Here is a 40,779-nt window from a genome sequence, read left to right as displayed (position 1 = left end):
GGGCCTGAAGGCCCTCCCACGGTTGCATCGCTGTTCCCTGTTGTAACGCCGCTCCCAAAGTTTCTTCTTCCTGCCCAAGTCAACAGCGACTATGTGTTCTCAAGCACGCCGCTGTTGTGGGAGGGCCTTCAGGCCCGATGCTCGCGGCCGGCACCGGCGTCGAGATGGGCGGCGTCGACGGCGGGTTCGTCACCGGCCGCGTCGTGCCCGCGCCGCTGACCAGCTCCCACGGGCGTCCCAGGCATTGGCGGCCTGTGCGATTGCCGCCGGCGATTGGTCGGCGTTGACGAACCACTTGGCGCGATACTGCCGCACCTGGTATTCGACCACGGTGTCCTTGGCGTAGGTGTTGCCGGCGACGTAGGGATACCAACAAAGATCCGTCGCCGCGCGCCTTGCGGCACGCGCGCGCATCTTCATTCGCTTCTATGATGCGGCGGTCAAGATGAGCGACCGACATACCCGACGATGACTTCGACCGTGAAGCAAGGACGCACCGCAATCTGGCTGATCGTGCTGGCCGCCAGCGGCGCCGGCATGTACTACTGGGGCCGCCACACCGCCGCCGAAGCGCCGGCCGCGCCGAACGCGACCGCCGCAGACGCGGGCGCGCAAACCGCCGGCCAGCGCGTGGGCGCCGACGCCGCGCCGGGTTCGGCCGCGTCGATCCCCCGCTACACCGCCGGCACGGCCCGCCCGCTGCCGTCGGTGGACACGCCGCTGCGGTTGATCCTGCCGGAACTGCAGCGCCGCGCCGCCAACGAACCGGCGGCGGCCTGCCGGCTGGCGGCGGAGATGGAGTATTGCGACAGCCTGCGCCAGCGCCTGGCTGGCGCGGAAAGCGGCGTGGACAATTTCGAACGCCAGCTCGAACGCATGCCGCAGGACACGCCGCAGCAGCGCGAGCAACGCAAGCGCATGGCCGACAGCTACCAGAGCATGACCGACAAGCTGCTGACCCAGTCCGAACACTGCGCCGACGTTCCCACCATCAGCGCCGAACAACGCGCCGGCTATTGGCGCCGCGCCGCGCTCGCCGGACATCCGGCGGCGATGCGCCACTACGCCAGCGGCAACGCCTTCCGCCAGCAACAGTTGCTCGACTCCCTGCCCGCGCTGGCGACCTATCGCGGCGAAGCCGAATCCATCGCCCGCACCGCGGCCATGCGCGGCGACGCGCGCATGCTGGCGTCGCTGGCCTACGCGTACTCGCCGCGGCGCGACAGCATGCGGCGCAATTTTCTCGGTCAGGCGGTGAAGTCCGATCCGGTGGAATCGCTGAGCCTGTTCCTGCAATTGCTCGATTCGCTGCCGCCGGCGCAGCCCGACGCGGCGCCGGCCGGGCCGCGCACCGGGTTCTCACGGTCGCAGCGCGAAATGGTCGAAGCGCAAATTCGCGCGCTGACCCGCGACCTGCCGCCGGAACAAGCCAATCAGGCGCGCGAACGCGCCAGCGAGCGGGCGCAGAGCTGGAGCCGCGCCGGCGTGCCGCGCGCGCCCGCGGCCTCCGGCGAATCCGGCGCTTCGGACATGACGCCGTTTCTGCTGCAGGGCTTCGTGCCCGATATTCAGCGGCAGGAATGCGATCCGACGTAATGCGGTGCCCGGCGACCGGCTGGCTCAAGGCTTGCACGCGCCCTGGATATACGCGGCTTTCATGATCGCCGGCACTTCGGCGTCGATGACCTTGGCGAACGCCGGCACCGGCGCGGCCGGCTCGGCGGCCAGCGCGTGAGGGCTGGCCAGCATCCCTGTCGCCAGCGCCAGCAACGAAACGACGGCGGTCGCCGATGAAACGACGCGGTTGCGAACGCGGAAGCTGGGTATGGCTCATGGCGTCCTGGCGGGGTCGGAGGTCGCGGCATGAACTCGCGGCGTGGCGAACCGCGCCGGTATGAGCGCGCTGCGAGGCGAGGCCGGGCCGCGGGCCCGTCACGCAGTGGATTCGAAACACGATGCGACGCGTCGTTGCGCTGGATTCGCGGCCATCCCCCTGCCGCGTTCATGACGCCCAACGGGTGGATACGCGATGCGCACGGAAGGTTCAGGGGAAACCGATGATGCCCAACGCCGTCGCCAGAACCCGCGCTCTAGAAGAGATGCACACGCCGGACAAGGCAACAAGCCTATCGGGGCAGGCTCTTCTTGCGCCCGCGGCTTCGAATCAGGATCGCCAGGCCATCAATCCGTGTACGGGCCCTTGGCCTCGCCCCAGCCCCAGCGCGGCATCGGCGCGTCCTCATCGACCTGCGCGCCGGGCTGCGAGTTGATCACCGCCAGGCGCGAGCCCCATTCCAGGTAAGCGACCAGGGCCGAGCGGAATTCCGGATCGTCCGGCATCGCCAGTTCGTCGGCGGTGGACAACAGCAGGCCCACCCAGCGCCGGCGCTGCTCCTGGCTCAGGTGCCGGTTCAAGTGATGGCGGATCATGTTCGGATGGCCGCCGTGGCGCGCCGAATAGTCGGCCGGGCCGCCGAGCACCTCGGCCAGGAATGCGGCGACATGCGCCGGGTGTTCGTCGCTCATGTGGGCGAAGACCGGGCCCAGCAGTTCGTCGTTCTTGACGTGCTGGTAGAAACGCACGGTGAGCCGCTCGAGCGCTTCGATGCCGCCGAGCCATTGATACAACGTGGGTACGGTTCGATCCGGCATGGCCGCCAAGGTCTTCGCTGCGCGCGTCGCCGGCAACGATAAACCAAGTCGATGGCGGCGCAAGAGGCGGCGCGCGGCGTTCGCACGCGCCGCCGCCGTCAGTTCACCTGACAGGTGAAACTCAGGGTCGTGGTTTGCCCACCCGCCAGGGCGCCCAGCACGATGCCGTTCGCGCCGATCAGATCGGCCACGGTGAAACTGCCCGCCGGGACGCCGGCGCCGGTGATGTTCACCGCATTGCCGGACGGACAGGTGATGCCCGCGCCGGGCGTATCTCTGACTATTGCTCCGGTCACCGCCGTGGTGCCGTCGTTGGTGACCACCAGGGTGTAGGTCGTCGTTTGCCCCGAATTCACCGTGTCGTTGGCCTGATCCAAGGCACCGGCCGCGGGCGTATTGGTCTTGGTGATCGACAGGTTCGCCAGCATACCGTTGGTGAAGGTGCAGGCGATGTTGGCCGTCGGGGTCATCGCGGCCGCCGGCAGAACCACATTGCCGCCGCCGACGCCATTGACGGTATAGGTGGGCGTTCCCGACGGCAGGCCGGTGCAATTGATCGCGGTCAAGGCGAAGCCCGCTGGCGGGGCGGCTTCGGCAATCGTCGTCGCGGTATTGGCCGCGGCCATCACCTGGGTGGCGCCGGCGACGCCGATGCCGGGCGTGACCGTGGCGATGCTTTGCGCGGCGAAGCCGTTGCTGCCGGTGAAATTGAACGTACCCGTGCCCGCGTTGGACACCTTGGTCACGGTGACCGTGGGCAACGGACAGATCGCGGTACCGAACTGGAAATCGTCGGCCCCGATGGTATTGGCCGGTGCGAGGGATGTGGTGCCGGTGCGGTTATACAGATACACGCGCAGGTAATAGGTCGTGTTCGGTCTCAGCAGCGGAAAACGGCTCGTGTTCGCGGTGTTGTAGGTGTAGCCGGCGGCGCTGGTGACGGCCACGTTCTGGGTGATCGTCCAATAGCTGGCGAACGTGGGATCGGTGGAGACGCGCACCGCATAGCTGTAGGCCTCGGAGGGATAGGCGCCGAAACCGGTGCGCTTGAAGAACAAGCGCGCAGCCGCATTCGCCGGCGTCGTGAACTGGTATTGCAGGTAGTCGTTGCCGGTCGCCGCTTGGGCGAAGGTCGACCCCGCGCCGTTGACGCCGAGGTAGTCGTATCGGGTCGTGGCAGGAGCGACGGTGGCGGTCAGTCCGCTTCCCACCACTTCGTCGGCCGCGTAGTTGGCGACCACGCCGGGGTCGACGCCTATCGGGCTGGCGTCTCGCGGGCTGTCCCAGTAGACGACGGGGCCACCCGGCGGGTTCGCCCAGAACCCGTCCTGCCTGCGCGAGGGCAAGGGCGAAGGCCGTGGCTGGTTGTGGAACCAGCCGGCATCGAAATTCGGCGTGGCGACGCTCGCCCCTGCCGCGCATTCGCCTCCGGCGATCTCCTGTGCCGGCGCTTTCATTGGTGCCAAGGCCGTCCCCATCGCAAGCAATGCGAGCATCGATGCCGGCTGTGCGATCGCCGTTGATCCAGAACCGAAAAGACCGCGCCGGCCTTGCCCGCATGCCTGCGCGCGGGCCTGCCCGTTGCCGCGCCTGGCCTTGAAACTTGTTCCGACTCGCATGATCCCCCTCCCTGCATTGACCAGCGAGCGCTCTCGAAGCGCTGGCAAACAATATGTCCTCGCACCGTGCAGCCACGTCTGCGCGGGAACGACAAGCAAAAAGCAGCGTTATGGCCGCTTCGTGCCTGGACTGCGTAAATGTGAAAAGCGGGACGAGACCCGCCCCGCCGTGGAATACGGCGACGGAACCCTCGTACCCGCTTTAACCGGGAGCGGCCGCTGCCGGTCGCTCCGCCCCTTCGCTAGTTCACTTGGCAGGTGAAGCTCAAGGTCGTGGTTTGTCCCGCCGCCAGAGCGCCCAGCACGATGCCGTTCGCACCGGTCAGATCGGCCACGGTGAAGCTGCCCGCCGGGACGCCGTCGCCGGTAATGGTCACCGCATTGCCGGGCGGACAGGTGATGCCCGCTCCGGGCGTATCTCTGACTACTGCGCCGGTCACCGCCGTGGCGCCGTCGTTGGTGACCAGCAAGGTGTAGGTCGTCGCTTGCCCCGAATCCAACGTGTCGTTGATCTGGTCCAAGGCACCGGCCGCGGGCGTGTTGGTCTTGGTGATCGACAAGTCGGCGACGCGGCGGGTGTTGGTGTAGGTGCACACGATCGCGGTGTCGGCCGCGCCGATGGTCAGCCCGTCGGCCGGATCGGCATCGGCGCTGCCGGTGCAGGCCAAGGTGTCGTCGTACAAACCCACATTGGCTGCCGCCAAGGTCTCGGCCAGGGTGACGGTTTCGCCGATGAACACCGTCGTCGGCGTGACGTCGGCATCCAACTCGCCGGCGGCGCCTGCATCCGAATCCAAAGTATCGATGACTGTCGCGCCGCGCGAGACCGTGATCGTCGCGTCGTCGCCCACCTCGGCGCCGCTCCACTGCTTGCGCAAGGTCAGACGCGCGGTGCGCGGGGTGTTGGTGTAGGTGCACACCGCCGGATTGGTGCTGGTGATGATCAGCGTGTTGCTCTGTTGGCCGTCCGTGCCCGACAGCGTGTGGTCGCCGGTACACGCCACTGTCGTGGTGTAGTTCGCCACGTTGATCCCGGTTTCGGCCGGCAGCGTAATCGTGCTTCCCATGCTCACGACCACCGGTGTGCCGCTATTGGCGGCGGTCGGCGCCGTCGCGTTGAACGCCACCGTGTTGTTGGCGCCGCCCGTGGTCGCGCCGACCGTCACTTGATTGCCGGCCGTGCTGTCGGCCGCCCAGGCTTTGGCCAACTGCAAGGTCGCCGTGCGCGGGGTATTGGTGTAAGTGCACACCGCCGCGTTGCGGCTGGTGATGGTCAGCGTATTGGCCTGCTGTCCGTCGGTGCCAGACAGGGTGTGGCCGCCGGTACAGGCGATGGTGGTGGTGTAGTTCGCCACGTTGGTGCCCGTTTCGGCGGGCAGCGCAATCACGTTACCCACCGCAACCGTCACCGCGGCTCCGCTATTGGCCGCATTCGGTGCGGTGGCGTTGAATGCCGCGGTGTTGTTGGCGCCGCCCGTAGTCGCGCCGATGGTGACCTGATTGCCGGCAGGACTTCCGTTCGCCCAGGCCTTGGCCAACTGCAGCGTTGCGGTCGGCCCCAAAGTGATCTGAACTTGCGCGTCCTCCACCTCGCCGGTGCTTGCCGCTCCCACTGCCGTCGATATCTCGCCAGCGTCATTGGCAAGTCTCACGCGCAGCACGGATGTGCCCACCATGGTGCCGTTGGGCACGGTGAAACTGAGGCTGAAATTCTGCGTTGCCGTAGTCGTGCCGTTGTTCGGAACGTTCACTGCCGCGGACCGCTCTCCCGCATCCAGGAAGTCGCCGTCCCGATTGAAATCGATGTATCCGACGACCGATGCCGCCGAACCGCTTAGATTCAGCGCCGTGATCGGAATGGTGACCACGCCTCCAGGATTGGTCGTGATCGCGGGAATCGCGCCGATGCCGTTGTCCACGTCGCCGGTGGCGGTGGCGTTCTGCAGAGCATCGGCTTCCTCCGTGGCGCTGGCGCCCAGAAACAGGCCCGCGACAAGACCGTGGCGCGGCCCGCTGTCGGCCAGCAGGGTCTGGTAATTACCGGTCGCGGTTCCGGTACCGGTGTCGGACGCGTCGCCGAAATCGACAGGGCAACCGGCCTGGCTGGATGCGGTGATGCTCATGTCATCCATGACGAAATCGTTGCCGGAGAACGTGGTGGCGGCGTTATACAGCTCGAAACGGTAACGGCCGTCGGTAGGGACGGTAAAGGTGGATCTGGCTTCAAACCATTGCGTCGTGTTGTTGTCCGGTCGCGAGGGAAGCGAGATCGTGGAGGCATCGCCGCCAGCGACGATCGCATTCGTGGCCAGATTGCGCACGCGCACGCCGAGCCGACCAAACGTGCTGGGGTCGTTGAAGTCCACGGCATTGGCGGCCCACACGCTGATCGTGTAGCCCTGCCCCCCCACCAGCACCAGATCCTGGGAATAAAAGGTCTGGCCGAAAACGGTCTGGCCGTTGATCGTCATGAACGCATCGTCTTGACTGATCGGGCCGCCGGCGTTGTGCCCGGTGATATTTTCCCAATGATTGTTCCCCGGAAAAACATTATCGACGAAATTGCCGCTGGTCACCGTGTAATCGCCGGCCCCAGTCGGAGCGCCGGTCTGATAGGTGTAACCGTTCGCATTGGGCACCTGCGGATTCTGCATATCGCGTCGCGTCGGAGGGCCGGGCAAAGGCATAGTGCCGAAGGTTCCGCCGAATTCGTTCTTGAGCAAATTGCCGCAGGTTTGCGCATGCGCGGCCCCCACCGGCGCGAACGCGCCCGCCAGAAGGCCCAGCAGGGCAAGCTTGGACAGAGCTCGCCTGCATCCGCCCATCCACTTCGGGGTCATCCCCGTACCGTGTCCATCCTTGGGAGCCCCGGATCGCTCTATAGCTCGGCCATCAGACATTTTTTTCATTGGGACTCCCTGATCGAACCAGCTGTATTGGTCATAAATCGCGCCGTTGTCTCCAATCCGGACACCCGGTGACCGGACACGTCGGTTTCCACCTTCGAATTCCTGCTCGATCGGGGCAAAAGAAAAGCGGGCCGAAGCCCGCGTTTCCCGATCCAGCGATGACCCGCGGCGATTACGCTGCCTCCGGATGCCGAACGCTGGAACAGATAACCTGCCGCATCGCAGATCCAGGGTGCGGCATGAGCCGACTGCGCAGCAGCACCGCCAACGCGGCGAACAAGAACCACAGCCCCTGGATGGCGAGCGCGACACACCGTTATCAGCGCCTTTTTGGCTGGAGGTCCCTATGGAAAAAAGCATGGTGATCGTCCCTAACCTCGATCGTTACGGTGCGGCGGCGAACGTATCCGCATCGCCATGGAGCGGAAGGAATATCTGAACGATCACGGTCATGCGGCGAGAGAAAAATTCTTCTCCGGCAAACGAACGATCGAAACAAAGGCGCTGGACGTCTTCTGCCGAAGTGAAGCGGAACCCGCTTGTGCGGGGATGACGCGCAAGCAACGCTTCAGTTCTGCCTTAGCCCATTCAGTGTTTGCCTGCGCAACGTACAGATCAATCAGACTCGTACGAATTCAATCTGCGCGCCGCCCTGCGTCAGCGACGCGGCGGCACCGAATCGACATGAGAAAGCTGCTGTTGCGCTGCATCGTTGCCGCGCGCCGATTCGCACCGTGGGCGTTCGTGAACGTGGAGCAAGCTGGAATGAGGCGCGAGTGACCGTGAAATTCAGCGACGAAGTCCTCGCCCCCGCGACGCGCGCAGCGACCTGTGCAGGCCGCTGCGCCCCCGTCTTCGCTAGTTCACCTGACAGGTGAAGCTCAAGTTCGTGCTTTGTCCCGCCGCCAAAGCGCCCAGCACGATGCCGTTCGCACCGATCAGATCGGCCACCGTGAAGCTGCCCGCGGGAACTCCGTTGCCGGTGATGGTCACCGCATTGCCGGGCGGACAGGTGATGCCCGCGACAGGCGTGTCCCTCACCACCGCGCCGGTCACCGGCATCAAGCCGTGATTGGTCACCACCAGGGTGTAGGTGGTCGCGTCGCCGGTAGTCACGGTGTCGTCGGGCTGATCGAGCGGCCCGATGGCGGGCGTGTTGGTCTTGGTGATCGCCAGGTCCGCCTGCAGTGAGTTGGTCAATACGCAGGTGATCTCGGTGTCGTTGACGTTGGCCGTGGTCGCGGGCGTGGTGCTGGCCGCGGCGTTGGTGGAGGCGCTGGTCATCGTCGTGTAGCTGTGGCTGGTACCCGCCGTCGGCCCGTAAACCGCGCCCGAGGCGCGGTTGGTGCAGGTCATGTTGCCGGTGTAGGCGGCCAGGTTGGTGGCGGTGCCGGCGGTTTCGCTCAGGGTCACCGCGCCGCCCAGCGGGACGCTGTGCAAGCCGGTGGTGCCGCCGTTGCCCTGGTTGTTGGCGGTGAACGCCGCCGTCGGCGCGGGGTTGATGGTCAGGTTGAACACTCCGCCGTCGGTGACCGGCACGGTCACCTTGTCGAGGCGCAGGCGCGGCCTGAGTTCGATGGGGTAATCCTCGACCTCGCCGATATTCGCCAGCCCGGTCGGGCTGCCGACGGGGGCCGCGTCGCGGCCGATGCGCAGGCGCGCATAGCTGTTGCCGGCCACGTAGTCGTTGCCGGTCGGAAGAGTCCAGTTGAGGACGGCGCTGGCGGCGCCCGCGGCGAACGTCGCGCAAGCTTCCTCGGCGGTGTTGTCGCCGAAGCTGCCGCCGCGATCGAGGTCGATCCAGCCGCAGACCTGCCCGCCCGACGCGGCCGTCGCCCCCAGCGGCACGGTCAGCGAATAGCTCGTTGCGGTCCCTTCGATCGCAGGCAGCGTGGCGAAGGCGGCCTCGTCGTCGGGCGTCTGCCCGGTCGTGTTGTCCACGCTCGCCGCCACATTGCCGGCCGGGGTGATCACGGTGGTTGTGTTGACGACCGTGGCGTCGTTGTCCACCGTCGCCCCCAGCATCTGCGGGTTGGCGTTGCTGGGCACGCTGAGGGTGAAGCCGGCGCCGAAAACATCGACGGATGCGCCGGGAGCCAGCGAGTCCGCGCTGTAGGTGGGATTGAGCATATGCGCGGCGGTGCCGTAGATCGACGGTGCATCGCCGCCGTCGACGGGAATGACCAGGCCGATGGCGATGATGCTGCCGCCGCCGGCGTTGAGGCGCCAGTTCGTCACGACTTGGCGGTTGGCGCCGCTGTACGCGCTGGGGTTGAAGCGCAGGAAAGCCGTAGCCATCGGCCCTGCGGCGCCGCCGCCGACGCAAGCCGCACTGTTGGGCCCGGCCAACCTCAGAGTCTGGCTGTCGGCGCTGAGGGTCGCCGTATAGCCCTGATTGCAATTGACCCGCATCCGCTCGGCCACGTGCCAGACGCCATCGGCCGTGCCCTGTACATATTCCGTGTTGTTGGGGGCGGGCTCCTGCGGTGAAAAACCGGCCTGCTCGCCGTCGGCCATGATCAAGCCCGGAATATCGTAAGGCGCCCCATTCAAGGTCGCGGAGCAGGTGATCGTGAAGGTTTTAACCGCGCCGCCGATATCGATGCCATTGATCAGCTGATTCGCCGTGCCGGTACCGCCGATGTTGTAGAGGTTGTCGAGCAGATCGCCGCCCCACTGGCCTGAGCCCCAGGCCCAGATGCCCGGCGCGCCCACCAATGTGGTGATGTTGTTGAGCGTGCAGGTGACGGCCAATGGAACGCCGTTGACCGTCACGTTGGCGATCGAGCGATTGCCGTTGGCCAGGGGCGCGCCCAGCGTGCCGTTGCCGGTGGTGGTGCCGCTGGGATCGCCCCAGGTAAGCCACAAAATCTGGCTGCGATAAGGACTGCTTCCGCCCGTCGCCCAGGCCGCGGCCGATGCCATGGAAGGCGACAACGCTACGCAGAGCGATAGCAGCGCCGCGGCGAATCCGGACTTACCCGCCGCCAGCAGCTGGCAACCGCGACGCCAGCGATCCGACGATGCCACGACGGCGAAAGCCAAGGAGCGGCTTATGCCGCCAATACCTTGCACGCCCCGGCGAGCGAAACTTCGGCAAGCCTGGGCCGGTTGCGGCGCAGGCAGCGCCGAGCGGATGAACGGGACCTCATCCGGCGCCCGCGTACCGCCGCTCTCGCCGTGGCCGCGATCGGCCCAGGACGCCTCGCGGTTCCCTCCCTGCGTCCGAGCTTCGACACTCGACGGTTGCGAACGATTTTGGCTCATGGCCTCTCCCCCTGAAACCGTTCGATCGGCGGACGAACGGATGTGTTCCTTCCTGTATCTCGATCGGCGGGAAAAACCGGACATGCCTGAAACCGGGCCCGTCCAGGCCCTGCCCGCGCGCGAACGGGCAAGAAACGCCGCGCAAAAGAAAAGCGGGCCGAAGCCCGCTTTTTCCGAAATCCAGCGATGACCCGCGGCGATTACTCGGCCACGACGCCCTCGCCTTCTTCCACGGCCTTCATCGACCGCATCGCCATGAAGCGGAAGGAAGGTCTGATCGATCGCCGTCAAGCCGCGAGCGAAAAATTCTTCTGCGGCAAGCGAACTATCGAAACAAAGGCGCGGGACGTTCTCCGCCGAAGTGAGGCGAAATCCGCTCGCGCGGGATTACGTGCAAGTAGCACTCCACATCTGTCTTAGCCGATTCAGTGTCTGCCTGCGCAATGTATGGACAATCAGACTCGTACGAATTCATCTGCGCGCCAAGCGTCAGCAACGCGGCAGCACCGAATCGACATGAAGAAGCTGCCATTCGGATGCATAGTTGCTGCAGGCAGCTTCGCCCCGTTTGCGAACGTGGCGCAAGGTGGGACAGGCGTGCTTGGCCCTGCAATGCAGCGACGAAGCGCTCTCCCGAGACGCGCGGAGCGACCGGTGCAAGCCGCTCCATCCCCGTTTTCGTTAGTTCACCTGACAGGTGAAGCTCAAGGTCGTGCTTTGTCCCGCCGCCAGGGCGCCCAGCACGATGCCATTCGCGCCGCTCAGATCGGCCACGGTGAAGCTGCCCGCCGGCACCCCGTCGCCGGCGATGGTCACCGCATTGCCGGGTGGACAGGTGATGCCCGCGCCGGGCGTATCTCTGACGATTGCTCCGGTCACCGCCGTGGTGCCGTCGTTGGTGACCACCATGGTGTAAGTCGTCGTTTGCCCAGAATTCACGGTGTCGCTGGCTTGATCCAAGGCACCGGCCGCGGGCGTATTTGTCTTGGTGATCGACAGGTCGGCGATGCGATGGGTGTTGGTGTAGGTGCATACGATCGCGGTGTCGGCCGCGCCGATGATCAGCCCGTCGGCCGGGTCGGTATCGGCGCTGCCGGTACAGGCCAACGTGGTGTCGTACAAACCGACATTGGCTGCCGCCAAGGTCTCGGCCAGGGTGACGGTTTCGGCGATGAGCACCGTCGTCGGCGTGGCGTCGGCATCCAATTCGCCGGCGGCGCCGGCGTCGGAGTTCAAAGTGTCGAGCACCGTCGCGCCGCGCGAGACCGTGATCGTCGCGTCGTCGCCCACTGCCGCGCCGCTCCACTGCTTGCGCAGGGTCAGGGTCGCGGTACGCGGGGTGTTGGTGTAGGTGCACACCGCCGCGTTGCGGCTGGTGATGGTCAGCGTGTTGGTTTGCTGGCCATTGGTTCCGGACAGGGTATGGCCGCCGGTACAAGCCACCGTCGTGGTGTAGTTGGCCAGAGCGGCGCCGGTTTCCGCCGGCAACGTGATCGCATTGCCCACACCCACGGTCACCGGCGTACCGCTGTTGGCCGCCGTCGGCGCCGTCGCGTTGAAGGCGACCGTATTGTTGGCGCCGCCGGTGGTCGCGCCGATCGTCACCTGATTGCCCGTGGTGCTGTTCGCGCCCCAGGCCTTGGCCAGCTGCAACGGGGCTCCCGGCGTGTTGGTGACCGTGCAGCTGTAATCGTGATCCGTGGCGATCGCCAGGGACCAGTTCGGCGCCGTTCCGGTAACGGCAACAGCGGCGCCCGTATCGGTGTCCGTGCAAGCGATCGTGGCGGCATAGGCTGCCAGCGTATTGGTCGAGCCCGCGGCCATCGCGTCGCGGATGGTATAGGTCGCGTTCTGCGAGACCGGCCAGTCCGCCGTGGTCGCGCTGGTAGCCGCGCCCGTGGTCGTGGCCGAGGTCAGCGTCGTGTTGGCGGTGTTCACCAGGCTCACCGTGAATTGGTCCGCCGCCGCGGCCCGGCCCGCGACCGACTTGATCACCGTTACCGTCGGTACGCCCGCGTCGGCGCAGCGCGCGCCGTCGTTCTGGGACGAAACGGGACCGGTCGCGGCGAGAATCCCGCTGGGAGTGCCCGGACCCGTGACATCGACCCGGAAAATCTTGCCATTGCCGTTGTCGCCGATATACAGATAGTCATTGGAGTCGGTATACGACGCACCAAAACCTGCGGTGGAGACGGCCCCGTTGGGGATGCCCGCGATCGGTCCCAGATCGGTGAACGTGCCGTTACCACTGGCGCCGGGCGTGAAACGTCCCAGGCGCGGCGTCGCGGTGGGATTGGCGAACGACGTCATGGCGAAGTAGAACGAGCCATTGATCCACGACCAGTCCCCCATGAAGGTTCCAGCCGTGTAGGCAAAGGTGCCCTGGCGGATAACCGTGCCATAGGTCGCAGAGGCCGGGTTCGAGAAATCGATCTCCTTCCAGGCAGTTGGATTGTTTCCTCCGCCGGTGGACGACCAATAATGGCCGGCATCGTCGAAATCGCCCATGTTGCTGCCGGCCTGGGTCGAGACCACGGTCGTGGTCAGATCGGAATTGATGCGGACTATGCCGCCGCCCCCCGAAGTCACTGCGCCATAGAAATAATTGTCGAGCGTGTTGTAACCGACGCCATTGACGCTGATCGGCATGTTACCTACCGGCGTGGCGACACCCGTGGCCAGATCGACCGAAGTCACGGAGTTGACGCCGGATGCCGAACGCTGGAACAGATAGCCTGCCGAATCGCAGGTCCAGGGCGCGGCAAGAGCCGACTGCGGCAGCAGCACCGCCAAGGCCGCAAGTAAAGACAGCCCCCGGAGCTGCGAGCGCGGCGCGGCGCTCCCGACTCTGTTTTGGCCGAAAATCCAGATTGAACCGCGCATCGATATTGCCTCAACTAAGTCATATGTGCAGGGGCGTCGCATTGACTGGTGCCAGCGCGATACCGACCAAGCTGCGCCATGGGCGCGACTCGACATGGAAGTGATCGAACGCGCACAGCGAATCCGGACATACCGGCGGCACTAAAGCCAAACACTCCGCCTGCTGCCGATCCGCATGCCACTGACCGCTTGTGTGCGACGGCAATCGTTGTACTTGCGCGCCTCGCGCAGCAGCAGGAAAGGGCCGGATCGCGACGCTGTCGCGCCGCGCGGTCTTCAAGGAGCGGCATGGATCAAACCAGCCCCCGATTCATCCAACGAGTCCATGCCTGCCTGGACGCGATCATCCGTATCGCGAGCATGCTCAGGCACGCAGCCGGGCACATCAATCAGACTCGTATGAAATTAGCGCCCCGCTCATCGTGAAGACGGGTCGATCGCCGGCGGCTGCGCGGCGGCTGTGATCGAAGCGATCACGCCGCAGGGAGGATCGGGCGCCGCGCCCGATGCACAAGAAAGGCGAACAAGCGGACCGGGCCGGTCCGGCCTCGATCGGAAGGTCACCAGCCGCGCCGACGCGACCGGAACGGCTCCACGGCTTTTTTCGTCGCGGGCCCTTCGGAAACCCGCGCAAAGAAAAAGCGGGCCGAAGCCCGCTTTTTCCGAAGTACAGCGATGCGCGCGGCGATTACTCGGCCACGACGCCCTCGCCTTCTTCCACGGCCTTCATCGACAGACGGATGCGGCCCTGCTTGTCGACTTCCAGCACCTTGACCTTGACCACGTCGCCTTCCTTGAGCTTGTCGCTGACCTTCTCGACGCGCTCGTTGGAAATCTGCGACACGTGGACCAGACCGTCCTTGCCCGGCAGGATCGTCACGAACGCACCGAAGTCCATGATCTTGGCGACCTTGCCTTCGTAGATGCGGCCCGGCTCGACGTCGGACACGATCTGGTCGATGCGCGCCTTCGCGGCCTGCGCGGCGGCGGCGTTGACCGAAGCGATGACGATGGTGCCGTCGTCCTGGATGTCGATCTGGGTGCCGGTTTCCTTCGTGATCGCCTGGATGGTCGAGCCGCCCTTGCCGATCACTTCGCGGATCTTGTCCGGATGGATCTTCATGGTCAGCAGACGCGGCGCGTACTCGGACAGCTCGGTGCGCGATTCGGTGAGGGCGTGAGCCATCTCGCCGAGGATGTGCAGACGGCCGGCCTTGGCCTGCTCCAGCGCCACCTTCATGATCTCTTCGGTGATGCCCTGGATCTTGATGTCCATCTGCAGCGCCGAGATGCCCGTGGCGGTGCCGGCGACCTTGAAGTCCATGTCGCCGAGGTGATCCTCGTCGCCCAGGATGTCGGACAGGACGACGAAGTTATCGTCTTCCTTGACCAGGCCCATCGCGATGCCCGCGACCGGCGCCTTGATCGGCACGCCGGCATCCATCAGCGCCAGCGAGCTGCCGCAGACCGAAGCCATCGAGGAGGAACCGTTGGACTCGGTGATTTCCGAGACGATGCGGATGGTGTACGGGAACTCTTCCATCGTCGGCATCACCGCCAGCACGCCGCGCTTGGCGAGGCGGCCGTGGCCGATTTCGCGGCGCTTCGGGCCCATCATGCGGCCGGCTTCGCCGACCGAGTAAGGCGGGAAGTTGTAATGGAACAGGAAGTGTTCCTTGTACTCGCCCGAGACCGCGTCGATGATCTGACCGTCGCGCGCGGTGCCCAGCGTGGCGACCACGATGGCCTGGGTCTCGCCGCGGGTGAACAGCGAGGAGCCGTGGGTGCGCGGCAGCACGCCGACGCGCGAGGCGATCGGGCGCACGGTGTCGAGCGCGCGACCGTCGATGCGGACCTTGGTGCTCAGCACCGAGTTGCGCATGGTCTGGTACTCGAGCTCGCCGAATTCCTTCGACAGCTCGGCGTTCTGCCAACCGTCGGCTTCGGCGCGGCCGGCGAGGCCCTGCAGCACGTCCTTCTTGATCGCGCCGATGGCGTCGCGGCGCTGCAGCTTGTCGCGGACCTGGAAGGCCTGCTCCAACTGGCTGCCGACGGCGTCCTTCAACGCGCCGATCAGGGCGTTGTTCTTGGCCGGAGCTTCCCACGAGGACGGCTTGGTGCCGGCTTCGACGACGAGCTCGTTGATGACGTTGATGACCTTCTGCAGTTCGCGATGGCCGAACATCACCGCGCCGAGCATGACCTCCTCGGACAGCATCTTGGCTTCGGATTCGACCATCAGCACCGCGTTGGAGGTGCCGGCGACGACGAGTTCGAGCTCGGAATCGAGCAGTTCGGTCGCGGTCGGGTTGAGCAGGTACTGGCCGTTCTTGTAACCGACCTTGGCCGCGCCGATCGGGCCCTGGAACGGCGTACCGGCCAGCGCGAGCGCGGCGGACGCGCCGATCAGCGCCGGGATGTCGCCGTCGACTTCCGGATTCATCGACATCACCGTGGCGATGATCTGGACTTCGTTCTTGTAGTCTTCCGGGAACAGCGGACGGATCGGACGGTCGATCAGGCGCGAGATCAGTGTTTCCTTCTCGGTCGCACGGCCTTCACGCTTGAAGAAGCCGCCCGGGATGCGACCGCCGGCGTAGAACTTCTCTTGGTAATCCACGGTGAGCGGGAAGAAGTCCTGGCCCTCGCGCGCGCTCTTGGCGGCGACGGCTGCCACCAGCAGTACGGTGTCGTCCATCTTGACGATCACGGCGCCGCCGGCCTGACGGGCGATTTCGCCGGTCTCCAGGGTCACTTGATGGTTGCCGTACTGGAAGGTCTTGGTAATTTTTGCCACGTTGGGTTCCTTCGGTAACTATGCGTTCCGGTCGGGGCCCTTGCCCCGCTCCGGTCGGCCGCCGGCGCAGCGACCTGAGGTTTGTTGCGTTTCGCGCGCGCTCCGGCGCTGCGTCGCACGAGGCCGTGGGGCCCATCCAGTTCGACGGTCGCGCTCGCGTACCGTCGCTGGCGGCGTTGCTTCCTGCATCGCCTGCGGAACTTTCATGTCCGCCAAAACAAACCGCGGCGCATCGCTGCGCCGCGGTTGGGTGTCCGATTAGCGGCGCAGACCGAGCTTCTCGATCAGGGCCTTGTAGCGCTCGCCGTCTTTGCGCTTGAGGTAATCGAGCAGGCTGCGACGGCGGTTGACCATCATCAGCAGACCGCGACGGCTGTGGTGGTCCTGCTTGTGCTGCTTGAAGTGGCCGGTGAGCTGCTCGATGCGAGCGGTCAGCAGAGCGACCTGGACTTCCGGCGAACCGGTGTCGTTGGCGCCGCGCTTGTTGTCTTCAATTACCTTGCTGGTGTCGATCGACATGACTTATGTTCTCTGTAGATGCGGGGCCCGCAGAAGCGAATCGGTCGCGGAATTTCCGCCCCGACGCACCGCCTGGCCCGCCGCTTGCTTTAAGTGAGGATTGCCTTGCGAGCATCGCCCGAACCGATGGCTTTGGGCGAAGTGCTTGAAAAGCGGCGGAATTGTAACAGCCCGCGGCGGCGATTGCGACCTTGGATCGGTGCGGATCGACGATCCGTGCCCGGCCCGGGCGGCACGCAATCGGTGAGCGAACACGCTGTTCAGCTGGCTGCATGCGCCGGCGCCGCGGCCCGGTTGGACACGCCTTCGGCGCGGGTCAGCCCTGCGCCGCCCAGCGGAACAGCCGCTGCGGCTGCAGGCGGCCCTCGGCCTGACGCAGGCCCAGGCCCAGGCAGCGGCCGGCTTCGCCGAAAATCGCCACCAGCCCGGTCTCGCCCTCTTCGCACGCGACCGCCTGGCCCTGGCCCAGCCGATGGGCGGACGCGGCGTCGATCGAGACCCGGGCGAATTCGCTCAGGCCCGCTTCGATCGGCAGCAGATGGGCGTCCAGCGCCAGATCGCTGCCCTGCTCGGCCAGTTCGCGCAGTTGCTCCAGGGTGACCATGCGCGGCTGCATGAACGGCTCGACCCACAGCCGGCGCAGCACGCTGACGTGGGCACCGCAGCCGAGGGTTTCGCCCAGGTCGCGGACCAGGCTGCGCACGTAGGTGCCCGAGCCGCATTCCACATGCAGCTCCAGGCGCGGGCCGTCGCGGCCGGTCAGGGTCAGCGAATGCACGATCACGTCGCGCTCGGGCGCCTCGATGGCCTCGCCGCGGCGGGCCTTGGCGTACAGCGGTTCGCCGCCCTGCTTGAGCGCGGAATAGATCGGCGCACGCTGGCGGATGGCGCCGCGCAGCGGCGCGAGCGCGGCTTCGATGGTGGCGTCGTCGAGCTCGGGCACGGCGCGTTCGAGCAGCGGCGCGCCGTCGGCGTCGTCGCTGTCGGTGGTCAGGCCGAGCACGGCGGTGGTGGTGTAGGCCTTGTGCGCGCCGAGCAGCAGGCCGGCGATCTTGGTCGCTTCGCCGAAGCACAGCGGCAGCAGGCCGGTCGCCAGCGGGTCCAGGCTGCCGGTGTGCCCGCCCTTTTCGGCGCGGAACAGGTGGCGTGCCTGCTGCAAGGCCTGGTTGGAACTCAGGCCTTGCGGTTTGTCGAGCAGCAACAAGCCGTCGACATGGCGCCAATTGCGTTTACGCGTCGTGTTCAAGCAAGCCGTCCACCCCTGCCTGCGCGATTTGCGCGTCCTGGACCGACTGCATCCCGGACACGCCGATCGCACCGATCACCTCGCCGCCCACGATCAGGGGCAGCCCGCCATCCAACGGCAACAGATTGTCCATGCCGAGCAATCGCATGCCCAATCCGCCGGCAGCGACCGCGTCTTCGAACACCTTGGTCGGGCGGCGGAACTTCACTGCCGTCTCGGCCTTGGCCTGGGCCACGGGAATGCTCCCATATTGCGCCTGATCGAGCTTGTGAAGCATCACCAGATGGCCGGTGCTGTCCACGATGGCGATCACCATCGGCCAGCCTTCGCGCTCGGCCCGCGCCTGCGCGGCGCGCATGACCCGGCTGGCGGTTGCGAACGAAATCGGGGCACCGTAACGCGGGGGCAGCGTGGACATGCGAGGGCTCCTGGGAGAGAACACACGGCGGCGCGAACGGCGGCCGGTGGCGCGGGTTTGCGGAAACTCGGGGGCAAACGGGGGTGGCGTTCGGCCGGATGTCGGTCCCGCTCGGTGGGGTGCGGGTATGCGGGAGCTGCCGGGCTGTCGTCGTGGATGCGGTTTCGAGTCGGGGCTGAAGCCCCTCCCACAAAAGACATCGAAGCCACGAGGTTTGTTGTGGGAGGGGCTTCAGCCCCGACTCGGACCACCGAGCCCCGACGCAAACCCCGAAAGGCAGTCGCCACGGCCCCCGGTCGATCAACCGCGCAGCCATCCACCGGCCGCCCGCATCGGACGCTTACGCGCCCCGACCGGCGAAGCCGCCGATCACTCCGGCTTGCCGCCCTCGCCGTCTTCGCTCCCGCCTTCATCGGCGCGGGTTTCCAGATCGGGATGATCGCGCAGCAGGTTGTCGATGCTTTCGCCGCGATCGACCGAATCGTCGTAATGAAAATGCAGCTCGGGCACGTGGCGCAGCTTCATCGCCTTGCCGAGTTGGTAACGCAGGTTCGGAGCGAGTTCCTTGAGATCCTTGACCGCTTCGAGCGAGCGCTCGGGCTGCAGCGCGGTCACGAAGACCTTGGCATGGGCCAGGTCGCGCGAGATCTCGACGTCGGACACGCTGACCGACGGCAAGCCGTGCTCGCGCACGGCCTCGTGCACGATCTTGCCGAGCTCGCGACGCAATTGCGCCGAGACCCGGTCGGTACGGTGGAACGATTTGCTGCTGGGCATTAGGGTCCGGGAATCGGGAATCGGGAATCGGGAATCGGGAATCGGGAATGCTAAATCGTCAAAGCGCGAGCTGGAAACGGGAAAATCGGGAACCGTCGGCGACGATTCCCGATTCCCGATTTTCCATTCCCGGCTATTACAGCGTGCGCTGAACCTCGATGCGCTCGAAGCACTCGATCTGGTCGCCCGGCTTGACGTCGTTGTACGCCTTCACGCCGATGCCGCATTCGGTGCCGTTGCGCACTTCGTCGACGTTCTCCTTGAAGCGACGCAGCGATTCCAGCTCGCCTTCGAAGACCACGGCGTTGTCGCGCAGCACGCGGATCGGCTTGGAGCGCTTGACCACGCCCTCCACGACCATGCAGCCGGCGACCGCGCCGAACTTCGAGCTGCGGAACACGTCGCGAACCTCGGCGATGCCGATGATCTCTTCGCGGATTTCCACGCCGAGGATGCCCGACGCCACCTGCTTCACCTGATCGATCACGTCATAGATGATCGAGAAGTAACGCAGATCGACGCCGTTGCCTTCGATGATGCGGCGGGCCGAAGCGTCCGCGCGCACGTTGAAGCCGATCACCGTGGCCTTGGCGGTGGCCGCGGCGTTGGCGTCGGACTCGGTGATGCCGCCGACGCCCGAGCTGATCACGTTGATGCGGATCTGATCGTTGGACAGCGCGACCAGGGCCTGACGCAGCGCCTCGACCGAACCTTGCACGTCGGCCTTGATGACCAGGTTGAGGCTCAGCTGGCCCTCGCCCTTGCCCATCTGGGCCATGATGTCTTCCATGCGGTTGCCGGCGGCGGCGACCAGGCGCGATTCGCGGCGCTTGGCGTCGCGCTGCTGCGCCACGTCCTTGGCCAGACGCTCGTCCTCGACCACGACGAAGTCGTCGCCGGCGTCGGGCACGCCCGACAGGCCGAGCACCTGCACCGGAATCGACGGGCCGGCGAACTCGACCTGACCGCCGGTTTCGTCGAACAGCGCACGCACGCGGCCGTACTGCACGCCGCACACGAGGTAGTCGCCCTTCTTGAGCTGGCCCTGCTGGACCAGCACCGTCGCGACCGGGCCGCGGCCCTTGTCGAGCGAGGACTCGATCACCGTGCCGATGGCGCGGCCGACCGGAACCGCCTTGAGTTCCAGCACTTCGGCCTGCAGCGAGATCGCGTCGAGCAGATCGTCCACGCCGTCGCCGGTCTTGGCCGACAGTTCGACCATCTGGGTCTCGCCGCCGAAATCTTCCGCGACCACTTCCTCGGCCAGCAGTTCGTTCTTGACCCGCAGCGGATCGGCGCCGGACTTGTCGATCTTGTTGATCGCCACGATCAAGGGAACGCCGGCCGCCTTGGCGTGCTGCACGGCTTCCTTGGTCTGCGGCATGACGCCGTCGTCGGCCGCCACCACCAGCACCACGATGTCGGTCAGCTTGGCGCCGCGCGCGCGCATCGAGGTGAAGGCCGAGTGGCCGGGGGTGTCGAGGAAGCTGATCACGCCGCGCGCGGTTTCGACGTGGTACGCGCCGATGTGCTGGGTGATGCCGCCGGCTTCGCCGGAAGCGACCTTGGTGCGGCGGATGTAATCCAGCAGCGAGGTCTTGCCGTGATCGACGTGGCCCATGATCGTGACCACCGGCGGACGCGCGACCTTGTCGCCCTGCACTTCCTCGGCATGCGCGATGAGCGCGTCCTCGGCGGCATTGGCGTTGGTGCGCACGACGGTGTGGCCGAGTTCCTCGGTCACCAGCGCGGCGGTATCGAAGTCGATGCTCTGGTTGATGGTCGCCATGACGCCCATCTTGAACAGCGCCTTGACCACGTCGCCGCCCTTGAGCGCGAGCTTCTGCGCCAGATCGGCGACCGTGACGGTGTCGCCGATGGCGACTTCGCGAACGATCGGCGCGGTCGGGCGCGAGAAGCCGTGCTGGCCGCCGCCGGAACGCGACTGTTCGGACTGGCGGCGCTGCTGCGGACGGTTGCCGCCCTTGCCGCGCGAATTGGTGGTGCGGCGGGCGCGGTCGGACGGGCTCAGGTGCAACTGGCCGGCGAAGCGGTTGGCCGCATCGTCGTCTTCCACGCCGGCGACCATCGCGTGCGAGCCGCGGGTCTTGTTGCGCGGAGCGTTGTGATCCACGCGCGCGGGCGCGGCCGGCGCGGGCGGCTTGGGATGGCCGTGGCCGTGCGTGGCCGGCGGCTTGCGCACCGCGGTCGCGGTGGGCGCGTCATCCGTGCTCGGGACGATGGCGCTGGCGTCGGCGAGCTTTTCTTTCTGCTCTTCCTCGGCCTTGGCGCGCGCGACTTCCTCCGCGGCCAGACGCACCGCATCGGCGGCGTCGGCGCGGCGCTTGTCGTCGGCGGCCAGGCGCTGCTGCTCGGCGAGGTTGCGCTGCTTGGACTCTTCGAGCTTGCGCAGGATTTCCGCGCGCTCGTCGTCCGGCGAACCGGAGCCTGCCGGCTCGTTCGGGCGAACCAGGGTCACCTTCTTGCGCACGACCACATCCACCGTGGTCTTGTGCTTGCCGCCGCCGACAGTGATTTCCTGCTTGCGGCTGCGGTTGAGGGTGATCTTCTTCGCGGCGTCGTCGGTTTCGACAGGCTTGTCGGCCTTGCCGTGCGAGCGCTTAAGGAAGCCGAGCAGCTTGACTTTCTCGATACTGGTCACGACCTGGTCGGGGCCGCTGAACTTCATGCCGGCCTCGGCCAGCTGTTCCAGCAACTTCTCGACCGGCGTGTTCACCAGTTCGGCCAGCTTGCGGATGGTGGTTTGCTGCGACATTCGGTTTTCCGTGTCCTCTTGGCGCGGGACGCATCCCGCGCGTGATGGCGCCATTCTAGCTCCGCGCGCGCCCCTGCACCGGCTCGCGCAAGCCGTCTCGGCCTGCCCGCGGACCGGGCCGATGCCCGATCCTGCGAATCCGGGGCCGGCCCAGGGCCGAATCCCGGTTTGCCGCAAGACGCCTCGCCGGGCCTCTTGCGACTCGTGTCACCTCATTCGAACCAGTGCTTGCGCGCTTCCATGATCAGGGCGGCGGCACGTTCCTCGTCCACGCCTTCGATATCGGTCAACTCGTCGGTGGCCAGATCGGCCAGGTCGTCCCGGGTGACCACGCCGCGCGAAGCCAAGGTAAAGGCCAGCGCTTCGTCCATCCCGTCCAGCGACAGCAGATCGGCCGCCGGCTGATGCTCGTCGAGCTCTTCCTCGGCGGCCAGCGCCTCGTTGAGCAGGGCGTCGCGGGCGCGGGCGCGCAGTTCCTCGACGATGTCCTCGTCGAAGCCCTCCACCGCCAGCAGCTCGCCGACCGGCACGTAGGCGATTTCCTCGACCGTGCTGAAACCTTCCGAGACCAGGATGCCGGCGATTTCCTCGTCCACTTCCAGCTTGTCCTGGAACAGCTGGCGCGCGGCGGTCTGCTCGGCTTCGGACTTGGCGGTGACCTGATCCTGGGTCATCACATTGAGCTGCCAGCCCGACAGGCGGCTGGCCAGACGCACGTTCTGGCCGCCCTTGCCGATCGCCTGGGCCAGACGGTCCTCGGCCACGGCCAGGTCCATCGAATGCTTTTCTTCATCGACGATGATCGACTGCACTTCGGCCGGCGCCATCGCGTTGATGACGAACTGGGCCGGGTTGTCCGACCACAGCACGATGTCCACGCGCTCGCCGTTGAGCTCGTTCGACACCGCCTGCACGCGCGAACCGCGCATGCCGATGCAGGCGCCGATCGGATCGGTGCGGTTGTCGTGCGCGAGCACGGCGATCTTGGCGCGGTCGCCCGGATCGCGCGCGCAGGCCTTGATCGACACCAGGCCCTGGCCGACTTCCGGCACTTCCAGCTTGAACAGCTCCATCATGAATTCCGGCGCGGCGCGGCTGATGAACAACTGCGGGCCGCGCGGCTCGGTGCGCACGTCGAACAGGTAGCCGCGCACGCGGTCGCCGGCACGCAGCACGTCGCGCGGGATGCCCTTGTCCTTCGGGATGATGGCCTCGGCGTTGCCGCCCAGGTCCACGTAGATGTTGCCGCGCTCCACGCGCTTGACGATGCCGGTGACCAACTCCCCTACGCGATCCTTCCAGCCATCGACCACCTGCGCGCGCTCGGCTTCGCGCACGCGCTGCACGATCACTTGCTTGGCGGCTTGCGCGGCGATGCGGCCGAAATCCGGGTTTTCGATCTGCTCTTCGATGTAGTCGCCGACTTCCACGCCTTCGACTTCATCGATGGCGTCCATCATGCGGATCTGGCGATCCGGCGATTCCATGACCACGTCGTCGGCCACCACTTCCATGCGGCGGAAGGTTTCGTAGCTGCCGTCCTTCTGATCGATGCTGACGCGCACCAGCACGTCTTCGTCGTGGTAGCGCTTCTTCGCGGCCGAAGCCAGCGCGGCCTCGATGGCCTCGAAGATGACCTCGCGCGGTACGCCCTTTTCGTTGGCGACTGCGTCCACCACCAGCAACAGTTCCTTGCTCATTTCGTCACTCCGCACGGGTCGGCTCGCGCCGCCGGCTATTCGGGTTGGTAATAGGCGTCAGATTCAAATTACTTTTTCTTCGAAGCGCGCCGCTTGGGCGGCTTCGAAGGCTTGTCCTTGGGTCGGGTGCGGCCCGTATCGGCGGGCTGGCCGGGCTTGGTCGGCGCGAAACCCAGCGCGGCCCAGTCCGGCACGATCCGGCCCTTGTCGATATTCGTGAACGGCACGACGAAACGGCCGTCGTCGGGCGCGCCTTCGACCGAGAAGACCACCTGCTCGCCTTCGATGGCCAGGATCTGCCCCTGCAGGCGGCGACGGCCTTCGTGCGGCAGCTTCAGGCCGACCTTGACGGTCTCGCCGAGGAAGCGCGCGTAATGATCGAGCGTGAACAACGGGCGGTCGATGCCCGGCGACGACACTTCCAGCGTGTAGTTGCTGCTGATCGGGTCTTCGACGTCGAGCTGCGCCGACACTTCGCGGCTGACCGCTTCGCAGTCTTCGATCGAGACCGAGCGCGGCTGCTCGCCTTCGGGCGTAGCTTCGTACTCCGAGGCCGGCACGTCGATATAGATGCGCAGCGTTGCGTTGCCGGCCGCCGGCAGATATTCGATGCCGAGCAATTCCACGCCCAGCGACTCCACCGTCGGGGCGAGCAATGCGGCGATTTGCGTTGCTTTGTCCGTCACGCGCCTGAACTCCTGAGGGTTGCGACTGGCCTGACCATCTTCGTCAAACCATGTTTCCGCGAGCTTTCCGCCAGGCATCGCAACGATCGCCATCCGACCGCCGTACCACGCGAAAACCGCTGTCCACTGAAAAATCCGGTTTTCCGGATAACAAAAACAACAAGGGGCCCATCGGGCCCCTTGTCCGTACAACTGGATTTCGGTGTGTTCGCGCGAGCAGAGCGCGATCACAAAGCCCGAGCTTGGCGGCCAAAAAAGAAAGCCTCCTCAGAGGCTTTCCATCGACCAGCCGAAGCTGGTAGCGGGGGCAGGATTTGAACCTGCGACCTTCGGGTTATGAGCCCGACGAGCTGCCAGACTGCTCCACCCCGCATCAGGCCGACCATCATAACGGCCGGCGGAACTTACTGCAAGCCTGCAATCGATGTTTCGTGATTGCCGCTTACCGCTTCGAAAAATCTCCGGTGTCCCGGCTGTTTCCCCGGAGGAAAACGTTGATCGTTCGCAGGTGCGCAATCTTATGCCGTATTCAAAATATTTCAAGTCTTTTTCATGAATGCGTGCGATTGATGTTCGATCCGGCGGAAAACTTGGCCGCGCAGGTTCGAATCCCGCCCCGCTACCCGCTTCGCCGTTGCGACAGGAACTCGCCGCGCAAGCATGCCGAACGGCCATCCGGGCGCCGCTGCGCGCCGCGCCGGCGAATCCGCGCCCGTTGCCGGAAATTTCAAGCGCACGCCCACCGCCGCGCGCAGCGTGCGCCGCAAAAGCGAAAGGCCGGCATAAGCCGGCCTTCGATGACGCCACCGCGATGACGACGCGCGCTCAGATCATGAAAGCGCGCTGGCACCACTCCATGATCGGATTCCACACGATGCCCAGCGCGAGCAGGCCCAGTGCGTTGACCGCGAACACCATGCGCAGCGGGCGGTCCTCGCTCGGCGCCGGCAACTTGCCCTCGGGCTCGTCGAAGTACATGGCCTTGATCACGCGCAAGTAGTAGAACGCGCCGACCACCGCGAACACGATGCCGACGATCGCCAGCCACATCATGTCGCCCTGCAGCGCGGCCTTGAGCACCGCCAGCTTGGCCCAGAAGCCCAGGAACGGCGGCAGGCCGGCCAGCGAGGCCATCACGCACAGGATCATGCCGGCCATCCACGGATTGCGCGCGTTGAGGCCCTTGTAGTCGTCGATCTGGTCGGCTTCGAAACCGCGGCTGGACATGACGACGATCGCGCCGAAGGCCGCGGCCGTCATCAGCGAATAGCTGATCGCGTAGAACATCGACGCGGCGAAACCCTGCGCGCCGCCGCCGGCCATGCCCATGAACAGGAAGCCGACATGGGAGACGGTCGAATACGCGAGCAGGCGCTTGAGATTGGTCTGCATCAGCGCGCTGAGGTTGCCGATCGCCAGCGACAGCACCGCAAGGCCGGCGAGCAGCAGGCGCCAGTGAGTGTCGAGGCCGTTGGCGCCGACTTCGAGCAGGCGGTAGGTCATGCCGAACGCGGCCAGCTTCGGCGCGGCGCCGATGAACAAGGTGATCGGGGTCGGCGCGCCCTGGTAGACGTCCGGCAGCCACATGTGGAACGGCGCGGCGCCGAACTTGAAGGCGATGCCGGCGACCACGAACACCACGCCGGTGATCAGCATCAGCGAGGACGGGCCGACCGAGCCGGCCAGCGCGATCTTGTCCAGCATCAGGCTGCCGGTGGCGCCGTAGATCAGCGACAGGCCGTACAGCAGAAGGCCCGAGGCCAGCGCGCCGAGCACGAAGTACTTGATCGCCGCCTCCGACGCCAGCGGGCTGTCGCGATCCACCGCGACCAGCGCGTAGGAACACAGCGCGAGCATTTCCAGGCCGACATAGACCATGGTCAGGCTGCCGGCGGACACCAGGAACATCATGCCGGCGATCGCGAACAGCATCAGCACGCCGACTTCGCCCTTGTACAGGTTGCGCGCGCGCAGGTAGGGCCAGGTGTAGATCAGCGAGAGGATGCCGACCACGCCGATGGCGAGCTTGAGCACGTCGGCGGCGGTATCGCGTACGAACATGCCGCTGAGCACGGTGCCCTGCCCGCCCACGTCGAAAGCGACCAGCGCGGTGGCGACGGCGACCACGACGATCGAGAACACGTGGGAGATGATGCGGTTGCGCTCCTCGACGAACAGATCGAGCATCAGCAGCGCGAACGCGCCGACGACGACCACCAGTTCGGGCAGCAGGGGCATCACGTCGGCGAAGGATCTAACGGGCATGTTCATTAGTGAATCTCTTGGCGTATCCGGCCCTGTTCGAGCCTTGCACTAGGAACGAGTGGAGAGAAGCGAGAGGTGAGCTGCGGTGATCGCGCTTCCAACTCGTTCCTCACTGCTCGCTTCCACTCACTTCTCCACCGCGCGGGCCGGGGCCCGCGCGGCGCTTACAACTTGCTGGCGACGATCTGGCTGGCGAGATTGGCGATCGCCGGCTCCATCAGGTCGGTCAGCGGCTTCGGCCACACGCCCAGCACCAGCACGCCGACCGCGAACACGCCCAGCACCAGCGCTTCGCGCGGGTTGAGGTCTTCCATCTCGGCCACGTGGGCGTTGCCGACCTCGCCCCAGATCACCCGCTTGACCAGCCACAGCGTGTAGCCCGCGCCGACGATCAGCGTGGTCGCCGCGCCGAAGGCGATCAGCGGATGCTGCTGGAACGACGCCAGGATGACCATGAACTCGCCGACGAAGCCCGAGGTGCCCGGCAGACCGGAGTTAGCCATCGCGAACAACACCACGAACGCGGCGAACCACGGCATCACGTTGGCGACGCCGCCGTAGTCCTTGATCATGCGGCTGTGCATGCGGTCGTAGAGCACGCCGACGCAGGTGAACATCGCGCCCGACACGAAGCCGTGGCTGATCATCTGCACCATCGCGCCCTGCAGGCCCAGGCGCGCCGCGTCGGTGCCGTGCGCATCGCCGTTATGGACCAGGTAGAACGCGATGAAGGTGCCCAGGGTGACGAAGCCCATGTGCGAGACCGACGAATACGCGATCAGCTTCTTCATGTCTTCCTGGACCAGCGCGACCAGGCCGACGTAGATGATCGCGATCAGGCTCAGCGCGATCACCAGCCACGCGTACTCGTGGCCGGCGTCGGGCACGATCGGCAGGACGAAGCGCAGGAAACCGTAGCCGCCGATCTTCAGCATGATCGCGGCCAGGATCACCGAACCGGCGGTCGGCGCTTCCACGTGCGCGTCCGGCAACCAGGTGTGGACCGGGAACATCGGCACCTTGACCGCGAAGGCGATCAGGAAGCCGAAGAAGATCCACATCTGCTCGGTGGCGCTGAGCTGCAGCGCGTACATGTCCGCGAGCTGCCAGCTGCCGCCCTTCAGGAACAGGTAGATCAGCCCGACCAGCATGAACACCGAGCCGAGGAAGGTGTACAGGAAGAACTTCACCGACGCGTACACGCGGCGCGGGCCGCCCCACACGCCGATGATGATGAACATCGGGATCAGCATGCCTTCGAAGAAGACATAGAACAGCATCGCGTCCAGCGCCGAGAACACGCCGACCATCAGGCCTTCGAGGATCAGGAACGCGGCGTAATACTGGCTCACGCGCTTGTCGATCGAGGTCCAGGCGCTGATCAGCACCAGCATCGAGGTCAGCGTGGTCAGCGCGATCAGCGCCGCCGAGATGCCGTCCGCGCCGAGGTGATAGCGGATGTCGTAGGCCGGGATCCACGCGCGCTGTTCGACCAGCTGCATGCTCGCGCTGGTGAAGTCGGCATGGGTGAACATCAGCACGCTCGTGGCGAGCGTGGCGATGGCCACGACCAGCGCGAACCAGCGCGCGGCGTTGGCGCGCTCGTTGCCGAACGCGAGGGTCGCCAGGCCGCCGAGGATCGGCAGCCAGATCAGGATGCTAAGCAAGGGCACGGTGTTCACGTCTGGTGTCCTTGTCGAATTAGTGCCAGAACCGGATGACGACGGCGAGCAGAACAATCAGGCCGATGATCATCGCGAAGGCGTAGTGGTAGAGATAGCCGGACTGGACGCGGCGCGTCAGGTTGGCGATGAAGCCGACCAGGCTGGCGCTGCCGTTGACCACGGCGCCGTCGATGACGTGGCTGTCGATCGCGCGCGAAGCCTGGCCGATCTTGACGCCGCCGCCGGCGAAGCCGTCGATCCAGAGATTGTCCATGCCGTACTTGTTTTCCAGGATGCGGATCGGCAGCTTGAACAGCTTGGCCGCCTTGGCCGGCAATTCCGGCTTCCACAGGTACATCACCGTGGCCAGGGCGAAGCCGGCGAAGGCCAGCCAGAACGCCGGCGCGGTGAAACCGTGCAGGGCGAACTTGATCGGGCCGTGCCAGGCTTCTTCGCCGACCTGGGCGATGGTGTCGCGCGCCGCCGACAGATCGATCGCGCCGAGGAAGAACGGCAGTTGCTTCTCGTGGCCGAGCCAGTCGGTGCCGAACAGCATCGGGCCGGCGGTGAAGAAGCCGATCAGCACCGACGGAATCGCCAGCAACACCAGCGGCACCGTCACCACCCAAGGCGACTCGTGCGGCTCGTGCGCGCCGTGATGACCGTGATCGTCGTGGGCGTGATCGTCGTGCTTGGCGTGGCCGTGGCTGTCGTGCGCATGATCGTCGTGCGCGTCATGGCCGTGACCGGCATGCGCGTCGCGGAAGCGTTCCTTGCCGTGGAAGGTCATGTACAGCAGGCGGAAGCTGTAGAACGCGGTGACGAAGGCGCCCAGCAGCACCGCCCAGTAGGCGTACTGCGAGACCCAGGTCGCGTGCTCGCCGTGCGCGGCATGCGCGGCGGCTTCGATGATGGTGTCCTTCGAATAGAAACCGGCGAAGAACGGCGTGCCAACCAGGGCCAGCGTGCCGAGCAGGCTGGTCCAGTAGGTGATCGGCATGTACTTGCGCAGCCCGCCCATCTTGCGCATGTCCTGCTCGTGGTGCATGCCGATGATCACCGAGCCCGCGGCCAGGAACAGCAGCGCCTTGAAGAAGGCGTGGGTCATCAGGTGATACACCGCGGCCGAGTACGCCGACACGCCCAGGGCGACGGTCATGTAGCCCAGCTGCGACAGGGTCGAGTACGCGACCACGCGCTTGATGTCGTTCTGCACGATGCCGATCAGGCCGGTCCAGAACGCGGTGGTGGCGCCGATGAACAGCACGAAGTTGAGCGCGGTCTGCGACAGCTCGAACAGCGGCGACATGCGCGCGACCATGAAGATGCCCGCGGTCACCATCGTCGCGGCGTGGATCAGCGCCGAGATCGGGGTCGGGCCTTCCATCGAGTCGGGCAGCCACACGTGCAGCGGCACCTGCGCCGACTTGCCCATCGCGCCGATGAACAGACAGATGCAGATCGCCGTCGGCGCCGACCAGGCTATCGGCTCGCTCAGATAGGTCCAGGTGTGGCCGAACAAGGTGATGCTGCCGCCCAGGACCGGCACGGTCTTGCCGACCAGCGCCGAGCTGGCGTTGGCGAACACGGTGCCGTAGTCGAGCGAACCCACCAGCCACAACACGCCGCAGATGCCCAGCAGGAAGCCGAAGTCGCCGACGCGGTTGACCAGGAAGGCCTTCATGTTGGCGAACACCGCGGTCGGCTTCTTGAACCAGAAACCGATCAGCAGGTACGACACCAGGCCCACCGCTTCCCAGCCGAAGAACAGCTGCAGGAAGTTGTTGCTCATGACCAGCATGAGCATGGAGAAGGTGAACAGCGAGATGTAGCTGAAGAAGCGCTGGTAACCGTCGTCCTCGGCCATGTAGCCGATGGTGTAGATGTGCACCAGCAGCGAGACGAAGGTGACGACCACCATCATCATCGCGGTCAGCTTGTCGATCATGAAGCCGATGTGGGCTTCGTAGCTGCCGATCTGGAACCAGGTGTAGACGTTCTCGTTGAACGGCGCGGCGCCCTGCCCCACGAGCTGCCACAGCACGTACATCGACATCGCGCAGCTGGCGGCGACGCCGAGAATCGTGATGCTGTGGGCGCCGGCGCGGCCGACCCTGCGTCCGAACAGGCCGGCGACGATCGCGCCGAGCAGCGGCGCGAGCACGACGGCGAGCAGGATGGTCTTGGAAATTACGACGGGTTGCATGCCGGTCAGCCCTTCATCGTGTCGATTTCAGCGACGTTGATCGTGCGCCGGTTGCGGAACAGCGTGACCAGGATCGCCAGGCCGATGGCGGCCTCGGCGGCGGCGACGGTCAGGATGAAGAACACGAACACCTGACCGGCCGGATCGGCCAGCTGACGCGAGAAGGCGACGAAGTTGATGTTGACCGCGAGCAGCATCAGCTCGATCGACATCAGCAGCACGATCACGTTCTTGCGATTGAGGAAGATGCCGGCGACGCTGATGCAGAACAGCACCGCGCCGAGGGCGAGATAGTGGCCCAGGGCGAGACCGGACCCGAAGAATTCGCTCACGGCTTGGCCTCCTGCGGCGCGGCTTCGGCGGGCGCGACGGGCGCCGCCGGCTTCACCGCATCCATCTTGATCATGCGGACGCGGTCGCTGGCGCGGACGCGCGACTGCTCGCTCGGGTTCTGGTGCTTGGCGCCGGGACGGCGGCGCAAGGTCAGCATCACCGCGGCGATCACCGCCACCGTCAGGATCACCGCGGCGATCTCGAACGGCAGCAGGAAGTCGGTGAACAGCGCGGTGGCCAGCCACTTGGTATTGGAGCCGTTCGATGCATCGGCGGTCAGCGGCGCGACCACGCTGGCCTTGACCCCGATCAGGGTCAGCATCTCCACCAGCATGACGATCGCCACCAGCAGGCCCACCGGCAGATAGCGGACGTAGCCTTCGCGCAAGGGCGCGACGTCGATGTCGAGCATCATCACCACGAACAGGAACAGCACCATCACCGCGCCGACGTAGACCAGGATCAGGGCCACGCCGAGGAACTCGGCTCCGGCGATGATCCACACGCAGGCGACGGAGAAGAACGTCAGCACCAGGCTGAGCGCGGCGTGGACCGGGTTCTTGACGCTGATCACGGCCACCGCGGACAGCGTGGCCGCGGCGGCGAAGACGAAGAAGGCGATCTGGGCGAGATCCATATCAAATACTCAGCGGAAGGCGGCGTCGGCAGCGCGGCGCTCGGCGATCTCGGTTTCGAGACGGTCGCCGATGGCCAGCAGCTGCGGCTTGGTGACGATGTTCTGTCCGCGCTGGTCGAAGTGGTATTCGTGGATATGCGTTTCCACGATCGAGTCCACCGGACACGATTCTTCGCAGAAGCCGCAGAAGATGCACTTGAACAGATCGATGTCGTAACGCGTGGTGCGGCGGGTGCCGTCGGCGCGCTTTTCCGAGTCGATCGTGATCGCCAGCGCCGGGCACACCGCCTCGCACAGCTTGCAGGCGATGCAGCGCTCTTCGCCGTTGGGATAACGGCGCAGCGCGTGGATGCCGCGGAAACGCGGCGACTGCGGCGTCTTCTCCATCGGGTACATCAGCGTGTACTTGGGCTTGAACAGGTACTTGAGCGTCAGCCCAAGGCCCTGCGCAAGCTCGATCAGGAGCAGGCTTTTGAAATAGGAAACGATGCGATTCATGTCGTGGGATGCCTGTCCTTACGCGCCCGGCAGAAACACTTTGTAGTACGCCATCACGGCGACCACGCAGATCCAGGCGATGGTGAGCGGAATGAACACCTTCCAGCCCAAGCGCATGATTTGGTCGTAGCGGTAGCGCGGGAACGAAGCGCGGAACCAGATGAAGCAGCTGGCGAAGAAGAACACCTTCGCGAACAGCCACCACCAGCCATCGACCGACAGGAACGGAATGCCCAGGCCCTGGAACGGGCTCAGCCAACCGCCGAGGAAGAAGATCGCGGTCAGGAAGCTGATCAGGATCATATTGGCGTATTCGGACAGGAAGAACAGCGCGAACGCCGAACCCGAATACTCGACCATGTGACCGGCGACGATTTCCGACTCGCCTTCGACCACGTCGAACGGCGCGCGGTTGGTCTCGGCCACGCCGGAAATGAAATACACCACGAACAGCGGCAGCATCGGCAGCGCGAACCACTCGAAGGCGCCGGCGTTGCCGGACTGCGCCATCACGATGTCGGTGAGGTTGAGGCTGCCGGCGCCGACCATCACGCCGACCATGGCGAAGCCCATGGCGATTTCGTACGACACCACTTGCGCCGCGGCGCGCATCGCGCCGAGGAAGGCGTACTTGGAGTTGGACGCCCAGCCGGCGAGGATGATGCCGTACACGCCCAGCGAGGTCATCGCCAGCAGGTACAGCAGGCCGGCGTTGGCGTTGGACAACACCGCCTTGGCGTCGAACGGCACCACCGCCCACGCCGCGAACGCCGGCGCCAGGGTCAGCAGCGGCGCCAGCTTGTACAGGAACGACTCGGCCTTGGCCGGCTGGATCACTTCCTTGAACAGCAGCTTGAACACGTCCGCGAAGGCTTGCAGGATGCCCATGCCGACGTACATCGGACCGCGGCGCACGTGCATCCAGCCGATCAGCTTGCGCTCCCAGACCACGTAGAACGCCACGCTGATGATCACCGGCATGGCGATCAACAGGATCTTGAGCACGATCCAGGCCACCGCGCCGGCCATGCCGAACGACAGGAAGAATTCGCGCGTCGGATCGACGACCTGGGTGAAGAACATTCCGTCCGCCATGGCTTAAGCCCTCCCCGTCTGCACGCGGCCGGCGCCGAGCGGCGCGGTCGCGCCATGCCCGCTTTCGATCCACACCGTGCCCGCCGCGACCTTGTCGCTGATCGCGACCGGCAGCGTCGCGGTGCCGGCGCCCGCGCTGAACTTGCCGACCGCGCCATCGCTGAAACCCAGCGCCGCGGCGTCCTTGGCGTTGAGCACCGCGCGCGGTTCCTGATTCAAAGGATGCGATTGCAGGGCCGGAGCGCGGCGCACGGTGGCGTCGCTGCGGTAGATCGCGGTGGACACCGCGACTTCCAGGCCCTCGCCCGCCACGCTCGGCGCCAGGCTCGCGGCCGGCGAGACGTCGCGCGGCACGATGCCGCTGCGCAGGCCGGCCAGATCGGTGAATTCGAAACCGTTCGCGCCCAGTTCGCCGCCGAGCGCGCGCAGCACGCGCCAGCCGGCGCGCGCCGAACCCGGCAGCTTGCCGCCCGCCGTCGCGAGCTGCGACAGGCCGTCGAGATTGGTCAGGGTCGCATCGACTTCGGGCAGCAGGCCGATCGGCAGGATCACGTCGGCGACGGCCTTGGTCGAACGGCAGGCGTAATGACTGAAGGCCACGACCTGCGCGGCGCCGAGGGCGCGCAACGCGCTTTCGGTATCGGCGAAATCCAGGCCCGGCTCGATGCCGTAGATGACATACGCGCCGCGCGCGTCGGTGAGCATGGCGCGGGCGTCGCGCGCGCTCGGCAGCACGCCGTGGCGGGCCAGGCCCACCGCGTTGGCGCCCTGCGGAATGCGGCACAGCTTGGCGCCGGTGGCTTGCGCGAACGACTTCGCCGCGGCGCGGATCGCCGCCGCGTAGGGGCCGTTCTCGGCCACCGCGCCGACGATCAATGCGACGTGGTTGCCGGCCTTGGCGATCTCGCGCAGCGCTTCATCGTTCAGTGCGGCCGCGAGCTGCGACGGCGCGACGATGCGCTTGCCGGCGAGGTCGAAAGTGAAATCGAAATCGACCGGATTGACCACGTGCACCTTGGCGCCGCGGGTCCAGGCCTTGCGCACGCGCTGATGCACCAGCGGCAGTTCCTGGCGCAGATTGGCGCCGACGATCACCACGACGTCCGCCTTCTCGAGCTCGGCGACCGGCATGGCGAAGGTTTCCGCGATCGCGGCGTCGGACAGGTCGTGCTGGGAAATGCGGTGATCGAGGTTGCCGGTGCCCGCGGCCTGGGCCAGACGCGCCAGCAGCTCGCCTTCTTCGTTCGAGGTCGCCGGATGAGCGAGCACGCCGAGGCTGTCGCCGCCGTTGTCGCGCAGGATCTTGGCCGCGCGGCTGAGCGCTTCGTCCCAGGTCGCTTCGCGCCATTCGCCGTTGTCCTTCACCAGCGGACGCTGAGCGCGGTCTTCCGCGTACAGGCCCTGGTGCGAATAACGGTCGCGGTCCGACAGCCAGCACTCGTTGACCGCTTCGTTGTCGCGCGGCACGGTGCGCAGCACGTCGCCGCGGCGGGTATGCAGGAACAGATTGCTGCCGAGCGCGTCGTGGTAACCCAGCGATTCGCGCGCGGTCAGTTCCCACGGACGCGCCTTGAACTGGAACACCTTGTTGGTCAGCGCGCCGACCGGGCACACGTCGATGACGTTGCCCGACAACTCCGTGGTCAGCGGCTTGCCGTCGAAGGTGCCGATCTGCAGGTTCTCGCCGCGGTACATGCCGCCCAGCTCATAAGTGCCGGCGATTTCCGCGGTGAAGCGCACGCAGCGGGTGCACTGGATGCAGCGCGTCATCTCGGTGGCGACCAGCGGACCGATGTCCTCGTCGGGCACCACACGCTTGCGCTCGGAGAAACGGCTGACCGAGCGGCCGTAGCCCATCGACAGGTCTTGCAGTTCGCACTCGCCGCCCTGATCGCAGATCGGGCAGTCCAGCGGATGGTTGACCAGCAAAAATTCCATCACGTTGCGCTGCGACTTCAGAGACTTCTCGCTGCGCGTGACGACCTTCATGCCGTCCATGACCGGCGTGGCGCAGGCCGGCGCCGGCTTGGGCATCTTCTCGACTTCGACCAGGCACATGCGGCAGTTCGCCGCGATCGCCAGCTTGTCGTGATAGCAAAAACGCGGGATCGGAATGCCGGCCTTGTCGGCGGCCTGGATGATCATCGAACCCTTCGGCGCGGCCATCTCGACGCCGTCGATGAAGACGGTGACGTGGTCGGGCGGAAGATTCGGATTTACCGGCTGGGCGCTCATGCAGCCACCTTCTTCTCGACCACGGTGCCCGCGGCCTGATCGTCCACCAGGAATCGCTTGTTGACGATCGCGTATTCGAACTCGTCCCAGAAATGATGCAGGAAGCCCTGCACCGGCCACGCGGCGGCTTCGCCGAACGCGCAGATGGTGTGACCTTCGATCTGGCCCGCGGCGGCGCGCAGCATCTGCAGGTCTTCCAGGGTCGCCTGCTTTTCGGCGATGCGGGTCAGCATGCGGTACATCCAGCCGGTGCCTTCGCGGCACGGCGTGCACTGGCCGCAGCTTTCCTTGAAATAGAAGCGGGCGATGCGCTGGCAGGCGCGGACCATGCAGGTGGTCTCGTCCATCACGATGACCGCGCCCGAGCCCAGGCCGGAACCGGCCTTCTGCAGCGAGTCGTAGTCCATCGTGCAGGCCATCATCTGCTCGGCCGGCAACACCTTCATCGACGATCCGCCGGGGATCACCGCCTTGAGCTTCTTGCCGCCGCGAATGCCGCCGGCCATCTGCAGCAGGTCGGCGAACGGCGTGCCCAGGCGGATTTCGAAATTGCCCGGGTTGGCGACGTGGCCGGACACGGAGAAGATCTTCGGGCCGCCGTTGTTGGGCTTGCCCAGGTTCAAGAACCACTCCGCGCCGTTGCGCATGATCGCCGGCACCGAGGCGTAGGTCTCGGTGTTGTTGATCGTGGTCGGCTTGCCGTACAGGCCGAAATTGGCCGGGAACGGCGGCTTGTAGCGCGGCTGGCCCTTCTTGCCTTCCAGCGATTCCATCAGCGCGGTTTCTTCGCCGCAGATGTAGGCGCCGGCGCCGAGCGCGCCGTAGATGTCGATGTCCACGCCGCTGCCGAGCACGTTCTTGCCCAGCCAGCCGTGCTCGTAGGCTTCCTTCAGCGCCTGCTCGAAATGCTCGAACGGCTCATGATGGAATTCGCCGCGCAGATAGTTGTAGGCGACGGTGGAACCGGTGGCGTAGCAGGCGATCGCCATGCCCTCGACCACCGAGTGCGGGTTGAAGCGCAGGATGTCGCGGTCCTTGGCCGTGCCCGGCTCGGATTCGTCCGAGTTGCACAGGATGTACTTCTGGGTGCCGCTGCCCTTGGGCATGAAGCTCCACTTCAGGCCGGTCGGGAAGCCCGCGCCGCCGCGGCCGCGCAGGCCCGAGCCCTTGACCGTGTCGATGATCACCGACGGGTCGGTCTTCTCGGTCAGGATCTTGCGCAGCGCGCTGTAGCCGCCGGTCTTCAAATAGTTTTCGTACGACCACGGCGTTTGGTAATGCAACGTCGTATAGACGACCTGATGCTCCTGCGGAGCCGGGCCGACCGGGCCGTAGCCCTGGGAATAATCGTGGTGACCGTGCGCCATCTCGCCCGACCTCACTTCAAACCATCGAGCAGCTCGTCGACTTTCGTCGCGTCGAGCTTCTCGTGGTAATGACCGTTGACGACGACCACCGGCGCGCCGCAGCACGCGGCCAGGCATTCTTCCTCGCGCTTGAGGAAGACGCGGCCGTCGGGGGTGGATTCACCGAGCTTGCAGCCCAGCTTCTTTTCGGCGTGCGCGACCAGTTGCTCGGCGCCGTTGAGCCAGCAGCTGATATTGGTGCAGAAGGCGACGTTGTTGCGGCCGACTTTCTCAGTCTCGAACATCGAATAGAAGCTCGCCACCTCGTACGCCCACACCGGCGGCAGGCTCAGGTACTTGGCGACCGCGGCGATCAGCTCGTCGGTCAGCCAGCCGTCGTTCTGCTCCTGCGCGGCATGCAGGCCCTGCAGCACCGCCGAACGCTTGCGGTCGGGCGGAAACTTGGCCAGCCAGTGGTCGATGTGCGCGCGCGTCTTGTCCGACAGTGCAACCATCGGATCGACGTGCTGTGCGGCCTCGAAATTGCCTGTCGCTTTCATAGGGGTAAAGCCGGGAATCGGGAATAGGGAATCGGGAATCGGTTGGAGCGGAACGCAGGAACTCGAGACATCTGGATCGAGCGACGCCCGGCGCGATCTCGCGCGGCCTGGGCTCTGTCGATTCCCGATTCCCGATTCCCGATTCCCGTCTTCACCGATCGATCTCGCCGAACACGATGTCGTAGGTACCGATCATCGCCACCACGTCGGCCAGCATGTGGCCGCGGACGACTTCGTCCATCGACGACAAATGGGCGAAGCCCGGCGCGCGCAGCTTGCAGCGGAACGGCTTGTTGGCGCCGTCGGAGACCAGGTAGCAGCCGAATTCGCCCTTGGGCGCTTCCACCGCCGCGTAGGTCTCGCCGGCCGGCACGCAATAGCCTTCCGAGAACAACTTGAAGTGATGGATCAGCGCTTCCATGTCGTCCTTCATCTCCTCGCGCTTGGGCGGGGCGACCTTGAAGTTGTCGACGATCACGGGGCCGGGATTGACCCGCAGCCACTTCACGCATTGCTTGATGATGCGGGTGGACTCGCGCATTTCCGCCACGCGCACCAGGTAACGGTCGTAGCAGTCGCCGTTGACGCCGACCGGGATGTCGAAATCGACTTCCGCGTACTTGGCGTAGGGCTGCTTCTTGCGCAGATCCCAGGCGATGCCCGAGCCGCGGATCATCGGACCGGTCATGCCCCAGGCCAGGGCCTGCTCGGGCGAGATCACGCCGATGCCGACGGTGCGCTGCTTCCAGATGCGGTTATCGGTCAGCAGGGTTTCGTATTCGTCCACGCGCTTGGGGAAGTCGTCGGCGAACGCGTCGAGATAATCGAGCATCGAGCCTTCGCGCCACTGGTTGAAGCGCTTGAGGCCGGCGCCCTTCTTCCACGGCGATTCCTTGTACTGCGGCATCCGGTCCGGCAGGTCGCGGTAGACGCCGCCGGGACGGTAGTACGCCGCGTGCATGCGCGCGCCGGAGACCGCCTCGTAGCAGTCCATCAGCTCTTCGCGTTCGCGGAAGGCGTACAGGAACACCGCCATCGCGCCCAGGTCGAGCGCGTTGGAACCGATCCACATCAAGTGATTGAGGACGCGGGTGATTTCGTCGAACAAGGTGCGGATGTACTGGGCGCGCTCGGGCGCCTCGATTCCCAGCAGGGACTCGATCGCGCGCACGTAAGCGTGCTCGTTGCACATCATCGACACGTAGTCCAGGCGATCCATGTAGCCGATCGACTGATTGAACGGCTTGGACTCGACCAGCTTCTCGGTACCGCGATGCAACAGGCCGATATGCGGATCGGCGCGCTGCACCACTTCGCCGTCCATCTCCAGGATCAGGCGCAGCACGCCGTGCGCGGCCGGATGCTGGGGACCGAAGTTGAAGGTGTAATTGCGGATCTCGGCGTTGTTGAGGCCGGAGGTGTTGAGGTTGATCGACGGCATGTCGCTGGCGGGGTTGCTCATCACTTCACCTCGCGCTGTGCGTCGCGCTGAGCCGTCTCGCCCTGGGCGGTCTGGTAGCGCGCGTCGTCGCGGATCACGCGCGGCACGCCGACGCGGGGTTCGATCGACACCGGTTCGTAGACCACGCGGCGTTTTTCGGCGTCGTAGCGCACTTCGACGTTGCCGATCAGCGGGAAGTCCTTGCGGAACGGATGGCCGACGAAACCGTAATCGGTGAGGATGCGGCGCAGGTCCGGATGGCCTTCGAAAATGATGCCGTACAGGTCGAACGCTTCGCGCTCGAACCAATTGACGCCCGGCCAGATGGCGCTCAGGGAACCGACCACCGGCAGGTCGTCGTTATCCGCGAAGGTCTTGAGCCGCACGCGCTGGTTGTGCTGGCACGACAGCAGATGCGCGACCGCGGCGAAGCGGCGCGCGGGCTTGGAATCTTCCGCGCCGTTGGGCGACTCGCCCCAACGGAAGCGGCCGGCGCTCTTGCCTTCCACGCCGCGCGAGAAGCCTTCCGAGGACACGTCGGTGTCCCACTCGTCGCTGCCGTAGCTCAGGTAATCCACGCCGCTGACATCGACGCATTGTTCGAAGCCGAACTCGTCGCGCAGCGCGAGCGCGGCGGCGAGCCACTGCGCCGGCGCGACTTCAAGAGTGATTTCGCCGCGCGGCTGCGCCACGACGACCGAAGCGCCGGCGAAGCGTTCGCTCAGGCGCTGGGCAAGAGGGGCGGCGCTCATTCGCGCACGCCCTGCTTGTGCTCGCCGAAGTTGGTGCCGCGGCGGATCTTGCGCTGCAATTGCAGGATGCCGTAGACCAGCGCTTCGGCGGTCGGCGGGCAGCCGGGCACGTAGACATCGACCGGAACCACGCGGTCGCAGCCGCGCACCACGGCGTAGGAGTAATGGTAGTAGCCGCCGCCGTTGGCGCAGCTGCCCATCGAGATCACCCACTTCGGGTCGGGCATCTGGTCGTAGACCTTGCGCAACGCCGGGGCCATCTTGTTGACCAGGGTGCCGGCGACGATCATCACGTCGGACTGGCGCGGCGACGGGCGGAACACCACACCGTAACGGTCCAGGTCCAGGCGCGAGGCGCCGGCGTGCATCATCTCGACCGCGCAGCAGGCCAGGCCGAAGGTCATCGGCCACATCGACCCGGTACGCGCCCAATTCCACAGCGTGTCCAGGTTGGTGGTGACGAAGCCCTGCTGCAGCAGCGGGTTCTCGCCTTCCGGGCGCAGGATGTCGTCGAGGCGGCCTTCCGGGATCGGGTTGTGCATCAGGCCCGAGACGGTGTCGCTGACGGTTTGGATCACTCCCATTCGAGCGCTCCCTTCTTCCAGACGTAAACGAAGCCGAGCAGGAGCATGCTGGCGAAAATGCCCATTTCGATCAGGCCGACCACGCCGAGATCTCGGAACACGGTGGCCCAGGGCACGATGAAGATGATTTCCAGATCGAAGATGATGAACTGGATGGCGATCAGGTAGTAGCGCACGTCGAATTGCATGCGCGCGTCTTCGAAGGCTTCGAAGCCGCATTCGTAGGGAGACAGTTTCTCCGCGGTCGGGCGCTTGGGCCCGAGCACATTGCCTACTACCAACAGGGCGACGCCGATACCACCGGCGACGATCAGGAACAGCAGAGTCGGCAGGTATTCGGCCAGCACGCGGTGTTCTCTCGGCTACTTGTTCGGCTACATGGGCGCGTTTGCGCGACCTTGGCTTGGCGCCACTTGCGCCAGTCGTTTGGACACGCGGCGCGGCCCGCCGTGCGTGCCGCACCTGCGTACCGTGGTGCGAGTTGCGAATTGCTTGGAGCTGGGGATTACCGCGTCGGGATGGATGTGGTGCCCAAAGGGGGACTCGAACCCCCACGACCTAAGTCGCTACCACCTCAAGGTAGTGCGTCTACCAATTCCGCCATCTGGGCACTGCTACCAACCACGCCATCCTGGCTCCGGCTTCGTAATCGTCTCGAAGCCGACTGGTCATCGCTGACCGGCCCCGCCATCCCGGCGAGGCTGAAACTCTATTTTAACCTGTTTATCTCAGCCGCCAGTAGCCGGCTGTTTTGCCGGGGCGGTCGGCTGGACCGGCGCCTGCTGCGCCGGCGCTTGCTGCGCGGGCGTAGTGGCGGCCGGAGCGGCCGGAACCTGCCCGGCGGGCGCGGCCGGAGCCGTCGTCGCCGGAGCGGCCTGACCGGCCGGAACCTGCGGCACGCCGCTGGCCGGGGC

General features: G+C 65.9%; 31 protein-coding genes and 2 tRNA genes. 1 reads left to right on the top strand and 32 read right to left on the bottom strand.

What is annotated here, in order from left to right:
- Positions 1-189: 189 nt before the first annotated feature.
- Positions 190-420, bottom strand: coding sequence for a hypothetical protein (locus J7J50_RS11995; RefSeq protein ID WP_215062843.1), 231 nt, complete (start codon positions 418-420; stop codon positions 190-192).
- A gap of 48 nt (positions 421-468) precedes the next feature.
- Here J7J50_RS11995 and J7J50_RS11990 point away from each other — a divergent pair, with 48 nt between their 5' ends.
- Complete coding sequence (locus tag J7J50_RS11990) at positions 469-1,596, top strand: hypothetical protein (protein ID WP_215057855.1); 1,128 nt, start codon at positions 469-471, stop codon at positions 1,594-1,596.
- Positions 1,597-1,620: 24 nt separating this feature from the next.
- Here J7J50_RS11990 and J7J50_RS25125 read toward each other — a convergent pair whose 3' ends face one another.
- The 31 genes from J7J50_RS25125 to J7J50_RS11840 all read right to left on the bottom strand — a co-directional run.
- Positions 1,621-1,749: a hypothetical protein gene (locus J7J50_RS25125; protein ID WP_285222304.1), complete on the bottom strand. Its 129-nt coding sequence runs from the start codon at positions 1,747-1,749 to the stop codon at positions 1,621-1,623.
- Positions 1,750-2,181: 432 nt separating this feature from the next.
- Complete coding sequence (locus J7J50_RS11985; protein ID WP_215057854.1) at positions 2,182-2,652, bottom strand: group II truncated hemoglobin; 471 nt, start codon at positions 2,650-2,652, stop codon at positions 2,182-2,184.
- A 98-nt stretch (positions 2,653-2,750) separates the two neighbouring features.
- Complete coding sequence (locus J7J50_RS11980) at positions 2,751-4,109, bottom strand: DUF11 domain-containing protein (protein WP_215057853.1); 1,359 nt, start codon at positions 4,107-4,109, stop codon at positions 2,751-2,753.
- 404 nt (positions 4,110-4,513) lie between these two features.
- Positions 4,514-7,111, bottom strand: a complete 2,598-nt coding sequence (locus J7J50_RS11975; RefSeq protein WP_215057852.1) for a GEVED domain-containing protein — start codon at positions 7,109-7,111, stop codon at positions 4,514-4,516.
- A gap of 927 nt (positions 7,112-8,038) precedes the next feature.
- Positions 8,039-10,738, bottom strand: coding sequence for a CshA/CshB family fibrillar adhesin-related protein (locus J7J50_RS11970; protein WP_215057851.1), 2,700 nt, complete (start codon positions 10,736-10,738; stop codon positions 8,039-8,041).
- Between the two features lie 390 nt (positions 10,739-11,128).
- The gene (locus J7J50_RS11965; protein ID WP_215057850.1) at positions 11,129-13,330 is read right to left on the bottom strand and encodes a DUF11 domain-containing protein; all 2,202 of its coding nucleotides are present in this window, start codon (positions 13,328-13,330) and stop codon (positions 11,129-11,131) included.
- 688 nt (positions 13,331-14,018) lie between these two features.
- On the bottom strand, positions 14,019-16,127 hold the full coding sequence (gene pnp, locus J7J50_RS11960; RefSeq protein ID WP_215057849.1) for a polyribonucleotide nucleotidyltransferase: 2,109 nt from the start codon (positions 16,125-16,127) through the stop codon (positions 14,019-14,021).
- A 258-nt stretch (positions 16,128-16,385) separates the two neighbouring features.
- Positions 16,386-16,646, bottom strand: coding sequence for a 30S ribosomal protein S15 (gene rpsO / locus J7J50_RS11955; protein ID WP_057942725.1), 261 nt, complete (start codon positions 16,644-16,646; stop codon positions 16,386-16,388).
- 316 nt (positions 16,647-16,962) lie between these two features.
- The gene (gene truB, locus J7J50_RS11950) at positions 16,963-17,892 is read right to left on the bottom strand and encodes a tRNA pseudouridine(55) synthase TruB (RefSeq protein ID WP_251044506.1); all 930 of its coding nucleotides are present in this window, start codon (positions 17,890-17,892) and stop codon (positions 16,963-16,965) included.
- Positions 17,876-18,310, bottom strand: coding sequence for a heme-binding protein (locus J7J50_RS11945; protein WP_057942723.1), 435 nt, complete (start codon positions 18,308-18,310; stop codon positions 17,876-17,878). Before J7J50_RS11945 ends, truB begins: the two co-directional genes overlap by 17 nt.
- Positions 18,311-18,679: 369 nt before the next feature.
- Entirely contained in the window at positions 18,680-19,087 is a 408-nt protein-coding gene (gene rbfA / locus J7J50_RS11940; protein ID WP_215057848.1) for a 30S ribosome-binding factor RbfA, read from the bottom strand.
- Positions 19,088-19,223: 136 nt separating this feature from the next.
- Positions 19,224-21,863: a translation initiation factor IF-2 gene (gene infB / locus J7J50_RS11935; RefSeq protein ID WP_215057847.1), complete on the bottom strand. Its 2,640-nt coding sequence runs from the start codon at positions 21,861-21,863 to the stop codon at positions 19,224-19,226.
- A 212-nt stretch (positions 21,864-22,075) separates the two neighbouring features.
- Positions 22,076-23,563, bottom strand: coding sequence for a transcription termination factor NusA (gene nusA, locus J7J50_RS11930; RefSeq protein WP_215057846.1), 1,488 nt, complete (start codon positions 23,561-23,563; stop codon positions 22,076-22,078).
- A 68-nt stretch (positions 23,564-23,631) separates the two neighbouring features.
- A complete protein-coding gene (rimP, locus tag J7J50_RS11925) occupies positions 23,632-24,249 on the bottom strand; it encodes a ribosome maturation factor RimP (RefSeq protein ID WP_215057845.1) in 618 nt (205 codons plus the stop codon).
- A 296-nt stretch (positions 24,250-24,545) separates the two neighbouring features.
- Positions 24,546-24,622: transfer RNA gene (locus tag J7J50_RS11920), tRNA-Met, on the bottom strand.
- A 452-nt stretch (positions 24,623-25,074) separates the two neighbouring features.
- Entirely contained in the window at positions 25,075-26,520 is a 1,446-nt protein-coding gene (gene nuoN / locus J7J50_RS11915; RefSeq protein WP_215057844.1) for an NADH-quinone oxidoreductase subunit NuoN, read from the bottom strand.
- Between the two features lie 158 nt (positions 26,521-26,678).
- Positions 26,679-28,196, bottom strand: a complete 1,518-nt coding sequence (locus J7J50_RS11910) for an NADH-quinone oxidoreductase subunit M (protein ID WP_215057843.1) — start codon at positions 28,194-28,196, stop codon at positions 26,679-26,681.
- 19 nt (positions 28,197-28,215) lie between these two features.
- Positions 28,216-30,384 carry an NADH-quinone oxidoreductase subunit L gene (gene nuoL, locus J7J50_RS11905; protein WP_215057842.1) on the bottom strand — a complete coding sequence of 723 codons (2,169 nt, stop codon included), beginning with the start codon at positions 30,382-30,384 and terminating at the stop codon, positions 28,216-28,218.
- Between the two features lie 5 nt (positions 30,385-30,389).
- Entirely contained in the window at positions 30,390-30,686 is a 297-nt protein-coding gene (gene nuoK, locus J7J50_RS11900; RefSeq protein WP_148649187.1) for an NADH-quinone oxidoreductase subunit NuoK, read from the bottom strand.
- Positions 30,687-30,712: 26 nt separating this feature from the next.
- Positions 30,713-31,354, bottom strand: coding sequence for an NADH-quinone oxidoreductase subunit J (locus J7J50_RS11895; RefSeq protein WP_215057841.1), 642 nt, complete (start codon positions 31,352-31,354; stop codon positions 30,713-30,715).
- Positions 31,355-31,363: 9 nt separating this feature from the next.
- Positions 31,364-31,852, bottom strand: coding sequence for an NADH-quinone oxidoreductase subunit NuoI (gene nuoI / locus J7J50_RS11890; protein ID WP_057942714.1), 489 nt, complete (start codon positions 31,850-31,852; stop codon positions 31,364-31,366).
- A gap of 18 nt (positions 31,853-31,870) precedes the next feature.
- Positions 31,871-32,935 carry an NADH-quinone oxidoreductase subunit NuoH gene (gene nuoH, locus J7J50_RS11885; protein WP_215057951.1) on the bottom strand — a complete coding sequence of 355 codons (1,065 nt, stop codon included), beginning with the start codon at positions 32,933-32,935 and terminating at the stop codon, positions 31,871-31,873.
- A gap of 15 nt (positions 32,936-32,950) precedes the next feature.
- Entirely contained in the window at positions 32,951-35,182 is a 2,232-nt protein-coding gene (gene nuoG, locus J7J50_RS11880) for an NADH-quinone oxidoreductase subunit NuoG (RefSeq protein ID WP_215057840.1), read from the bottom strand.
- The gene (gene nuoF, locus J7J50_RS11875) at positions 35,179-36,549 is read right to left on the bottom strand and encodes an NADH-quinone oxidoreductase subunit NuoF (protein WP_215057839.1); all 1,371 of its coding nucleotides are present in this window, start codon (positions 36,547-36,549) and stop codon (positions 35,179-35,181) included. Before nuoF ends, nuoG begins: the two co-directional genes overlap by 4 nt.
- Before the next feature lie 11 nt (positions 36,550-36,560).
- Positions 36,561-37,088 carry an NADH-quinone oxidoreductase subunit NuoE gene (gene nuoE, locus J7J50_RS11870; protein ID WP_215057838.1) on the bottom strand — a complete coding sequence of 176 codons (528 nt, stop codon included), beginning with the start codon at positions 37,086-37,088 and terminating at the stop codon, positions 36,561-36,563.
- A 151-nt stretch (positions 37,089-37,239) separates the two neighbouring features.
- Positions 37,240-38,529 carry an NADH-quinone oxidoreductase subunit D gene (locus J7J50_RS11865; RefSeq protein ID WP_215057950.1) on the bottom strand — a complete coding sequence of 430 codons (1,290 nt, stop codon included), beginning with the start codon at positions 38,527-38,529 and terminating at the stop codon, positions 37,240-37,242.
- Positions 38,530-38,549: 20 nt separating this feature from the next.
- On the bottom strand, positions 38,550-39,281 hold the full coding sequence (locus J7J50_RS11860; RefSeq protein WP_215057837.1) for an NADH-quinone oxidoreductase subunit C: 732 nt from the start codon (positions 39,279-39,281) through the stop codon (positions 38,550-38,552).
- Complete coding sequence (locus J7J50_RS11855) at positions 39,278-39,865, bottom strand: NADH-quinone oxidoreductase subunit B (protein WP_057942708.1); 588 nt, start codon at positions 39,863-39,865, stop codon at positions 39,278-39,280. The genes J7J50_RS11860 and J7J50_RS11855 overlap by 4 nt, the downstream gene beginning before the upstream one ends.
- On the bottom strand, positions 39,856-40,212 hold the full coding sequence (locus J7J50_RS11850; protein WP_057942707.1) for an NADH-quinone oxidoreductase subunit A: 357 nt from the start codon (positions 40,210-40,212) through the stop codon (positions 39,856-39,858). Before J7J50_RS11850 ends, J7J50_RS11855 begins: the two co-directional genes overlap by 10 nt.
- Before the next feature lie 178 nt (positions 40,213-40,390).
- A tRNA-Leu gene (locus tag J7J50_RS11845) sits at positions 40,391-40,475 on the bottom strand.
- 118 nt (positions 40,476-40,593) lie between these two features.
- Positions 40,594-40,779 (bottom strand): hypothetical protein (locus tag J7J50_RS11840; protein ID WP_215057836.1); only part of this gene is annotated, 186 nt, incomplete at its 5' end.

The sequence above is a fragment of the Lysobacter sp. ISL-50 genome (assembly GCF_018612875.1).
Classification (GTDB): domain Bacteria; phylum Pseudomonadota; class Gammaproteobacteria; order Xanthomonadales; family Xanthomonadaceae; genus Lysobacter.
Note: the sequence above shows the minus strand (reverse complement) of the source record. Positions and strands in the feature narration are given on the sequence as shown.

Excerpts from the sequence above, each read along its gene's own strand:
- nuoH (WP_215057951.1), bottom strand. The coding sequence starts at position 32,935 with ATGTTCTTCACCCAGGTCGTCGATCCGACGCGCGAATTCTTCCTGTCG.
- J7J50_RS11985 (WP_215057854.1), bottom strand. The coding sequence starts at position 2,652 with ATGCCGGATCGAACCGTACCCACGTTGTATCAATGGCTCGGCGGCATC.
- J7J50_RS11945 (WP_057942723.1), bottom strand. The coding sequence starts at position 18,310 with ATGTCCACGCTGCCCCCGCGTTACGGTGCCCCGATTTCGTTCGCAACC.
- rbfA (WP_215057848.1), bottom strand. The coding sequence starts at position 19,087 with ATGCCCAGCAGCAAATCGTTCCACCGTACCGACCGGGTCTCGGCGCAA.
- rpsO (WP_057942725.1), bottom strand. The coding sequence starts at position 16,646 with ATGTCGATCGACACCAGCAAGGTAATTGAAGACAACAAGCGCGGCGCC.
- nusA (WP_215057846.1), bottom strand. The coding sequence starts at position 23,563 with ATGAGCAAGGAACTGTTGCTGGTGGTGGACGCAGTCGCCAACGAAAAG.
- nuoG (WP_215057840.1), bottom strand. The coding sequence starts at position 35,182 with ATGAGCGCCCAGCCGGTAAATCCGAATCTTCCGCCCGACCACGTCACC.
- nuoN (WP_215057844.1), bottom strand. The coding sequence starts at position 26,520 with ATGAACATGCCCGTTAGATCCTTCGCCGACGTGATGCCCCTGCTGCCC.
- J7J50_RS11975 (WP_215057852.1), bottom strand. The coding sequence starts at position 7,111 with ATGACCCCGAAGTGGATGGGCGGATGCAGGCGAGCTCTGTCCAAGCTT.
- J7J50_RS11965 (WP_215057850.1), bottom strand. The coding sequence starts at position 13,330 with ATGCGCGGTTCAATCTGGATTTTCGGCCAAAACAGAGTCGGGAGCGCC.
- nuoF (WP_215057839.1), bottom strand. The coding sequence starts at position 36,549 with ATGGCGCACGGTCACCACGATTATTCCCAGGGCTACGGCCCGGTCGGC.
- nuoI (WP_057942714.1), bottom strand. The coding sequence starts at position 31,852 with ATGAATCGCATCGTTTCCTATTTCAAAAGCCTGCTCCTGATCGAGCTT.
- J7J50_RS11990 (WP_215057855.1), top strand. The coding sequence starts at position 469 with ATGACTTCGACCGTGAAGCAAGGACGCACCGCAATCTGGCTGATCGTG.
- J7J50_RS11995 (WP_215062843.1), bottom strand. The coding sequence starts at position 420 with ATGAAGATGCGCGCGCGTGCCGCAAGGCGCGCGGCGACGGATCTTTGT.
- J7J50_RS11980 (WP_215057853.1), bottom strand. The coding sequence starts at position 4,109 with ATGAAAGCGCCGGCACAGGAGATCGCCGGAGGCGAATGCGCGGCAGGG.
- nuoL (WP_215057842.1), bottom strand. The coding sequence starts at position 30,384 with ATGCAACCCGTCGTAATTTCCAAGACCATCCTGCTCGCCGTCGTGCTC.
- infB (WP_215057847.1), bottom strand. The coding sequence starts at position 21,863 with ATGTCGCAGCAAACCACCATCCGCAAGCTGGCCGAACTGGTGAACACG.
- nuoE (WP_215057838.1), bottom strand. The coding sequence starts at position 37,088 with ATGAAAGCGACAGGCAATTTCGAGGCCGCACAGCACGTCGATCCGATG.
- J7J50_RS11855 (WP_057942708.1), bottom strand. The coding sequence starts at position 39,865 with ATGGGAGTGATCCAAACCGTCAGCGACACCGTCTCGGGCCTGATGCAC.
- J7J50_RS11895 (WP_215057841.1), bottom strand. The coding sequence starts at position 31,354 with ATGGATCTCGCCCAGATCGCCTTCTTCGTCTTCGCCGCCGCGGCCACG.
- J7J50_RS11860 (WP_215057837.1), bottom strand. The coding sequence starts at position 39,281 with ATGAGCGCCGCCCCTCTTGCCCAGCGCCTGAGCGAACGCTTCGCCGGC.
- J7J50_RS11865 (WP_215057950.1), bottom strand. The coding sequence starts at position 38,529 with ATGCCGTCGATCAACCTCAACACCTCCGGCCTCAACAACGCCGAGATC.
- J7J50_RS25125 (WP_285222304.1), bottom strand. The coding sequence starts at position 1,749 with ATGCTGGCCAGCCCTCACGCGCTGGCCGCCGAGCCGGCCGCGCCGGTG.